56 protein-coding genes (2 of these 56 cut by a window edge) are annotated in these 55,097 nt (G+C 71.7%); 30 read left to right on the top strand and 26 right to left on the bottom strand.

All coding sequences use genetic code 11. The features are described 5' to 3' along the window. Positions 1-2,136, bottom strand: partial view of a heavy metal translocating P-type ATPase gene (locus HS99_RS06010; protein ID WP_030555476.1) — the 5' portion only. Its footprint begins 111 nt before the window's first position; the window shows 2,136 of its 2,247 coding nt (coding positions 1-2,136); it begins with the start codon at positions 2,134-2,136; its stop codon lies beyond the left edge, outside the window. Between the two features lie 287 nt (positions 2,137-2,423). Continuing rightward, complete coding sequence (locus HS99_RS06005) at positions 2,424-3,263, bottom strand: NAD(P)H-binding protein (RefSeq protein WP_030555475.1); 840 nt, start codon at positions 3,261-3,263, stop codon at positions 2,424-2,426. Positions 3,264-3,354: 91 nt separating this feature from the next. Between HS99_RS06005 and HS99_RS06000 the strand changes: the two genes are divergently transcribed. Beyond that, complete coding sequence (locus HS99_RS06000) at positions 3,355-3,735, top strand: winged helix-turn-helix transcriptional regulator (protein WP_030290497.1); 381 nt, start codon at positions 3,355-3,357, stop codon at positions 3,733-3,735. A gap of 9 nt (positions 3,736-3,744) precedes the next feature. Here HS99_RS06000 and HS99_RS05995 read toward each other — a convergent pair whose 3' ends face one another. Continuing rightward, complete coding sequence (locus HS99_RS05995) at positions 3,745-4,551, bottom strand: alpha/beta fold hydrolase (RefSeq protein WP_030555474.1); 807 nt, start codon at positions 4,549-4,551, stop codon at positions 3,745-3,747. A 78-nt stretch (positions 4,552-4,629) separates the two neighbouring features. On the opposite strand from HS99_RS05995, the gene HS99_RS05990 reads away from it, so the two are divergent. From HS99_RS05990 to HS99_RS05980, 3 genes are all read left to right on the top strand, one after another. Next, positions 4,630-4,977 carry a hypothetical protein gene (locus HS99_RS05990; protein ID WP_030555473.1) on the top strand — a complete coding sequence of 116 codons (348 nt, stop codon included), beginning with the start codon at positions 4,630-4,632 and terminating at the stop codon, positions 4,975-4,977. Between the two features lie 32 nt (positions 4,978-5,009). Next, positions 5,010-5,444 (top strand): DUF6924 domain-containing protein, encoded by a 435-nt coding sequence (locus HS99_RS05985; RefSeq protein WP_030290500.1) that lies wholly within the window; start codon positions 5,010-5,012, stop codon positions 5,442-5,444. A gap of 78 nt (positions 5,445-5,522) precedes the next feature. Next, positions 5,523-6,386, top strand: a complete 864-nt coding sequence (locus HS99_RS05980; RefSeq protein WP_030555472.1) for an LLM class flavin-dependent oxidoreductase — start codon at positions 5,523-5,525, stop codon at positions 6,384-6,386. 86 nt (positions 6,387-6,472) lie between these two features. On the opposite strand, the gene HS99_RS05975 is transcribed toward HS99_RS05980, so the two are convergent. The 3 genes from HS99_RS05975 to HS99_RS05965 are packed head-to-tail and all read right to left on the bottom strand — an operon-like array spanning position 6,473 to position 7,379. Beyond that, positions 6,473-6,670: a hypothetical protein gene (locus tag HS99_RS05975; protein WP_030290502.1), complete on the bottom strand. Its 198-nt coding sequence runs from the start codon at positions 6,668-6,670 to the stop codon at positions 6,473-6,475. After that, the gene (locus tag HS99_RS05970; RefSeq protein WP_030290503.1) at positions 6,667-6,948 is read right to left on the bottom strand and encodes a hypothetical protein; all 282 of its coding nucleotides are present in this window, start codon (positions 6,946-6,948) and stop codon (positions 6,667-6,669) included. The genes HS99_RS05975 and HS99_RS05970 overlap by 4 nt, the downstream gene beginning before the upstream one ends. Then, entirely contained in the window at positions 6,945-7,379 is a 435-nt protein-coding gene (locus HS99_RS05965) for an ATP-binding protein (protein WP_078938506.1), read from the bottom strand. Before HS99_RS05965 ends, HS99_RS05970 begins: the two co-directional genes overlap by 4 nt. Before the next feature lie 260 nt (positions 7,380-7,639). Between HS99_RS05965 and HS99_RS05960 the strand changes: the two genes are divergently transcribed. The 4 genes from HS99_RS05960 (at position 7,640) to HS99_RS05945 (ending at position 10,756) form a co-directional block, all read left to right on the top strand. After that, positions 7,640-8,497, top strand: coding sequence for a helix-turn-helix domain-containing protein (locus HS99_RS05960; RefSeq protein ID WP_030555469.1), 858 nt, complete (start codon positions 7,640-7,642; stop codon positions 8,495-8,497). Next, positions 8,494-8,712 carry a DUF397 domain-containing protein gene (locus tag HS99_RS05955; protein ID WP_030555467.1) on the top strand — a complete coding sequence of 73 codons (219 nt, stop codon included), beginning with the start codon at positions 8,494-8,496 and terminating at the stop codon, positions 8,710-8,712. Before HS99_RS05960 ends, HS99_RS05955 begins: the two co-directional genes overlap by 4 nt. 78 nt (positions 8,713-8,790) lie before the next feature. After that, a complete protein-coding gene (locus tag HS99_RS05950; RefSeq protein ID WP_030555466.1) occupies positions 8,791-10,002 on the top strand; it encodes a hypothetical protein in 1,212 nt (403 codons plus the stop codon). Next, positions 9,986-10,756 (top strand): hypothetical protein, encoded by a 771-nt coding sequence (locus tag HS99_RS05945; RefSeq protein WP_030555464.1) that lies wholly within the window; start codon positions 9,986-9,988, stop codon positions 10,754-10,756. The genes HS99_RS05950 and HS99_RS05945 overlap by 17 nt, the downstream gene beginning before the upstream one ends. 92 nt (positions 10,757-10,848) lie before the next feature. Here HS99_RS05945 and HS99_RS47665 read toward each other — a convergent pair whose 3' ends face one another. The 4 genes from HS99_RS47665 to HS99_RS42315 form a co-directional block, all read right to left on the bottom strand. Next, positions 10,849-12,138 carry a transglycosylase family protein gene (locus HS99_RS47665; RefSeq protein ID WP_050366901.1) on the bottom strand — a complete coding sequence of 430 codons (1,290 nt, stop codon included), beginning with the start codon at positions 12,136-12,138 and terminating at the stop codon, positions 10,849-10,851. 116 nt (positions 12,139-12,254) lie between these two features. Beyond that, positions 12,255-13,709, bottom strand: a complete 1,455-nt coding sequence (locus HS99_RS05935) for a PLL family lectin (RefSeq protein ID WP_050366900.1) — start codon at positions 13,707-13,709, stop codon at positions 12,255-12,257. Positions 13,710-13,913: 204 nt separating this feature from the next. Beyond that, on the bottom strand, positions 13,914-14,054 hold the full coding sequence (locus tag HS99_RS44665; protein WP_157846605.1) for a hypothetical protein: 141 nt from the start codon (positions 14,052-14,054) through the stop codon (positions 13,914-13,916). Positions 14,055-14,208: 154 nt separating this feature from the next. Further along, positions 14,209-14,565, bottom strand: coding sequence for a hypothetical protein (locus tag HS99_RS42315; protein ID WP_030598512.1), 357 nt, complete (start codon positions 14,563-14,565; stop codon positions 14,209-14,211). 161 nt (positions 14,566-14,726) lie between these two features. On the opposite strand from HS99_RS42315, the gene HS99_RS05925 reads away from it, so the two are divergent. After that, complete coding sequence (locus HS99_RS05925; RefSeq protein ID WP_030555457.1) at positions 14,727-15,716, top strand: helix-turn-helix transcriptional regulator; 990 nt, start codon at positions 14,727-14,729, stop codon at positions 15,714-15,716. A gap of 111 nt (positions 15,717-15,827) precedes the next feature. Here HS99_RS05925 and HS99_RS05920 read toward each other — a convergent pair whose 3' ends face one another. After that, positions 15,828-17,000, bottom strand: a complete 1,173-nt coding sequence (locus HS99_RS05920) for a permease (protein WP_030555455.1) — start codon at positions 16,998-17,000, stop codon at positions 15,828-15,830. Positions 17,001-17,330: 330 nt separating this feature from the next. Between HS99_RS05920 and HS99_RS44660 the strand changes: the two genes are divergently transcribed. The 6 genes from HS99_RS44660 to HS99_RS05890 all read left to right on the top strand — a co-directional run bounded on the left by HS99_RS44660 (position 17,331) and on the right by HS99_RS05890 (position 21,218). Next, positions 17,331-17,648, top strand: coding sequence for a hypothetical protein (locus tag HS99_RS44660; RefSeq protein WP_030555453.1), 318 nt, complete (start codon positions 17,331-17,333; stop codon positions 17,646-17,648). Beyond that, the gene (locus HS99_RS05910; protein ID WP_030555451.1) at positions 17,645-19,240 is read left to right on the top strand and encodes a hypothetical protein; all 1,596 of its coding nucleotides are present in this window, start codon (positions 17,645-17,647) and stop codon (positions 19,238-19,240) included. Before HS99_RS44660 ends, HS99_RS05910 begins: the two co-directional genes overlap by 4 nt. Further along, the gene (locus tag HS99_RS05905) at positions 19,237-19,626 is read left to right on the top strand and encodes a hypothetical protein (RefSeq protein ID WP_030555449.1); all 390 of its coding nucleotides are present in this window, start codon (positions 19,237-19,239) and stop codon (positions 19,624-19,626) included. Before HS99_RS05910 ends, HS99_RS05905 begins: the two co-directional genes overlap by 4 nt. After that, positions 19,626-20,135 (top strand): hypothetical protein, encoded by a 510-nt coding sequence (locus tag HS99_RS05900; RefSeq protein ID WP_030555447.1) that lies wholly within the window; start codon positions 19,626-19,628, stop codon positions 20,133-20,135. Before HS99_RS05905 ends, HS99_RS05900 begins: the two co-directional genes overlap by 1 nt. Before the next feature lie 376 nt (positions 20,136-20,511). Then, positions 20,512-20,829: a heavy-metal-associated domain-containing protein gene (locus HS99_RS05895; RefSeq protein WP_030290511.1), complete on the top strand. Its 318-nt coding sequence runs from the start codon at positions 20,512-20,514 to the stop codon at positions 20,827-20,829. Positions 20,830-20,897: 68 nt separating this feature from the next. Next, the gene (locus HS99_RS05890) at positions 20,898-21,218 is read left to right on the top strand and encodes a metal-sensitive transcriptional regulator (RefSeq protein WP_425311142.1); all 321 of its coding nucleotides are present in this window, start codon (positions 20,898-20,900) and stop codon (positions 21,216-21,218) included. Positions 21,219-21,309: 91 nt separating this feature from the next. Here HS99_RS05890 and HS99_RS05885 read toward each other — a convergent pair whose 3' ends face one another. Together HS99_RS05885 and HS99_RS05880 are read right to left on the bottom strand one after the other, a co-directional pair. Beyond that, complete coding sequence (locus HS99_RS05885; RefSeq protein WP_030555444.1) at positions 21,310-21,852, bottom strand: MOSC domain-containing protein; 543 nt, start codon at positions 21,850-21,852, stop codon at positions 21,310-21,312. 47 nt (positions 21,853-21,899) lie between these two features. Then, a complete protein-coding gene (locus HS99_RS05880; protein ID WP_030290514.1) occupies positions 21,900-22,502 on the bottom strand; it encodes a TetR/AcrR family transcriptional regulator in 603 nt (200 codons plus the stop codon). Between the two features lie 114 nt (positions 22,503-22,616). Here HS99_RS05880 and HS99_RS05875 point away from each other — a divergent pair, with 114 nt between their 5' ends. Further along, positions 22,617-24,152: an FAD-dependent monooxygenase gene (locus HS99_RS05875; protein WP_030290515.1), complete on the top strand. Its 1,536-nt coding sequence runs from the start codon at positions 22,617-22,619 to the stop codon at positions 24,150-24,152. Between the two features lie 51 nt (positions 24,153-24,203). Here HS99_RS05875 and HS99_RS05870 read toward each other — a convergent pair whose 3' ends face one another. After that, positions 24,204-24,635 carry a DUF4345 domain-containing protein gene (locus HS99_RS05870; RefSeq protein ID WP_030555441.1) on the bottom strand — a complete coding sequence of 144 codons (432 nt, stop codon included), beginning with the start codon at positions 24,633-24,635 and terminating at the stop codon, positions 24,204-24,206. Between the two features lie 137 nt (positions 24,636-24,772). Here HS99_RS05870 and HS99_RS05865 point away from each other — a divergent pair, with 137 nt between their 5' ends. Together HS99_RS05865 and HS99_RS05860 are read left to right on the top strand one after the other, a co-directional pair. Further along, a complete protein-coding gene (locus HS99_RS05865; protein WP_030290517.1) occupies positions 24,773-25,390 on the top strand; it encodes a TetR/AcrR family transcriptional regulator in 618 nt (205 codons plus the stop codon). Between the two features lie 133 nt (positions 25,391-25,523). Next, complete coding sequence (locus HS99_RS05860; RefSeq protein ID WP_030555439.1) at positions 25,524-26,738, top strand: cytochrome P450; 1,215 nt, start codon at positions 25,524-25,526, stop codon at positions 26,736-26,738. A gap of 48 nt (positions 26,739-26,786) precedes the next feature. On the opposite strand, the gene HS99_RS05855 is transcribed toward HS99_RS05860, so the two are convergent. Continuing rightward, positions 26,787-27,935 carry a Dyp-type peroxidase gene (locus HS99_RS05855; protein ID WP_030555437.1) on the bottom strand — a complete coding sequence of 383 codons (1,149 nt, stop codon included), beginning with the start codon at positions 27,933-27,935 and terminating at the stop codon, positions 26,787-26,789. Between the two features lie 85 nt (positions 27,936-28,020). Here HS99_RS05855 and HS99_RS05850 point away from each other — a divergent pair, with 85 nt between their 5' ends. Beyond that, on the top strand, positions 28,021-29,385 hold the full coding sequence (locus tag HS99_RS05850) for a right-handed parallel beta-helix repeat-containing protein (RefSeq protein ID WP_078958699.1): 1,365 nt from the start codon (positions 28,021-28,023) through the stop codon (positions 29,383-29,385). A gap of 130 nt (positions 29,386-29,515) precedes the next feature. Here the strand turns inward: HS99_RS05850 and HS99_RS05845 are convergent, their stop codons facing one another. After that, on the bottom strand, positions 29,516-29,989 hold the full coding sequence (locus HS99_RS05845; protein ID WP_030287236.1) for a MarR family winged helix-turn-helix transcriptional regulator: 474 nt from the start codon (positions 29,987-29,989) through the stop codon (positions 29,516-29,518). Between the two features lie 206 nt (positions 29,990-30,195). On the opposite strand from HS99_RS05845, the gene HS99_RS05840 reads away from it, so the two are divergent. From HS99_RS05840 to HS99_RS05810, 7 genes are all read left to right on the top strand, one after another. Next, positions 30,196-31,392, top strand: coding sequence for an MFS transporter (locus tag HS99_RS05840; RefSeq protein ID WP_030287238.1), 1,197 nt, complete (start codon positions 30,196-30,198; stop codon positions 31,390-31,392). Between the two features lie 51 nt (positions 31,393-31,443). After that, positions 31,444-32,283 carry an aldo/keto reductase gene (locus HS99_RS05835; RefSeq protein ID WP_030555433.1) on the top strand — a complete coding sequence of 280 codons (840 nt, stop codon included), beginning with the start codon at positions 31,444-31,446 and terminating at the stop codon, positions 32,281-32,283. Between the two features lie 262 nt (positions 32,284-32,545). Further along, complete coding sequence (locus HS99_RS05830) at positions 32,546-33,439, top strand: polysaccharide lyase (RefSeq protein WP_198429351.1); 894 nt, start codon at positions 32,546-32,548, stop codon at positions 33,437-33,439. Next, the gene (locus tag HS99_RS05825; protein ID WP_030555431.1) at positions 33,439-34,167 is read left to right on the top strand and encodes a sulfite exporter TauE/SafE family protein; all 729 of its coding nucleotides are present in this window, start codon (positions 33,439-33,441) and stop codon (positions 34,165-34,167) included. The genes HS99_RS05830 and HS99_RS05825 overlap by 1 nt, the downstream gene beginning before the upstream one ends. 67 nt (positions 34,168-34,234) lie before the next feature. Further along, on the top strand, positions 34,235-35,503 hold the full coding sequence (locus HS99_RS05820; RefSeq protein WP_141763674.1) for an MFS transporter: 1,269 nt from the start codon (positions 34,235-34,237) through the stop codon (positions 35,501-35,503). A 26-nt stretch (positions 35,504-35,529) separates the two neighbouring features. Then, positions 35,530-35,919 carry an ArsR/SmtB family transcription factor gene (locus HS99_RS05815; protein WP_033349928.1) on the top strand — a complete coding sequence of 130 codons (390 nt, stop codon included), beginning with the start codon at positions 35,530-35,532 and terminating at the stop codon, positions 35,917-35,919. 112 nt (positions 35,920-36,031) lie between these two features. After that, the gene (locus tag HS99_RS05810) at positions 36,032-37,393 is read left to right on the top strand and encodes an MFS transporter (protein WP_030555428.1); all 1,362 of its coding nucleotides are present in this window, start codon (positions 36,032-36,034) and stop codon (positions 37,391-37,393) included. Positions 37,394-37,432: 39 nt separating this feature from the next. On the opposite strand, the gene HS99_RS05805 is transcribed toward HS99_RS05810, so the two are convergent. The 7 genes from HS99_RS05805 to HS99_RS05775 form a co-directional block, all read right to left on the bottom strand. Continuing rightward, positions 37,433-37,759, bottom strand: a complete 327-nt coding sequence (locus HS99_RS05805) for a hypothetical protein (RefSeq protein ID WP_030287252.1) — start codon at positions 37,757-37,759, stop codon at positions 37,433-37,435. 112 nt (positions 37,760-37,871) lie between these two features. Then, positions 37,872-38,777, bottom strand: a complete 906-nt coding sequence (locus HS99_RS05800) for a DNA-3-methyladenine glycosylase family protein (protein WP_030555425.1) — start codon at positions 38,775-38,777, stop codon at positions 37,872-37,874. Then, a complete protein-coding gene (locus HS99_RS05795; protein WP_232543000.1) occupies positions 38,774-39,196 on the bottom strand; it encodes a MarR family winged helix-turn-helix transcriptional regulator in 423 nt (140 codons plus the stop codon). Before HS99_RS05795 ends, HS99_RS05800 begins: the two co-directional genes overlap by 4 nt. 235 nt (positions 39,197-39,431) lie before the next feature. Then, entirely contained in the window at positions 39,432-40,541 is a 1,110-nt protein-coding gene (menC, locus tag HS99_RS05790) for an o-succinylbenzoate synthase (RefSeq protein WP_030555421.1), read from the bottom strand. Further along, the gene (locus HS99_RS05785; protein WP_197698007.1) at positions 40,538-41,410 is read right to left on the bottom strand and encodes a GNAT family N-acetyltransferase; all 873 of its coding nucleotides are present in this window, start codon (positions 41,408-41,410) and stop codon (positions 40,538-40,540) included. The genes menC and HS99_RS05785 overlap by 4 nt, the downstream gene beginning before the upstream one ends. Continuing rightward, entirely contained in the window at positions 41,407-43,005 is a 1,599-nt protein-coding gene (locus tag HS99_RS05780) for a PucR family transcriptional regulator (RefSeq protein WP_030555417.1), read from the bottom strand. The genes HS99_RS05785 and HS99_RS05780 overlap by 4 nt, the downstream gene beginning before the upstream one ends. A 58-nt stretch (positions 43,006-43,063) precedes the next feature. Continuing rightward, positions 43,064-44,662: a serine hydrolase domain-containing protein gene (locus tag HS99_RS05775; RefSeq protein ID WP_078938962.1), complete on the bottom strand. Its 1,599-nt coding sequence runs from the start codon at positions 44,660-44,662 to the stop codon at positions 43,064-43,066. Between the two features lie 104 nt (positions 44,663-44,766). Between HS99_RS05775 and HS99_RS05770 the strand changes: the two genes are divergently transcribed. Together HS99_RS05770 and HS99_RS05765 are read left to right on the top strand one after the other, a co-directional pair. After that, entirely contained in the window at positions 44,767-45,078 is a 312-nt protein-coding gene (locus HS99_RS05770; RefSeq protein ID WP_030558521.1) for a transposase, read from the top strand. Then, positions 45,009-45,995: an IS3 family transposase gene (locus HS99_RS05765; RefSeq protein WP_197698057.1), complete on the top strand. Its 987-nt coding sequence runs from the start codon at positions 45,009-45,011 to the stop codon at positions 45,993-45,995. The genes HS99_RS05770 and HS99_RS05765 overlap by 70 nt, the downstream gene beginning before the upstream one ends. A 291-nt stretch (positions 45,996-46,286) precedes the next feature. On the opposite strand, the gene HS99_RS05760 is transcribed toward HS99_RS05765, so the two are convergent. The 3 genes from HS99_RS05760 to HS99_RS40735 form a co-directional block, all read right to left on the bottom strand. Continuing rightward, entirely contained in the window at positions 46,287-47,252 is a 966-nt protein-coding gene (locus tag HS99_RS05760) for a Gfo/Idh/MocA family protein (protein WP_030556368.1), read from the bottom strand. A gap of 46 nt (positions 47,253-47,298) precedes the next feature. Continuing rightward, the gene (locus HS99_RS05755; RefSeq protein WP_030556367.1) at positions 47,299-49,935 is read right to left on the bottom strand and encodes a tetratricopeptide repeat protein; all 2,637 of its coding nucleotides are present in this window, start codon (positions 49,933-49,935) and stop codon (positions 47,299-47,301) included. Between the two features lie 138 nt (positions 49,936-50,073). Beyond that, on the bottom strand, positions 50,074-53,157 hold the full coding sequence (locus tag HS99_RS40735; protein WP_078938408.1) for an AAA domain-containing protein: 3,084 nt from the start codon (positions 53,155-53,157) through the stop codon (positions 50,074-50,076). A 225-nt stretch (positions 53,158-53,382) separates the two neighbouring features. Between HS99_RS40735 and HS99_RS05745 the strand changes: the two genes are divergently transcribed. Next, a complete protein-coding gene (locus HS99_RS05745) occupies positions 53,383-54,573 on the top strand; it encodes a serine/threonine-protein kinase (RefSeq protein WP_046385410.1) in 1,191 nt (396 codons plus the stop codon). A gap of 109 nt (positions 54,574-54,682) precedes the next feature. After that, positions 54,683-55,097: the start of a helicase-related protein gene (locus tag HS99_RS05740; protein ID WP_030556364.1), read on the top strand. The gene runs 2,435 nt beyond the window's last position; 415 of the gene's 2,850 nt are visible here — the first part of the coding sequence; it begins with the start codon at positions 54,683-54,685; its stop codon lies off the right edge, out of view.

Genomic DNA, 55,097 nt, shown 5'->3' with positions numbered 1-55,097 from the left:
GGCGGCGACGTTGTAGCCGAACGCCCAGAACAGGTTGCTCTTGATGGTGCCGAGGGTGCGGCGGGAGAGCCGGATGGCGTCCGCCGCGGCCAGCAGGTCGCCGCGGACCAGGGTCAGGTCACCCGCCTCGATCGCGGCGTCGGTGCCGGTGCCCATCGCCAGGCCCAGGTCGGCCTGGGCGAGCGCGGCGGCGTCGTTGACGCCGTCGCCGACCATCGCCACGACCTTGCCCTCGGCCTGCAACCGTTTGACGGTGTCGACCTTGTCCTGCGGCATGACCTCGGCGATCACGTGCTCCGGCTCGATGCCGACCTCGGCCGCGACCGCCTCGGCGACCAGCCTGTTGTCACCGGTGAGCAGCACCGGGGTCAGGCCCAGGGCGCGCAGCGCGGCGATGGCCTCGGCGCTGGTCGGTTTAACCGCGTCGGCGACCTCCAGCACGGCCCGCGCCTCGCCGTCCCAGCCGACCGCGATCGCGGTGCGGCCGGCCGACTCGGCCCTGCGCTTGGCCCCGGCCAGGGACTCCGGCAGGTACTGCGACCACTCGTTGAGCAGCGCCTCCCGCCCGGCCACCACCGCGTGGCCGTCCACCACGCCCTGGACGCCCAGGCCCGGGACGTTCTCGAAGCCCTCGACGGCGGGAAGTTCGCCGGCCTTGGCGGCGGCGGTGGCGATCGCCCGGGCGATCGGGTGCTCGGAGGCGTGCTCCAGGGCGCCGGCGAGCCGGAGCACCTCGGCTTCGGCGACGCCCTCGACGGTGTGCACGCCGAGCAGGGTCATCTGCCCGGTGGTGACGGTGCCGGTCTTGTCCAGGACGATGGTGTCGACCTTGCGGGTGGACTCGAGCACCTCGGGGCCCTTGATCAGCACGCCCAGCTGGGCGCCGCGGCCGGTGCCGACCAGCAGGGCGGTCGGGGTGGCCAGGCCGAGGGCGCACGGGCAGGCGATGATCAGTACGGCGACGGCTGCCGTGAAGGCGGCGGTCCAGCCCTCGCCGGTGCCCAGCCAGTAGCCGAGGGTGGCGACGGCGAGGGTGATGACGATCGGCACGAAGACGGCGGAGATCCGGTCGGCGAGGCGCTGGGCGGCGGCCTTGCCGTTCTGCGCGTCCTCGACCAGCTTGGCCATCCGGGACAGCTGGGTGTCCGCGCCGACCCGGGTCGTCTCGACGACCAGCCGGCCGCCCGCGTTGACGGTGGCGCCGGTGACGCTGTCGCCGACCCCCACCTCGACCGGCACCGACTCGCCGGTCAGCATCGAGGCGTCGACGGCCGAGGCACCCTCGACCACGGTGCCGTCGGTGGCGATCTTCTCGCCCGGCCGCACCACGAAGCGGTCGCCCACGGCGAGTTCGGCGATCGGGATCCGCACCTCGGCTCCGCCGCGCAGCACCGTCACGTCCTTGGCGCCCAGTTCCAGCAGCGCCTTGAGCGCGGCTCCGGCGGTGCGCTTGGAGCGGGCCTCGAAGTAGCGCCCGGCCAGGATGAAGGCGGTGACGCCGGCCGCCGCCTCCAGGTAGATGTTGGAGGCGCCGTCGCTGCGGCCGATGGTGAACTCGAAACCGTGCCGCATGCCGGGCATCCCGGCGTCGCCGAAGAACAGCGCCCACAGGGACCACAGGAACGCGGCGCCCGTACCGAGCGAGACCAGGGTGTCCATCGTCGCGGCGCCGTGCCGGGCGTTGGTGAACGCGGCCCGGTGGAACGGCCAGGCGGCGTAGGTGACGACCGGGGCGGCGAGGGTCAGCGAGAGCCACTGCCAGTTGTCGAACTGCAGGGCCGGCACCATCGCCATCGCGATCACCGGGACGGCCAGGGCCAGCGCGGTGAACAGCCGCTGGCGCAGCGGGGCCAGCTCGTCGGCGGACTCGCCCTGCCCGGCGTCCGGGACGCCGGCGGTGGCCGGGGGCTCGGGCAGGGCGGCGGTGTAACCGGTGGCCTCGACGGTGGCGATCAGGTCGGCGACCTCCACCTCGCCCTCGAAGGTGACCTTCGCCTTCTCGGTGGCGTAGTTGACGCTGGCCGAGACGCCGCCCATCCGGTTGAGCTTCTTCTCGATGCGGGCCGCGCACGAGGCGCACGTCATTCCGCCGATCGAGAGTTCCACCTCCGTGGAGGCGGGTGCCTGCGTGGTCATCGTTGCTCCTCGTGACAGTCGGTACTTCGAGGTCGTGCGAAGGTGCGTCCGCGGCCGGGCCCATCATACCCACTGGGGGTATCGGGCGTCGGATTCCTTTATACCCCCCGGGGGTACTGCCCGCAAGCTCCGCCCGCTACCCCTCCGCCCACACCGCCGCCTTCACCGTCACCGCCGACGGCGCCACTGCTCCAGCGACCGAGGACCAGCACTGATCACGCCCGTACGGAAGGTGCCGGGCGATCCCCAGCGGATCGCCCGGCACCTCGCTGCGCCCACCCGTCCGGTCAGCGGAACGCGGCGACGTTGCGCACGGCCCAGTCGGCGAACGGACGCGGAGCCCGGCCGAGGACCCGCTCGACGTCCGGGCTGACGCGCAGCTCGGCCGGGCTCGGGGAACCGAGGATGTCCAGGGTGTCGTCCGCGAGTTCCGCCGGCATGCTCCGGCTCATGGCGGCCCTGGCCTCGTCGCGGGTGAGCTCGTGGAAGCGCACCGGCGAGCCCAGCGCGGCGGCGAGGGCCTCCGTCTGCTGCCGCGGAGTGACCACCTCCGGCCCGGTCAGCTCGTACTCACCGCCGATGTGTCGGTCGTCCAGCAGAGCGGCCGCCGCGACCTCGGCGATGTCCGCCGGGTCGATGACCGGCACACCGACGTCGCCGAAGGGCGCGGCCACGAGCCGCTGGGCACGGACGGACTCGGCCCACCACAGGGCGTTGGAGGCGAAGCCGCCCGGCCGCAGGATCGCCCACTCCAGGCCGGAGTCCCGCAGCACGTCCTCCAGCCCGCGCATCGCGATCCGCGTCGGGCCGAAGGGCCTGGTCACCACTCCCTGGGTGGAGAGCAGCACCACCCGGCGGACCCCGGCGGCCACGGCTTCGCCGATGAGGTCGGCCGGGCGGGCCGCCTGGGCGTGCAGGTCCCCGGACAGCAGCAGGAACAGCGCCTCCGCGCCGGGCAGGACGGCCGTGAGTTCGCCCGGCCGGGCCAGATCGGCCACCACGTGGCGCACGCCGTCCGGCACCGCCGCCCGGTGCCGCGACACCGCCACCACCTCCCGACCCGCCTCGGCCAGCGCCCGCGTCAACGGCCGGCCGATGTTCCCGGTCGCCCCGGTCACCACGATCATGATCAGCTCCTTGTCGAATGTCGTCCGTGGTCCCGACGCTAGGACTCGGGCTAACTTTTCGTAAGGACATACCTTTAAGTAAGCTCATGGCATGAAGGAAGGCATGCAGCACACGCAGGTCGAGCCGGGGCGCCGGTATGACGTGTTTCACACCGACTGCCCCGCCCGCGACATGGTCGACCACGTGACCAGCAGGTGGGGCATCTGGGTGCTGATCTCCCTACGCGGCGGCGACCTCCGGTTCTACGAACTGCGCGAGAGCATCCAGGGCGTCAGCGAGAAGATGCTCTCCCAGACCCTGCGGACCCTCGTCCGGGACGGCCTGGTCCGGCGCGAGGTCGAGCCGACGACGCCGCCCCAGGTCACCTACGGGCTCACCGAGTTCGGTCGGGACGTCGCCGAACCGCTGACGGACCTGTTCGACCGGATCACCCGGTGGCTCCCGCCACGCACAGCGGCAGCCACCGGGTGAGGCCGACGGTCACGGACGGAGAACCCGCGCCGCCGCGTCCCGGATGCTGTCGGCCAGGGCCCCGGGAGCGGTGATGTGGGCGGCGTGCCCCTGGCCGGCGAGCGTGACGACCCGCGCATCCGGCAGGACCGCCGCCAGGTCGGCCAGGCGTTCGCGCAGATGGGCAGGGCTGAGCTCGCCCTCGATCAGCGTCGTCGGCGTCCCGAGCGTCGCGAAGCGGTCGATCCCGACGCCGAGCGCGTCGATCGCCTCGTCCTCCGCGATCTGCGCCGCCGCGCACGGGGACAGCGCCGCCCGCATCTGCGGGTCGGCGAACATGGCGTCGACCAGGCCCCCGGGCACGCGGACGATGTCCCGCATGTGGATCCGCATCGCCTCCATCGGATCGCCCCCGTCGAGCGCGGCACGGGCCCGGACGCCTGCCGCCCCCGCGATCAACTCCCGGGTGGGCAGCGGAGGTTCGTAGAGCCACAGCCCGGCGAACGCCGACGGGCGCAGCAGGGCGGCCTCCAGCGCGGCGACGGCGCCGGAGGAGTGACCCACAAGCAGCACGGGCGGCTCCAGGAGATCCGCGACGGCGGTGACGTCGGCGGCCTCGGCAGCCATCGAGTGCGACAGGGCGATGCCGGCCGGGGAAGCGTAGATCCGGCGGCGGATCCTGACGACCCGGAAGTCGTCGACGAGGTGGCGGACGACGCCGCCCCAGGTCGTCGCATCGCCACCCCCGGGGTGCACCACCAGCAGGGTCGGTCCGGATCCGTCGACGAACGCGCTGATGGCGTGGCCGCAGTCGGACTGCGCGAGAATCTCGGTCATGCGCACCAGCTTGGCGCCGGCCGCTCACACCGCACCGGCAGACCACTCACACCCCACCGGCAGCCGTAGGCTCCGGGCATGCGCCACACCCTGACCGACCTCGCCCGCTGCCTCTGGGGCGACGAGTACGGACCGACACCCGCGTGCGACGCGCCGTGGCAGCACGAGGAGTCCTACTTCACCGAACTGCTGACCTTCGCCGGCCCGGACGAGATCCTGGCCATGCTACGGACCCTCTGCCCCCACGTGGTCGACGGCTACCTCCCGGTCTGGGTCCGCAACCTCGCCCACCGGCTGCTCCTCCTCCAGTGCCCCGACGACCCGGCCCTGCTGCGCGAGGCCGCGAACAGCCTCTACTCCCACGGCCCCGACTGGGACGACATCGCGGAGGAGCTGACCGGACGCGCCGACGCCCTCGAAGCGTAGGGATGTCGGCGTCGGGTGAGACGATCCCGCCCATGCCCTTGCCCCAGCCTGATGATGATCTGACTTCACTGGTCCTGCGCACCGACTTCGGTGACGACGAAGCCTGGGACGCACTACGCACCGCGCTCGACGCTGCCGACGAGTACACCCATGCCACATATGTCAGCGACCTCCGCTTCGCCGGCGTGAGCGTCCGAACACTCCTCGACGAAGAAGCCGCCGCGGACGAGGACGACCGGGTCATCCACCTGTTCCTGGCGGACCCGACCGCGATGGAGGGCCCCGAGCACCCACTGCTGGCCGTCGACCTCGCGGACGAACCCGGGCGAACGTTCAGGGTCCCGGCGCGGTGGTTTCCGGATGTGTCAGCCAACCTCAGCATCGCCAACATGGACTTCGCGGAGTTCGCCGACGCTGCTGACCGATCGGGCACCTTCCGTGGCTTCGAGGGGACTGACGCCTCCTGAGGAGAGTCCGAGGCCTGCCGGGAGGCCCGGTTTCCGAATCCGGTTGCCGCTCCGCGGCCGGCTGCGCATCCTGCTGGGATGCGCTTCTCCGTCAACATCCCGAACTTCGGTGACTTCGCCGACCCCCGTAACGTCGCGACCGTTGCGGCTGCCGCCGAACAGGCGGGCTGGGACGGGCTCTTCGTCTGGGACCACGTACTGCACCGGCAGCACCAGGGGCGCCCCTTCGGAGACCCTTGGATGCTGCTGACCGCGGCCGCGCTGGCGACCTCCCGGATCCGACTGGGCACACTACTGACGCCGGTCCCCCGCTATCGTCCACAGCAACTGGCCCGCCAGGTGGCCACCCTGGACCACCTCAGCGGCGGCCGGGTGATCTTCGCCGCCGGCCTGGGCGGTCCGGTCGAGGACGAATACCGCAGCTTCGGCGACGCCGCCGAACCACGACTTCTCGCCGAGCGGCTGGACGAGGGACTGGAGCTGTTGCGGCACTTCTGGTCCGGCGAGCCGGTGAACCACCACGGCGGGCACTACGAGGTCCGGGACGTGACGTTGCTGCCCGCCACCGTGCAACGACCCGGTCCGCCGGTGTGGATCGGGGGGTTCTGGCCGCGCCGCGCGCCGATGCGGCGGGCAGCGCGGTGGGACGGCGCGGTGCCGCTCTTCGAGACGGCCCGGCACGGGCACGTGCCGGACGTGGCGGAAGTACGCGAACTGGTCGGCTATGTGCGTAAGCACCGTACGGCCGACGCCGAGCGCCCCTTCGAGTTCGTGCTCGGCGGTGCCACACCTCCGGACGCGGCGAAGGCCAAGGACGTGATCGGTCCCCTGCACGACGCCGGCGCGACCTGGTGGGACGAGCGACAGATCCAGACCGGCCCGGACCTGGACCGTCTCCTCCCGGTACTGCGCCGCATCGAGGCGGGGCCGCCCGTGGTCTGATCGGCCGTTCGAGGTCGTGCCGGGCGTGCACGTCACCCCTTGAGGAGAGGCCGGGCGATCCGCGTCGGATCGCCCGGCGTCTTGGCTCATCCGGACGGGTGGCGGGCGGCTTGCCGGAGCACGGCGCGGAGGAGGGCCTCGGCGTTGCCCGGGGTGGCCGCCCAGAACTGCATCTCGGTGTGGGCGGATCGGCGTCGTGGGCTCAGGGCGCGGACCGGGCGGGAGAACTGGGCGCTGAGGCACCACCACATCTCGATGCGGGCCCAGGTGAGACGCCCGCTCACTCGGGGTCCGTCACGCGCAGGTGGATCGGGTGGGCGGACTCGACGCCGATGTAGGCGATCGCGCGCACCGCACCGAACTCGACCAGCTGGTGGGCGATCCGGCTGGCGGAGGCGTCGCTGAACAGGCCGGCGAGGTAGGCGGCCTGGTCGGCGTCCAGCGGGAGCCGGGCGAGGCTGGTGCGGACGGCGTCGAGGGCGTCGGTGAGCCTGGTGAAGGTGGCGGGTTCGGTGATGCCCTTGATCTCGACCGAGACGGGGAAGGGGAGTTCGGCACTCACTGCGCGTCGCCCCCTTCGAGTAGCGCCCACATCACCTTGCCGATGCCACCGGGACGCGGCCGGCAGCCCCAGCTCGCGGCGAGCTGGGAGACGAGCCAGAGGCCACGGCCCGTCTCGGCCTCCTCGGTGGCGGGGTGCGCTGCGGGCTGGTTGGCGTCGGCGTCGTGCACCTCGATGCGGAGCGAGTCGGGGCACAGCGAGAGGCGGATGAAGACGAGCCGCCCCGGCGGGGTCTTGGCGTGGAGGACGGAGTTGGCGACGAGTTCGCCGAGCACCAACTGGCCGTCGTCCAGGAAGCGTTCGGCGCCCGGCTCTTCGGCGAGGAAGGTGCGGAGCAGCCGCCGGGCGAAGCCGGCGGACTTGTGGTGCCTGGGCAACCACCACGAGAAGTCGAGCGGAGGGGCGGGCGGCTTCTCCAACATTCCGGGCATGGCGGGGCCTCCGGGGGTGCGGTGGGAGAGATCGCGATCCCGAGGGCGGCGAGAGGCATGGGAATGCCCGAGCGAAGATCCGCCAGGATCACGCTGTGTGGCTATATGCAGCACACTCCGTCAGTGTGCCGTCGGCAGATGGCTTTGTGCAACCGAATCCAGCAAAGTGCATATGTTCTTTGGGATCTGATGTGACGAAACCACTTCCGTCACGCCAGACTGGGGACCGACGACACAGCGCAACGAGGGGAGGTCGGAGCGTGGCCGCAACACCGACGGTGCGCCGCCGAATGCTGGGCGCGGAACTTCGGAGGATCAGAGAGGGGCTCAACCTCAGAGTGGATGACGTGGCAGCCCGACTCGGCTGGCACCAGTCCAAGGTCAGCCGACTGGAGAACGGCCGCCACGGCGTGAAGGCGAACGAGGTCGGGATACTGCTCGACGTCTACGAAATCAGCGACCCGGAAACCCGGGAGGCCCTCGCCACGCTGGCACGCGAGGGCAAGCGCAGGGTGTGGTGGCAGCCCTACTCCGACGTGATCTCGCAGCGCTACGCTTCGTTCATCAGCTTCGAGGCGGAGGCTGTGGCGATCCGCAACTTCGAATCGTCCCTGATCCCTGGCCTGCTTCAGACCGCCGACTACGCACGGGCGGTGACGCGGAAACTCCAGCCAGAGGGCACAACCGAGGAGGTCAACGCCCTCGTCGACGTGCGCCTGGCGCGACAGAACGCCGCACTGCGGCGGGAGGAGCCACTCAAGCTCTGGGCGATCGTGGACGAAGCCGCGCTCCGACGGGTCGTCGGCAACAAGGCCATCATGGCGAAGCAGTTGCAACAGCTCATCGCGGCTTCGAGAGAACCGAACGTGACCTTGCAGGTTGTGCCGTTCGATGCTGGCGCGCATCCCGGGGTGCTGGGCTCCTTCGTGATTATGGAGTTCCCCGTTCGGAACGATCTCGATGTGGTGTACACCGAGGCTCTGACGAGTAGCCTCTACCTCGAACGAGATGACGACGTAACAGCCTACGACCAGGCCTTTGACCGGCTTCGGGCAGCAGCCCTCGACGTAGGGCCATCGCGGCGGCTTGTCACGCAGATTGCAAAGGAACTCGAATGATCAACCCTGGTCGGGACAGCCTGAAGCACGCGACTTGGCGCAAGAGCAGGTTCAGCGGCAACCAGGGCAACTGCGTCGAGGTCGCTGACGGCTTCACCGGCATCGTCCCAGTCCGCGACTCCAAGGACCCCAACGGTCCGGCACTCGCCTTTCCCGCCGAGGCATGGACCGCCTTCGTCGCCGCCATCAAGACCGGCGAACTCCCGAACACCTGAACATGCCTGCGCGAGAAGTCGAGCTGGCCGACTTCTCGCGCAACTACTCCCCGGGCAGCGAACGGCAGGTAGCGCTCGATGTACACAACTGATCCCACCGAAGCCCGCATCCACGATGCGAGCAACATCCTGGTGGCGCCTCCGATCCCGCCGCTCAGGGACTTCTTCGGGTCTGTGATCACGCCGGAGGACCTTGCATCCTCCTCGCCCGACCTTGCGCAGAAGACCGTCTACCTGTGCGGCGACATATCCCGGATCAACGCCCGCCAACTACACGCACCCGACCGTGTGTTCGTCATCCGCGATCTGTCCCACAACCACGCCGGCACCCCCTGGCCCCTCGTCGACCTCGGTCAAGTACCCATCCGTGTCCACGGCGCCGGCGTCTACTACCGCCGCTTCTTCGAACGCGACGCCGATCACTTCCACCGGATCCGTGCTGAGCACGCCTTCCAGTCCCTCACCGAGTCCACCAAACCCGGCTCGGCCCATCGCAGCGGCATCTACCTCACCCCCGTCACCCGCACCGGGGACGACGAACTGCACTTCCGCCTGCTCCGCTGCTCCACCAACCTCTCGGGCCCGACCGAGAACTTCGGTCCGACCGACACCGACATCGTCGACGCCCTGAACCGCGAGGCCGCCACCGTCTTCCGGGACCACGCCCCGCTGAACCACGTCCTCGCGCAGACCTACCACAACACCCACGCCACGCCCGAGCGCAAGCAGTCCAAGGCCAAGATCTCCTCCCACGCCGACAAGACCAAGGACATGCCAGCCAACGGCATCATGGCCTTCTGCACCTTCTACGACCGCCTCGACGGCCTCCAGCCTCTGGCCGAAGACCCCTTCGACTACGGCACGAAGAACTCCAGCGCGCTGACCAGGCTCCACTTCCGCCTCAAGGACTCGGCCGCGGAACTCCATGGGGACACGCTCCCCTCCCACTTCTCCCTGACCCTCTATCCCGGGTCCGTGTTCTTCGTGCCGCTGTCCACCAACCGCCTCTACACCCACGAGATCCGGCCCTCGGCCCTGGACGCCGAGCTGCTCCCGACCCGCCTCGGATACGTCGTGCGCTGCTCGAACACGGAAGCCGTCCACAAGGACGGCCGGACGTTCCTCAAATCGGCCGGTGACCTCGTCGAGCTGGAGCCCCCCACTCAGGCCGGCATGGACGCGCTGCGCGGGCTGTACGCCGAGGAGAACCGCAGCTCGTCCTTCGTCGACTACGGCAACCGGTTTCTCTTCAGCATGAACACGGGAGACTACCTTGCCCCCCGCGCCTAGCTTCCCGGCCGAGATCCGCTCCTACACCCTGCCCGCCGAGGAGAACCTCTTCCCGGAGCTGTCCACGTCGGCCCACTTGGAGGACCTGGGAAAGGGCCGCCGAGGCGCCACCCTCACCAGGGTCGACGGGACGGGCGGCGTGCCCCTCGTCCGTACCACCACCCGGTACGCCACCGCGACCCAACGCTTCCGTGCGGTGCACGAACGGCTGGCGGTCCGGATCCAGCAGCACGCGGCGCTGCCCCTGAGCTTCAACAACGCCCTCATCGAGAGCTACACGAACGCCTACGCGACCATGGGCAGCCATTCCGACCAGGCGCTCGATCTGGCCGACGACTCGTTCATCGCCGTCTTCTCCTGCTACCAGCACCCGGAAGCGACCCCGCCCAGGAAGCTGATCGTCGAACCGAAGGAGCCCGGCGGCGAGAAGTTCGAGATTCCCCTCACCCACCACAGCTTCATCGCGTTCTCCGTCGACGCGAACCGGCTGCTCCGCCACAGGATCGTCCTCGACAAGCCCGTCCCGACCACCGACAACACCTGGCTGGGCCTGACCTTCCGCACCTCGAAGACCGTGATCCGCTTCCGCGACGGACACCCGCACCTCCCGCAGGGCAGCCGCCTCACCTCGGCCGACGACGACCAGCGGCGCGAGTTCTACCGACTGCGGCGCCGTGAGAACCAGGAAACGGACTTCAGCTATCCCCCGCTGACGTACACCGTCAGCGAGAGCGATCTGCTGCCGCCCACCTGACCCCACGCAATGAGCACGGCGCGCGAGAAGTCGGCCGAGCCGACTTCTCGCGCACGCCCCGGATTTCTAAGCAAGCCCTTGGCCGCCTCCGCTCAGAGCGTCCCGGTGATGCTGGCGGCGTAGTGGTTGCCGTAGACGCCGGTCAGGTTGACGGCGGTGGCGTTCTGCCAGCTGCCGTCGGTGTGGCGGATCGCGTGCAGGACGCGGTTGTCCGTCGTGACGAAGGTGGCCTGGAGCTCGCCCGCAACCGATGCGACGCTCACCGACGTCGTGGTGAACGAGCCCGCGACCGGCGCCAGGTCGCTCAGCGGCATCCACTGACCGCTGGCGAGGCGGGCACCGTGGTACTGCTTCGCGCCCCCGTTCGACGCGATGACGATCTGCATGTCGGCACCGGTTCCGGCCATGGCGACGTCGGTCGCGGCACCCGCGTCTCCGGCCATCGAGTACACGTCGCCCCAGGCGCTCCAGGTGCCGTCGGCAGCGCGGATCGAGTGGTACACCCGGCCGCCGGCCACGGCCACCACCTGCAGCTGGCCGTTCACAGAAGCCTCGGATGCGCTGGTCACCGCCGCCGGGAGCAGGCCCGCCTGCGACTGGACGTCACCGAATGCCGTCCACGTACCGTCCGCGTGACGCACCGTGTGGAACAGCCGGCCGCTCGCGACCGCCAGCACGTTCAGCTCCGAACCGACCGATACGGCCGACACCTTGGTCACCGAGCTCAGGGACCCGGCCTGCGAGCTGACGTCGCCGAAGGCACCCCACTGGCCGTCGGCGAACCGGACGGCGTGGTAGATGTCGCCGTTGCCGCCGACCGCCACCACGTGCGTGTCGCCGTTGATCCCGGCATCGGCCAGCGAGCCGACGGGGCCGATGTCCCCGGTCTGGGCGGCGACGTTGGCGAAGCCCGACCAGTTGCCGGACGCGTCGCGGATCGCGTGGTAGATCCCGCCGCCACCGTTCACCAGTACCTGCGACTTCCAAGTCGGTGCCGGAGCAGGGGTGGGAGCGGGGTACGGGTCCGTGCGGTCGGTGGCGAGGCCGGTGCCCGGCGCGCACGACCAGGCGCCAGCGCCCTGGTCGGCGAGGAGCTTCTCGGCGATGAGGATCTGCTGCTGCTTGGTGGCCAGGTCCGGACGGGCGGCGTAGTTCAAGCCGCCGTAGTAGCGCCAGTTGTGGAGGTTGATCTGCAGACCGCCGTAGTAGCCGTTCCCGGTGTTGATGCTCCAGTTGCCGGTGCTCTCGCACTGGGCGACCCGGTCCCACGTGGCGACCGAGGCCGCGTGGGCGGAGCCCGCCGCGGCGGTGACGACACCGAGGGCTGCGAGCGAGGCGGTGGCGAGGGCGGTAAGGCGCGAGGTCCGGGCGGGGCGGGGCATCGGGAGTCCCTTTCTGGGGGCGTGGGCGGCAGGGGGTGGGGGCGACGGCTCGTGCGTGTGCCGGGGCCGGCGGGCGTGCGCGTGGTGGCGGCGCCCGCCGTGCCCCTCGTCGCGGTTCAGCCGGCAGTGCCGGTGATCGAGACGGCGTAGTGGTTTCCGCTGACGCCGCTCAGGTTGACCGCGGCCGCCGGGTCCCAGCTGCCGGAACCGTCGCGGATGGTGTGCATGATGCGGTCGTCGTTGGTGATGAACGCGGCCTGGAGCTCGCCGTCCACGGTGGCCACGCTGACCCGGTTGGCCGTGAAGGAGCCGATCACCGGAGCGAGCGCGTTGAACTGCTGCCAGGAGCCGGATGCGTAGCGGGCGGCGTGGTACTGCTGGCCGTTGCCGGTCACCACGATGATCTGCATGTCGCCGCCGGTGCCCGCGATCGCGACGTCCTGGGCACTGCCGATGTCGCCCGCAGCCCCGTACACGTCGCCCCACGCGCTCCAGGCCCCGGACACGTCGCGGATGGTGTGGCTCACGCGGCCCCCGGAGACCGCGACAACCTGCAGCTGGCCGTTGACGTTGGCGGCCGACGCACTGGTGACCGTGCCGATGGCGCCTGCCTGCCCGGAGATGTCGGCGAACCGCATCCAGGTGCCGTTGGCGAGACGGGCGGTGTGGAAGACCTTCCCGTCGGCCACCGCCACGACGTGCAGGTCGCCGCCGATGGAGACAGCGGAGATCTTCGAGATGTTGGTCAGCGTGCCGGCCTCCGAGCCGACGTTCGCGAACCGGTCCCAGCTGCCGTCGGAGTGGCGGACGGCGTGGTAGAGGCCGCCGTCCCCGCCGACCGCCAGCACATGGGTGTTGCCGTCGATGCCGGCGTCGGCGATCGACTGGACACCGCCGATGTCGCCGGCCTGCGACTCGACGTTTCCGAAGGCCGTCCAGTTGCCGTCCGACAGCCGGGTGGTGTGGAACACGTCGCCGCCGCCGTTCACCAGGAGCTGGGCGCGCCAGGGCGCCACCGCGGGCTTGGGCGGCAGCGGGACGCTGTCGATCGTCCGGTCGTAGCGGTAGGGCTTGTAGCCGTTGTTGAGCAGGTAGCTGCGCGAGTAGGTGTTCCGGCGGGCGGTCAGGCCGGGCTTCGGTTCCTCGATGATGTTGGCGGTGGTGTGGCTGCCGTCCGTCCAGCCGGTGAAGAGGACGACGTGAGTCGTGATGTTGTCGATCATGTCGCCGGGGCGCAGGTCGTCCAGGCTGCCGAGCGGGGTCGACACGTCGTCCAGGGTGGAGGTCACACGGCTGCTGCCGAGGTGCCAGGCCATGGAGACCAGCCCCGAGCAGTCCTGGCGGTAGGAACCGTTGCTGTCGGAGTGCCAGGAGGTCTGGCTGTACGGGACGGCCTGGTCGACCCAGTTCTGGGCGCGGGCGATGATCTCGTCGCGGGAGATGTCACCGCCGACCGAGGATGTGCCGACCGCCTGTGCGGTGGTGGTGACCGAGAGGGCTGAGATAGCGGCAGCTGCGGCGAGGGAGGTGGCGACAGCGGTACGAACGATCTTGGACTGGCCGAAAGGCACGAGTGGACTCCGGTTGTGAGTGCAGGAGGCGTCGCGGACACGGCGGATCCGCGCAACAGCAGGACGACGAGAAGCGCCGGGCACGGCGGGCATGGTCCGGCGTGGCGAGACACCGAACGGCAGGCGTGGTGCGGGCGGATGATGGGCGGCTGCCCTGCAGGAGCAGCCGCGTTGGTTCCGCGCCGGACCGGGTGGGGCTGCGGGTCAGCCCCAGATCATGTTGTCGGCCTGGGCGGTGATGACCGGCTGAGCGGGCGCGGCCTGGGCGGCGGCGACGGCGGGAGCCAGGACGGCGAGGGCGAGGGTGGCGACCGCGGTGGCCTTGGCGGTGACGGTGCGGAGCATGACGGTGTCCTCTTCGGGTGCGACGGAGTGGAGCGGGGATCCGGCGTGGGCGTCCCGCGGTGACGCCTCCTCCGGTCCTCCGGTTGTCGTCCGGGCGGTGTCCCCTTCCGACGTCCACTAGCTTCGCCGCTGGTCAGAGTGGGTGGAAGGGTTCTCAGCTGGACGGAAACGTCCCTGGACCGTTCCGGCCAGGACCGGCCGGGGCGGACAGCAGGCGCTCGTAGAACGGCGTGACGAGCGGTGCGGCGACCTTCGTCGCCGTCCACCCCGCGAACTCGGGCACGGTCGCCAGCGCGCGACGGCAGAACCCGGCGGTCCGGCTCTCGGCGGCGGCGAGGGAGTCGGCGAGCAGGTAGACACCGAGCACCGGATCCGGGAAGGCCTCCGGGTGGACGACGACGTGCTCGACCCGGTCCTCCGGGCGCACGGCGGACCGCAGGAGCTCGCGGGCGTCAGCGGGGAGCGGACGCCCGGGCGGGACCGGCTGCAAGGCGGCGTGAACGAGGTACATGGACCGAGCGTGCCGAAGTGGGCAAATGGCGTGAAGAGGATGGCCCGGGACGGTTGGGGCCTTGGCCGGAACCGTCCACCCGGCCCGTGACACAGTGCGCCGCGGATGTGGAATGATCGCGTGCGTTCGAACGCGGGTTCTTCACGGGGGTGGGGCGGGGAATGCTCACGGCACTGGGCCTGGACAAGGTCTCGGAGGCGGTCTACCGGGCGATGCTCGCCCATCCACAGGAGGGCGTCCGCGCTCTCGGCGCACGCCTGTCCCTGCCCGAGCAGCAGATCAGGCAGGCTCTGGACACTCTCAGCGAACTGGCCCTGCTGCGCCCCTCCGCGGACCGCGAGGGTGAACTGCGGGCCGTCTCCCCCGAGATCGGGATGGAGATCCTGATGGCCCGCCAGCAGGCCGAGCTCGCCGCACAGCAGCTGCGGATCGAAGCCTCCCGCGCCGCGGCGGCGCAGCTCATCTCCGAGTACGCCGACCTCCGGCCGGCCGGGAACCACCCCGGCGTCGAGCAGCTCACCGGCCTCGACCAGATCCGCGACCGGCTCACCCTGCTCACCCGGGAGGTGCGCGAGGAAGTCATGACCTTCGCGCCCGACGGCGGACAGAAGCCGGAGAACATCGAGGCCGCCAAGCCCCTGGACCTTGACCTGCTGGGGCGCGGCATCCGGATGCGGACCGTCTACCTGGACAGTGTCCGCAACAGTCCGCACACCGTCGAGTACGTCAACTGGCTCGCCACCCACGGCGGCCAGGTCCGCACCGCGCCCGCGCTCCCGACCCGCATGATCGTGGTCGACCGGACCACCGCCGTCATCCCGGTCCACAGCGACGACACCGCCGCAGGAGCCGTCGTGCTCACCGGCCAGGGGATGCTGACCGCGCTGTGCGCCCTGTTCGAGACCGTTTGGGCGGGCGCCCAGCCGCTCGGCGCCGCCGCCCGGCCCGACGAACACGGCCTCACCGCCCAGGAGCGGACCACGCTGGCCCTGTTGGCCGACGGACACACCGACGACGCCATCGCCAAGCGCCTGAGCGTCTCGCCCCGCACCGCCCGCCGCATCGCCACCGACCTCATGGAGCGCCTCGACGCCCGCAGCCGCTTCCAGGCCGGCGTGCGCGCGGTCCGGGCCGGCTGGCTCGCGCTCTGAACCACGCCCCCATCCGGGCCGGAGGTGTGCGTGCACGGCACGGGGCGCGGGTGCGCGCGAGCCCGGGCGGGACGTCGACCGCCGAGGTCGGCTGCGTGGGCCGGACTCCGCTCAGTGGTCGCCCTGGTGCTCGTGGCCCGCGTGTTCGTCCGCGTCCGGGGCGCCGCCCATCATGCGCAGCATCGCGGCGCCGCCGGTGCGGAAGAAGCGGACGACCAGCCCCAGCGCCAGCAGTAGGAATGCGATGTTGAGCCAGGTGGTGTAGTTCCACTCGACGCCCGCCATCGGGATCTCCGCCTCCCTCTGGTTCGGCACCAGCCCCAGCCCGCCGAAGACGAACTCGACCACGTACCCGGCGGCCACCATCGCCGCGTAGAACGTGCCCAGCAGGAAGAGGGCCATCCGAGTCCCGTAGTACTTCCGGTAGATGTTGAGGATCGGCAGGATCAGCAGGTCCGCGAAGATGAACGCGACCACCCCGCCGAAGCTGATCCCGCCCTTCCACAGCACCACCGCCAGCGGTACGTTGCCGATCGAGCAGACGAACGACGCGATCGCGACCAGCGGCCCGACCAGCGGCCCCCAGAGCTTGGCCGCCAGCGGGTGGTCGACGAAGAAGAACGCCTGCCAGAACGAGTCCGGGACCCACGCCGCGATCGCGCCCGCGATCAGCAGGCCGATCACCAGGTCCTTGAGGATCGCCGCCCACTCCATCACGAACACGTGCGACACCGAGGTGACGCCCTGGCGGGAGAGCAGGCGGCGGGCGAAGGAGCCGGGCCCGGCCACCGACATGTCCATCGCCGCGTGCCCCTCCATCGACCCGGCCCGGCCGAACTCGGCCTGCTCCCGGGCCTCCTGGAGCAGCCGGTCCCGCAGCAGCGACCGGAACAGCAGTGCCAGCAGCAGGATCATCACCGGTCCGCCGACGAACTCGGCCGCCGTGAACTGCCAGCCCAGCAAGAGGGCGAGGATGACGCCGAGTTCGACCACCAGGTTCGTGGAGGCGATCTCGAAGGCCATCGCCGCCGTGAAGTTCGCACCCTTGCGGAACAGCGAGCGGGCCAGCGCGACGGCCGCGTAGGAGCAGGAGGACGAGGCCGCGCCCAGCGCCGAGGCGACGGCCAGGGTGCGCGGCCGGTCGTCGCCGAGCAGCCGCACCACCGTGGACTTGTGGACCACCGCCTGGACGACGGCGGAGAGCAGGAAGCCGAGGATCAGCGCCCAGGTGATCTCCCAGGTCATCGATCCGGCGATGGACAGCGCGTGCAGGATCGCGTGCATGTGGTCGTCCGCCTTCCTCGGGCACCGGCCGGCAACCCGACCATATACCCGTACGGGGTATTCACGAACCGTAACGCGCCGAGCAGGCAGAGCAGGGTCGCGGCCGACACGTTGTGGCGGGCTCCGACCGCGGCCTCAGAACCCTCAGCCGCCTGCTGTCCGGGGTGATGCAGGAACTCGGCGCCTCAGGCCGCTTCGAGGCCGGCGTGCGGGCGGCGAAGCCCGGCCGGCTGGACCGAACCGCAACCGCGGTCCCTCCGGCAGCGTCTATGCTCGTCGATCGCGCTCGCTCGATCACGGCGAGCGAGGGGACTACAGGGGGATCGATCGATGGGGGACAACCCGACCGGGTACACGGTCAAGCCCGACGCACTGGACGGCGTGACGACGGCACTCGGCAACGTCGCGACCGACCTCACGAATGCCAACCAGGCCTACACCGCGCAAAAACCCTCCCAGTCCGCCGACTTCGGCGAGTTCGGGGTGGACCAGGCGTGGTCGGGGTTCGACACCAACTGGGGGCAGGAACTGCACGTCACCCAGCGAGCGGTGGGTGAACTGGTCCAGAAGATGTCGGCCACCAGCGCCAACTACCGCGCCGCGGAGACCAAGGTCACCGCCTCGCTCTCCCCGAAGCAGGCCCGATGAGCAAGGTCGCGGACCTGCAGAAGGCGCAGCAGGCCATCACCCACCCCAGCGTCGGCCCCTTCGTCGGGGTGGAACTGCTCGGCGCCATCGACAAGGCCCTGGCCGTGGCCGGGCCGGCTGGCAACCCCGGCGCGATACGCGAGCGGGCGAAGGCCTACTCGGAAACCGCCAAGGCCTACGCCCAGGCGTCCGCCGATCTCGAATCGGTCGCCACGGCCAAGCTCCCCAACGCCTGGACCGGCTCGGTCGCCGAGAACGCCACCCAGGCCGTCCTGGCGCTGGCCAGCGAACTGACCGTCTCCCGGAAGACCCTGGAGCAGGCCGCTACCCAGCTGAACGCCTGGGCGGACGACCTCGAAGGTGCCCAGAACACCGACGCCCAGGGCATCACCGCCCTGCAGAACGTTCAGAAGACACTCGGCCAGGACGCCTTCGACACCGAGAAGGCCGTCGCCGCCATCGGACCGGCCGACATCGCCGTGGGAACCAGGATCTCGGCCGCCCAGCGGGCGGAGAGCAGCGGCACCCGCACCGCGAGCCTGATCAACCAGCTCGCCGCCAAGGCCCGCACCGAGCGCGCCGGACAAGGGACGATCGATCCGCTCGCGGCCCTGGTCCTGGCGAACGAGAAGGGCCCGGGCGGAGGTGCGGACGGCGACTACATCCTTACGGACAACCAGCTCGACCGTGCCAAGGAGTTCATGTCCGTGATGAACGGCGCCGACCAGGCCGCCTTCCAGAGCCTGCTGTCCGGCGCCAAGTCGCCGGAGGAGGCCGCATACCTCTGGAAGGCGCTGGCCGCGGGCCACTCGGTCGCCGACGTCCAGCAGTTCGCCGCGCTGATCCACCCCCACGGCGACGACCCCGCCTGGCTGTCCCAACACCTGGTCCCGGGCCTCAGTACGGACCCCCTCCAGGAGGAGTCCACCACCCACAAGACCCTGCTCACCTACAAGGGCGCCCAGATCCTCGACGGCTACGACGTCTACAGCCAGCGCAACGTCGGCGACTGCGTCGCGGCCTCCACGGTGGTCGCGAGCCTCAAGCTCGACCCGGTGTCGATGCTCCAGGTCACCACCGGCAACATGCCCGACGTCCCGGGAGCGGACGCGCCGGAGTACTTCAAGCAGCGGCTCCAGCAGCTCTTCATCAATCAGTACCAGCAGGGCCAGCTGGCCAACGGTGACCAGAAGATCTACCCGGAGAACGGCGGCGGGATCGGCCCCAAGGGCAACACCTTCCTCGCCAACCAGAACCTCGGCAAGGCCACCGGCTCGACCTACGAGTACGTCGACCTCAACACCGACGACGACCGGCGCGCGGCCGTCAACCGGATCGAGAAGGCCCTGGACGAGGGCAAACCGGTGCCGTTCTGCGCCTACGACGAGGCCAGCAAGAACGCCGGCAAGGACGGCAGCTACCACCAGATGGTGATCGTGGCCCGTGACGGCGACCGGCTGCAGGTCTACAACCCGTGGGGCCAGTCGGTATGGGTGACCGAGGACCAGTTCATCCACAACCACCTGAACGACGGGGGCCTCACCGACACCGTGAACATCAACCGGCCCTACGGCGTGGAGCTGCCGAAATGACCAACGTCCTCCCGGACGCCGAACTGATGCACGGCTACGACGTGGAGGCCGCCATCACCCGCGGCCTGCTGATCGACGGCGTCACGCGCCAGGTGCTCTTCGGCGAGGCCGCGATCGCCGCCTCCTACCAGGCCGAGGCCCTGCGCATCGGCCCCTATCCGCTGGGCTTCCTCGCCCAGTACGTCCGCACCGGCGGCTTCAGCGCCGCGCTCGACCTGCCCGAGCCGGTCATCGGCCGGGAGGCGGGCGAACTCGTCCGCGGCTGGCTGCGCGCGGCGGCGGGCGCCGGGGCGAACCTCCAGCGCGAAGTCGTCTTCGCACGCTGGCTGGCCGAGGTCGCGCTGCTCATCACCATGCGTCGCGACGTCCGGGGTGAGGGCGAGTGATGCGCCGCATCGTCTCCGGTGCGGTGGTGCTCCTGGCCGCCGCCGTACTGCTCGTCTCCTACCTCAACGGATGGTGGTCCGACCCGACGACCAGCACGACCGCCACCGACTCCCCCGCCCGGCCGCAGACCGAGGTCTCCCTCCCTGCCGAGTCCGAAGCCGGGTACGCCACCTCCGCCTACCCGAACAGCACGGTGGACCTGGCCGTCGGGCAGCAGCTCGGCGTCAGGATGACCGGGGGTGCCCGGCCCAAGAACTGGTACCTCACCTCACCGGCCGACGGCGCCGTGTTGCGGAACGGTCCGGACGTCGTCATCAGCTCCTGCTCGTCGAACCCGCCCGCGCCCGGCTGCGCCTCGGAGTTCGACCGGACGTTCACCGCCCTGGCGCCCGGAACCACCACCCTGACCTGGGCGTTCGGCAACGAGGTCGACTGCGCCCCCGACGCGCCGAACCGTGTGGCGTTGAGGTGCGACGTCACCAAGTCCATCCAGGTCACCGTCCGCTGAGGCCCGGCGCCATCCGCTACCCGGCCGGGGTGCGGTGGACGACGGAGCGTGCGGTCGTCGAACTCCCCTGCCGCCACTGTGGCCACGCGTCCGGCGACCGGCGACCGGCGAGGCAGCTGAGGCGGCGGCTGCTGCGACCGGCTCCCCGGCTGCGGTTCGCGGTGCGGCTGGCCACACCGGCGCTCATCGCGCTGGGGTCGCCGGCGCCGTACCGGCCCCACCTGCGGACCGGCTCCGGACTGAACACCGAAGCGCTGGAGCAGGGTTCGCCGCGACCTTTCCACTTACCCTAGGGGGGTATGGTATGTTCCAAGCGAAGTAGCCGCCCGGGACCACTCCGGAAGGCGCCGCACGCACCGACGACAGGAGCACAACCATGAGCGAGACCACCGTCACCGTCGAGTCGTCCTCCACCGGGGGCTCCTGCTGCGGCTCGTGCGGGACCGGCGCCGGCAAGGCCCCCGCCACCGCCGCCGCCGAGCGCGCCGTCTTCCAGGTGAAGGGCATGACCTGCGGCCACTGCGTCAGCTCGGTGACCGCCGAGCTGGAGAAGGTCGCCGGTGTCACCGAGGTCGCGGTCGACCTCGCCACCGGCCAGGTCACCGTCGACAGCACCGCGCCGCTGGCCGACACCGACGTCGCCGCCGCCATCGACGAGGCCGGCTACGCCCTGATCGGCCGGATCGGCGCCTGACCGCCCGTCGGCCCGGACGGCGCCCCCGGACGTCCGGGCCGGCTCCCCTCCCACCGCGCCCCGGTAGAGTGAGCGAACTCCTCACCGCGCAGGAACCGGAGACGGCCATGGCCAGCTACAGCCCCCACAAGGACGACTTCCTCAAGCGGCTCCGCCGCATCGAGGGCCAGATCCGCGGCCTGCAGCGCATGGTCGAGCAGGACACCTACTGCATCGACGTCCTCACCCAGGTATCGGCCGCCAGCCGCGCCCTCCAGTCCTTCGCCCTGCAACTCCTGGACGAGCACATCGAATGCTGCGTCCGCGACGCCATCGCCGAGGGCGGCCAGGAGGCCAACGCCAAGATCCGGGAGGCCAACCAGGCCATCGCCCGGCTGGTCCGCTCCTGAACCACGGCGGCGGCGCACGCACGAAGAGGCCCTCCGGTCATGGCCGGAGGGCCTCTTCCATGTACGGGGTGGGGGTATCGGCCCACAGGCATCAGACCCGGTCGAGCGCCCGGTGCGGCCCCTCCGGCAGTACCACGGTGATCGCGTCCCCGGGCCGCACCGGCCCGCCCGCGCGCACCACGCCCATGATCCCGGCCCGCCGCACCAGCGTGCCGTCCTCGGCCCGGCCGACGACCTGCTTCAGCAGCCCCGCCCGGTAGTTCTCGATCTGCACGCACGGATTGCGCAGACCGGTGACCTCCACCTCCGCCTCCGGCCCGATCCGCAGCACCGCGCCGACCGGCAGCCCGAGCAGGTCCACGCCCTCGGTGGTGATGTTCTCGCCGAGCGCCCCCGGCGCCACGTCGAAGCCGGACTCGGCGAGCTCGGCGAGCAGTTCGCGGTGGATCAGGTGCACCTGGCGCAGGTTGGGCACGGTCGGGTCCTGGGCGACGCGCGAGCGGTGCCTGACCGTCACCCCGGCGTGCACGTCGCCCTCCACCCCGAGCCCGGCGAGCAGCGTGATGCCTGTCCGGTTCGGCTTGCTGAACGAGTACTCGGCGTTGCTGCTGACTGCCACCACGGTGCCACTCACGCGCTTCGGACCCTTCTCGCGGACGTACGTTCGACCGGTACCGGAGCCTAGCCGTTCGAAGGCGCCCGCAGCAGCGGCAGGACGATCTCGTCCAGCACCTCGGCGATGACCTGGTCCGACGCCACCTCGCCGCCGACCATGAAGGTGTCGCGCAGCAGGTCCAGCGGCAGCGCCACCACCCGCGGAGTGAGCCGCGCCGGGTTGATCTCGCCCCGCTCGGCGGCCCGGTGCATCATCACGGACAGGGTCTCGACCGGCCCCCCGTCGGTGAGCGCGGCGCGGAAGACGCGGCGCAGTTCGGGGTCGCGCATCAGGTCGACCAGGAAGCCGTGGACGGCGTCGACCGGAAGGTCGTCGAAGCGGTGCAGCAGGCCGCGCAGGAAAACCAGCAGGTCGGTGCGCAACTCCCCGGTGTCCGGCGGGTCCTGGTAGTCGGGGGCGTTGCGGCCGAGGGCGGCCATCACGAGTTCCACCCGGTTCGGCCAGCGGCGGTAGAGCACCGGCTTGCTGGTGCGGGCGCGGGCGGCGATGCCGTCCATGGTGAGCCGGCCGTAGCCGTGCTCGACGAGTTCGGCCCAGACGGCGTCGAGGATCGCCGCCTCCAGCTCATCCCCGCGCCGCCGCGGGATGCCCGTTCTTCCGCTCGTCACCGGTTTTCGCACCCGCTTCTCGTAGATACGTTGCGTTTCTTAAAGAGGCCAGCCTACAGTCGAAGCCAGGAAACGTGCCGTATCTTATGGCCGTCCGAGCAGGGGGAGTTCACCATGTCCAACGCACCCGCGACCGACGTCCTGGTGGTCGGAGCCGGCCCGGTGGGCCTCGCGCTCGCCATCGGGCTGGCCCGCGCCGGGGTCGACTGCCGGATCATCGAGCGGGACCCGGAGTTCCGCACCGCAGGCGTCCGCGGCAAGGGCGTCAACCCGCGCACCCTGGAGGTCTTCGACGACCTCGGCGTGGTCGAGCAGATCCTCGACCGCGGGGTGCTCAACCTCAAGGTCCGCGCCTACGAGGGCGATCGGCTGCTCCAGGAGGTCGACCCCGCGGTCGGCAACCCCGCCGCCCCCGACCGCCCGTACGCCGGCATGCTGCTGCTCGCCCAGCACCAGACCGAGGACGTGCTGCGCGGCCAGCTCTCCGAGCACGGCGCCGAGGTCGAGACCGGCACCGAACTGGTCGGCTACACCCAGGACGCGGACGGCGTGCTCGCCACCCTCCGGCAGGAGGGCCGCACCCTCCAGCTGCGCGCCCGCTACCTGGTCGGCTGCGACGGCGGCCGCAGTACCGTCCGCAAGCTGGCCGGCATTCCCTTCCTCGGCGAGACCTGGGAGGAGGAGCGGTTCATCATGGCCTCGATGGACCTGGACGGCCTGTCCCCCGACCACATGCACATCTGGAACCACCCCAGGTTCGGCGCCGGCGCCATGACCATCGTCCCGATGCGCCAGGACGACAAGTGGGCCCTGCACGCCGCGGTCGAGCCGGACGAGCACGGCGAACTGCCCGCGCCCACCCTGGACACCTTCCGCCGGCTCTTCGCCGAACGGGCCGGCCTGCCCGGGGTCCGGCTGCACGAGCCGATCTGGTCCACCGTCTGGCGCCCCACCGTCCGGCTGGTCGAACGCTACCGCGACGGCCGGGTCCTGCTCGCCGGGGACGCCGCGCACTGCCAGTCCGCGGCGGGCGGACAGGGCATGAACACCGGCATCCAGGACGCCCACAACCTCGCCTGGAAGCTGGCCGCCCTGCTGCGCGGCGCGCCCTCCGCACTGCTCGACAGCTACCAGGAGGAGCGGATGCCGATCGCCCGGGCGAGCCTGGCCGCCACCTCCGCCCACCACAAGGCGGCGTTCAGCGGCGGCGGCGACGCCGCCGGCCTGCTCGCCGAGCAGTTCCGCACCATGGCCGTCCAGGGCACCGACCTCACCGGGCTCTCCCTCGGCTACCGCGGCGGGCCGCTCGGCCGCGACCTCGACGGGGCCACCGGCATCCGGGCCGGCGACCGGGCGCCCGACGCACCCTGCACCACCGCGGACGGCACGCCGGTCCGGCTGTTCGACCTGTTCCGCGGCCCGCACTTCACCCTGCTGCTCTTCGGCGACCGCCCGGCCCCCGCCGAGCTCACCGGCCTCCCCGGCATACGGACAGCCGCCGTCCGCGACCCCGACGGCCACGCCGCCCGCGGGTACGGGCTGCGCGGCGACGCCGTGGTGCTGGTCCGGCCGGACGGCTACGTCTCGCTCACCGGGGCCGCCGCCGACCGGGCCGTGATCGCCGAACACCTGCGGGCGTACGGGCTCTGACCGGCGCACCCCACCGGCCAACGCCCGACCGGCGCGGGCGGCCCGGGCCTCTCAGGCCCGGGCCGCCCGCTCGCCCGTCCGCCCCGCCCGCCCAGCTGAACTCCCGTGCGCCCGCTGGTCCGCGGCGGCGAGCCGGAAGTACACCGGCGGCAGCCCGAGTTCGATGCCCATCAGCACCAGCTGGAACCAGTGCGGCCGCCCGCCCACCGCGATCGCCAGCACCCGCCCGAGGCCGCCCAGCAGGAACACCGCCGTCAGCCACCGCACCGCCCACGCGGGCACCGGCCGCTGCCGGACGGCCCAGATCCAGGCCGCGCCGTACCCGGCGAAGATCGCGCCCATGAAGCGGCCGAAGCTGTCGACCGTCGGCCCGGGGTCCGCGGTCCCGGGAAGCGCGGCGTTCCCGCCGAGCAGGTGGAAGAGGCCGATCGCCACGCAGGCGACCCCCATCGTCCACCCGAGTACCCGCAGCGCCTTCGCCATGACCGACCACCCCGCCCGTCGTCCGATTGCCCGTCAGATCCCATCGAGCGCCCCCGCGGCGTGCCGGGCACGCCTAGTTGACACACGTCTACCAAGCTGCCCCCACCGGTAGACACGTGTCAAGTAACCTGACCGGCATGCCAGTCCACGAACGCCGCCGACGCCTCTCCCCCGACGAGCGCCGCGCCCAGCTGCTCGCCGTCGGCGCCAGGGCCTTCGCCGCCCGGCCGTACGAGGAGGTGCTGATGGAGGAGGTCGCCGAGCAGGCCGGGGTCTCCCGCGCCCTGCTCTACCGGCACTTCGCCAGCAAGCACGAGCTGTTCGCGGCGGTCCACCGACAGGCCTCGGACGACCTGTTGGCCAGGACGCGGTTCGACCCGGCGGTCAGCCTGGTCGAGCAGTTGGTCGAGGGCATGGACGCCCACCTCGACTACTTCCTCGCCAACCGGCACACCGTGCTGGCCGCCAACCGCGTCCTCGCCGGGGACCCGGTGATCCAGACCATCATCACCGAGGAACTGGACGCCCTGCGCGGACGGCTGCTCACCGTGCTCCCGCTCTCCGACGAGGGCGCCCGGCTCGCGGTGTCCCAAGTGCTGCGCAGCTGGCTGGTGTTCGTCCGGGTGCTGGTCGTGGACTGGCTGACCGAGCCCAGCTGCACCCGCACCGAGCTGCGCGACGCCTGCATCGGCGCCGTGCTGGGCGCGCTACGGCCGCTGCTGCCGGTCGACCCGGCACCGGAGTGGGGGCGCTGAGAGGCGGCACGAAGCGTTCGGGGGCGTACCATCGGGCCCAAACGGGAAAAGCACCTAAAAGAGTCCAATTCCCTCAGAAAATATGACAGTTGGATGCCCGTGCCCCGCAGAGCCACCGACCCCGAAGGGTTCCATGTCCTCCGCCGCACCCGTCACCGACACCGACACCCCGCCGCCCCCGCTCCCCCCGCTCCACCGGCTCCCCGTCACCCCCGCCCAGCCGCCGCACCCGACCACCCTCCCGGACGGCACCCCGGCCTGGCTCGTCACCCGCTACCACGACGTCCGGCAGGTCCTCGGCGACCCCCGCCTCACCCGGACAGACCTGCACGAAGTCGGCACCGCGGGCAGCACCGCCGACGTCGCCGCCAACCCGGCCTCGCTGTTCAACCAGGACGGCCCCGCCCACCGCCGGCTGCGCGGCACCGTCCAGAAGGCCTTCACCCCACGGGCGATCGCCGGCTGGCAGCCCTGGGTCGCGGCCGCCGTCCAGCAGGCCGTGGACGCGCTGGTCGCCACCGGGCCGCCCGCCGACCTGGTCAGCGCCTTCACCCGCCCGGTGCCCTTCGCCGTCACCACCCGGCTGATGGGGCTCGACGGTGACGGCCCCGACCACCTGGACGAGCGGCGGCTGCGGCGCTGGACCCTCGCCCTGCTCGCCCAGGGCGGCGAACCGGCCGCGGACCACGGCGAGACGCTCGCCGAATTCACCGCGTTCACCGAGGAGTTGATCGAACGCCGGCGCCGCGCGCCCGGCCCGGACCTGGTCAGCCGACTGGTCCGGGCCGCCGACCAGGACGGCGGCATCCCGCCGGACGCGCTCGCCTTCCTCGTCCTCGGGCTCACCGCCAGCGGCAACGAGAGCGTCACCGGCGCCCTCGGCAACGCCCTGGCCTACCTGCTCGGCGAGCGCCCCGAGCACTGGCCCCGCCTCGCCGACCCCGGCGTCACCGAGCACACCGCCGAACGCCTGCTGCACTTCATCCCGCTCGGCGACGACGAGGCCACCGTCCGCCGCGCCGCAGCCGCGGTCGAGCTCGGCGGCGTCACCATCCCGGCCGGCGCCGTCGTCGCCGCGAGCATCGGCAGCGCCAACCGCGACCCCGCCGTCCACCCCGAAGGGCTCGACGCCGACCTCGCCCGCCCGCTCGACGCCCCCACCCTGGCCTTCAGCGCCGGGCCGCACTACTGCATCGGCGCCTGGCGGGTCCGTCTCGAAATGCGCGAAGCGCTCCACCGCCTGGCCACCGCCCTGCCCGGCCTGCGCCTGACCGTCCCGATCGACCGGCTCGACTGGCAGTTGGGCAGCACCACCCGCAGTCCGGCCGCACTACCGGTCAGCTGGTAGCCCCCCGCGCCACGCCCACGGCAGCCGCGTCACGCCCACGGCACCGCGTCACGCCCACAGCCCCTCGCCGAGCACCCCGCCCTCCCGGGCCCCCGGCAGCACGTACGCCACCGCCGAGGCCGTGTGCACCAGGAACGGGTTGAGCGCGTCCTTGGCCGCCAGCCGGTTCTGCACCCGGGTGAACTGTTCCGGGTCCCGGACGAAGGCGCAGAACAGCAGACCCCGGTCGTCGGGGGCGTCGTCGTAGCTGTAGCCCCGCCGCAGCATCCGGGCCCCGGAGTCGAGGCGGGGGCTGGAGAGGCGGACGTGGGCGGTGTTGGGGATGACGTACGAGCCGTCCGGGTTCTTGGCGTAGATGTCCGGGTCGTCGTGCTCGGCCGTGCCGGTCAGCGGGGCGCCGTCGGTCAGCCGGCGACCCATGGCCAGGTCGCGGCGGTCCTCGGGCAGGGCGGCGAAGGCCGCGGTGTCCATCCGGATCCGGCGGTAGACCAGCACGGTGCCGTGCTCGTACGGGCCGGGCGGGCCCCAGACCCACTGCTTCGCCTCGGTGGCGTCCGGGTTGGCGGTGCCGTCCTTGTAGCCGAAGAGGTTGCGCGGGGTGGTGCCCGCCGGGGTGCGCGGCAGGAAGCCGGGCTGGGTCCAGCGCACCGTCCCGCCCGCCGATCGGGCGGCGGCGGCGAGGAGTTCGGCGACCACGGTCAGCGGCCAGCGGTCGGCGGCGCACAGCTGCACCACCAGGTCCCCGCCCCCGCGCGCCGGATCGAGCCGGTCGCCGGGGAAGGCCGGAAGGTCCGCCAGGGCCGGCGGAACGTTCAGCCCCAGCCGGGCCGCGAGGCCCGGCCCGACCCCGACCAGGCTGCTCAACTGCGCCGGCTCCCCGCCCCGGAGGCGCGGATCGGCTGCGGCCCCGCCTGCCGCGTCGGCGAGCACCCGGGTCAACTCCCCCAGCAGGGAACGCAGTGCGGCCCGACCGTCCGAGGTGGCGGCGGGCGCCAGGTCGAGGGCCAGCAGCAGTGTGGCCGGCTGCTGGAGGGCCGTCACCCCGGCCTGCCGCTCGCCGTGGAACGCCACCGCGGGCGCGGACGGAGGCGGCGGTGAGGAGGCCGCGGGCCGGCCGCGCCCCAGCGCCACGACCCCCGCGCCGACCCCGGCGGCCAGCACCGCGCCGCCGCCCGCGATCAGTGCCCTCCGGTCCACACCGCTCCTGACGGCCCCCGGCTGTTCCTGCGCCTTTCCGGTTTCGGCATGCATGACCGACATTGGAGACGATAGAACACCCCGTATGCAACTTTTGACCGTCCGTCAACTCGAACGCGAAGCACCGGCGCGCCGCCGCAGGACCGCGGCCCGCACCCTCCCCGCCCTGCTGACCGCCGCTGCCCTCGCCCTGACCGGCTGTTCCTCCGCCACCGCCCCCTCCTCCGACGCCCACCACCCGGACGGCACGGTCGTCCGCGTCCCGCAGGACTTCCCGTCCGTCCAGAAGGCCGTGGACGTGGCCCGCGAAGGCGACACCGTGCTGGTCTCCCCCGGGACGTACCGGGAGAGCGTGCGGATCACCAAGCCCCGGATCGTGCTGCGCGGCACCGACCGCAACACCGTGGTCCTGGACGGCGGCGTCCGGCTGGTCAACGGCGTCACCGTGACCGGCCCGGGCTCGGTGGTGGAGAACCTCACCGTTCACGGCTACCTCGCCAACGGCGTGCTGTTCACCGGCGTCACCGACGAGAAGCTCCAGCAGCGCGGTGCCGGCGGCTCCGCCTACAACCCGCTCGACACCACCCGCTTCCCCGCCCTCCAGGGCTTCCGGGCGACCAGGGTCACCGCCTACGACAACGGGCTCTACGGCATCTACGCCTTCGACGCCCGGGCCGGGATCGTCGAGGACTCCTACGCCTCCGGCGGCGCCGACTCCGGCATCTACGTCGGCCAGTGCAAGCCCTGCGACACCCTGGTCCGCGGCAACACCGTCGAACGCAACGCGGTCGGCATCGAGATCACCAACGCCTCGGACAACCTGCACTTCCTCGGGAACCGGGTGGTCGGCAACCGGGTCGGCGTCACGGTCAACTCCAACGACCTGGAGGCCCTCGCCCCCCAGCACGGCGCCGTGATCGCCGGGAACAGCGTCACCGACAACAACGCCTCCGACACCCCCGAACAGGCCGACGGCGGCTTCGGCATCGGGATCGGGATCGGCGGCGGCACCGCGAACCGGGTGGAACGCAACCTGGTCAGGGGCAACCGCTCGGCCGGCGTGATCATCACCGACCCGCCCGGCCACCCGGCGGGCGCCAACCGGATCCAGGGCAACCGCACCGAGGGCAACGGCGCCGACCTGGTCCTCGCCTCGGCCGACACCGGCAACTGCTTCAGCGGCAACCAGCCCGCCACCCAGAGCCCCGACGGCCTGGAGTCCCTGGCCGCGTGCGACGCCCAGAGCCGCAGCCCGCTCACCGCGGGCCGTGCGGCCCCGGTCCAGGCCCCGCCCGGGATCCCCTTCAACCAGGTGCAGGCCCCGCCGGCCCAGCCGTCCCTGCCCGACCCCGACGCCCCCGGCCGTCCGGCCACCGACCTGCCCGGCCCGGTCGACCCGGACGCCTACCCGCTCCCCGCGACGGCCGACGCGGTACCCACCGGGCACTGAGCCGCCGGGCACTGAGCCGCCGACGGCCGCGACGCACCCCGGGAACGGGCGGGTCACCGTACGTCGAGCACTGCGGGCCCGCCCGGCTCCCACCGCCTCCCGGCCGGCGCCGCGTCCCGGCGGGCGCCGCTCAGCCGCGCCGGAGCAGTGCGGGCGGGTTGACCGCCTTCACGGCCGTGACCAGCGGGGCCAGCTCGGGGTTGCGGGCGGCCTCGTCGAGGGCCTCGCGCAGAGCGGCGTCGTTGGTCGGCCGGGCCTGCTCCAGGAGCCTCAGGCCGTCCTCGCTGACGTCCGTGTAGATGCCGCGGCGGTCGGTCGGGCAGAGGTAGCGGGAGAGCAGGCCGCGGTCCTCCAGCCGGGAGACCAGCCGGGTGGTGGCGCTCTGGCTGAGCACGACCGCGTCGGCCACCTGCTTCATCTGGAGGTGGCCGCCCTCCCCGTCGTGCTGGCGGCTGAGCACGTCGAGCAGCGAGTACTCGCGCACGCTCAGTTCGTGCTTGGACTGCAGGGCTCGCTCGATGTGCGCCTCGATCCTGCCGTAGAGGACGTAGAGAGCGGCCCATCCGTTGGCGAGGGCGGTCAGCGCGGGATCTGTGGCGGTCATCGGCCCGGGTCTCCTTCCAGGTGCGAGCAGGACTCCAGGATAGGGCTTGCCCTGAAATATTTTCGAGGGCAGATATAACGCGAATGCAAGCACGTTCCCGCGCAGGTCCACCGCGCCAGGCGAATGCCCGCACTTGCGCTTATGGCGCGCTTGCAACTATTGTCGAGGCGCGTAAGGCGCACTAGCAATCGCACGGAGGTCGCGCCATGCCCCTCGCACTTCTCGCCCTGGCCATCGGGGCCTTCGGGATCGGGACCACCGAGTTCGTGATCATGGGCCTGCTGCCCCAGATCGCGGGCGACTACGGCGTGTCCGTCCCCACCGCCGGCCTGCTGGTCACCGGGTACGCGCTCGGCGTGGTGATCGGCGCCCCGCTGATGACCGTTCTGGGCACCCGGATCAGCCGCAAGACCATGCTCATGCTGCTGATGGCCCTCTTCACGGTCGGCAACCTGCTCTCCGCCGTCGCCCCCAGCTTCCCGCTGATGCTCGCCGGGCGGATCGTCACCTCGCTCGCCCACGGCGCGTTCTTCGGCATCGGGTCGGTCGTCGCCGCCGAACTCGTCGCCCCGCAGAAGAAGGCCGGCGCCATCGCCACCATGTTCACCGGACTGACCGTCGCCAACATCGTCGGCGTCCCGCTCGGCACCTTCATCGGCCAGGCCGTCGGCTGGCGCACCACCTTCACCGCCGTCGCCGCGCTCGGGCTGGTCGGCCTGCTCGGCATCGCCAGGCTCGTGCCCGCCGTACCCCGCCCCGAGGGCGCCCACCTGCGCCGCGAGCTGACCGCCTTCCGCAACCCCCAGGTCCTGCTCGCCATGGCGATGACCGTCCTCGGCTTCGGCGGGGTCTTCGCCGCGATCACCTACATCGCCCCGATGATGACCCACGTCACCGGCTACTCCGACGGCGCCGTCACCTGGCTGCTCGTCCTGTTCGGCGTCGGCATGTTCCTCGGCAACCTGCTCGGCGGCAGGTTCGCCGACCGCCACCTGATGCCGATGCTCTACGGCACCCTCGGCGGGCTCGCCCTCGTCCTGGCCCTGTTCACCCTCACCGCCCACAACGAGATCACCGCCGCCGCCACCATCCTGCTCGTCGGCGCCCTCGGCTTCGCCACCGTCCCCCCGCTGCAGAAGCGCGTCCTCGACCAGGCCCACGGCGCCCCCACCCTCGCCTCGGCCGTCAACATCGGCGCCTTCAACCTCGGCAACGCCCTGGCGGCCTGGCTCGGCGGGATCGTCATCAGCGCCGGCCTCGGCTACACCGCCCCCAACTGGGTCGGCGCCCTGCTCGCCGCGGCCGCGCTCGTCCTCGCCCTCTGGTCCGCCGCACTGGAGCGCCGCGAGCGCACCCCCGCCCCGGACCCGGCCGCCGCACCGCGGATCCCCGCCCACCACTGAGCCCGACTCCCCAGCAGAAGCACCGCCATGAGCAGCAAGGAAGCAGACACCATGAGCACCCCCGACGTCCCGACCGTCCCGAGCGTGAAGCTGAACAACGGCGTCGAGATCCCCCAGCTCGGCTTCGGCGTCTTCCAGGTCCCCGACGACGAGACCACCGCCGCGGTCGGCTCCGCCCTCGAGGCCGGCTACCGCAGCATCGACACGGCCGCCGTCTACGGCAACGAGACCGGCGTCGGCCGCGCCCTGGCCGCCTCCGGCCTCGCACGCCAGGACCTGTTCGTCACCACCAAGCTGTGGAACGCCGACCAGGGCTACGACGCCACCCTGCGCGCCTTCGACGCCAGCCTCACCAAGCTCGGCCTCGACCACGTCGACCTCTACCTGATCCACTGGCCCGCCCCGGCCCGCGACCTCTACCTCGACACCTGGCGTGCCCTGGAGCGCCTGGCCGCCGAGGGCCGCATCCGCGCCGCCGGCGTCTCCAACTTCCAGCCCGCCCACCTCCAGCGCCTGCTGGACACCAGCGAACTCGTCCCCGCCGTCAACCAGGTCGAGCTGCACCCCGGCCTCCAGCAGGCCGAGCTGCGCGCCTTCCACGCCCGGCACGGCATCGCCACCGAGGCATGGAGCCCGCTCGCCCAGGGCGCCGTCCTCGACGACCCGGCCGTCACCGCCGTCGCCGGGCGCACCGGCAGGTCCCCGGCCCAGGTCGTCCTGCGCTGGCACCTCCAGCTCGGCAACATCGTGATCCCCAAGTCCGTCACCCCGGCCCGGATCCGCCAGAACCTCGACGTCTTCGACTTCGAACTCACCGAACAGGACATGGCCGCCATCGCCGCCACCGACCGCGGCCTGCGCACCGGCCCGCACCCGGACCAGTTCAACTGATCCACCCCGACGGCCTGCCGACGGCGTCACCAAGGCCCACGCCGACGCCGAGGAGCTCTTCAGGGCCTCCCCGTGACGGCCTCGACACCCCGCACCGGACGCCGACGGCCTGGCAGCCCGTAGAACGGCCGTGGCCGGGTGGGCGGTTCACCCTCCCCGTGAACCGCCCACCTGGCCACAGTCCTTTCCCCTTCCTTTGCCCGACCACAACTCGGCCGTGCGGCATGATCGGTAGGAATCGCCCGCCGACCGAGGAGCCCGGATGAACCGCACCGCGCGCACCGCCGCCCTGGCCGCACTGGCCCTGCTCGCCACCGCCGGCTGCGCGGCCACCCCGGCCCGGGCCACGGACCACCCGACCGCCGGTTCCGCCGCCGCGCCCGTACCGGGCCGAGCGGCGGCCTGGACCGGCGGATTCCGGGACTACGGCACTCCGCAGTGGCGCCGGGCCTGGGGCGTGGCCGACCAGGGCGCCTGGGGCGCGGCCGACTTCGGCGCCGTCGCCAACCCGGCCGCCCCCGGCGGCGGCCCGGTGCTGCGGGTGACGTACGGCGCGGGCTCCTCCGCCAACTCCTGCACGGACTGCCCCAACCCGGGCGGCGGGCAGTTCTACACCGACCTGAACGCCCTCGGCCTGTCCGCGCTCGCCCAGGGCCGAACCCTGGACCTCAAGTACTCCGTCCGGTTCCCCGCCGGCCGCGACTGGGGCAAGGCCGGCAAGCTGCCCGGCCTGTACGGCGGGAAGATCGGCGAGGAGTCCGGCGGCAACCACGGCGCCGGCTGGTCCACCCGCTACATGTGGCGGGCCGCCAAGGGCAGCCCCGACAACGGCGAGGTCTACCTCTACACCCCGAGCAACTCCGGCCCCACCGGCTACGGCGTGGACGAGGGCTTGGGCGACTGGCACTTCCAGGCCGACGACCGCTGGCACACCGTCGAACAGCTGGTGGACCGCGGCACCGGCGACATCACCGTCTGGTACGACGGCCGCCAGGTGCACGCCGCCAAGGGCACCGCCTCCGGCATCGGCTCCATCCCCTTCGGCGGGGTGCTGTTCTCCACCTTCTACGGCGGCCACGACACCAGTTGGGGCCCGGCGAGCACCCAGCAGGCGTACTTCGCCGACTTCTCGCTCTCCGCCGGCGTCCAGCACTGATGAGCGGCTGGAGCGGCCAACTGCTGCTGGGGCTGGTGGTCCTGCTCGGCGCCACCGTCCAGCGGCTGGCCGGGCTCGGCTTCGCCCTGGTCGCGGCGCCCGTCCTGGTGCTGCTGCTCGGTCCGAACAGCGGGGTGACGCTGGCGAACTTCGCCGCGCTGGCGATCAGTGCGGTCGGGCTGGCCGGGAGCTGGCGGCAGGTCCGGCCCGGAGCGATGCTGCCGCTGATGGCCGCGGCCGTCTGCACGGTACCCGCGGGGGCTTGGGTGGCGGCGACGGTGCCCACGCCGGAACTGCTGGTCGGCATCGGCGTGCTGGTCACCGCGGCCGCCCTGCTGGTGATCCGCGGGGTGCGGGCGGCCGCCCTGCGCGGGGTCGGCGGGGCGGTCGTCGCGGGCGCCACCAGCGGGCTGATGAACTCCGCGGCCGGGGTCGGCGGCCCGGCGGTCTCGCTCTACGCGGTGAACTCCGGCTGGACGGCCCGGGAGTTCGTGCCGAACGCCCAGCTGTACGGTGTGGTCGTGAACGCCTTCTCGCTGGCGGTCAAGGGCGTTCCCCAACTGAACCCTCCCGCCTGGGGATTGGTGACCGTGGCGCTGGCCGGCGGGGCGGTGGCCGGCCGGCTGCTGACCACCCGGGTGCCGGAGCCGCGGGCCCGGACGGTGGTGCTGGGGCTGGCCCTCGCGGGCGGAGTGAGCACCCTCGTCAAGGGGGTTTCCGGACTCTGAGACTTCCGGCTGGGGATGCTCTGTGAAGGGGCGGCCAAATCTGTAGCGGCCATGCCATACTGCGTCGGTGACCTCAGCCAGCCTTGCGACACCCCCGCACCGCACCAGGCCCCAACTGGGCCGGAAATTCGCCATGCTGTGGTCGGCCTCGTCGATCTCAGCGGTCGGCGACGGCATGCGGGACTCGTCGCTGCCGCTGCTCGCACTGGCCATTTCGGACTCCCCGTCCTCGGTGTCCGTGGTCGCGGTGGCCGGATCACTGCCCTGGCTGCTGATGGCTCTGTTCGGCGGGGTCATCGCCGACCGCTTCGACCGCCGCCGGCTGATGTGGACCATCGACTTCGGACGTGCCGCCATCGTGCTCGGCTTCGCGGCCTGCGTCTTCTCCGGCACCCCGCCGCTCGCCCTGCTCGCGGCCCTGGCCTTCGTCCTGGGCTGCGGTGAGACGGTGTTCGTCAACGCCGCCACCTCCACCATCCCGGACGTGGTCAGCTCCGACCGGCTGGACGTCGCCAACGGCCGCCTCCAGGGCGGCCTGCTGGTCGGCCGGATGATCGGCCCGATGGTCGGCACCACGCTGTTCGCCGTCGCCGCCGGCTACCCGTTCACCGTGGACGGCGCCTCCTTCGCGGTCGCCGCCCTCCTGGTCGCCGCGACCGGCCGCTCCGGCGCCCCCCGCGCGAAGTCCGACCGCCGGGTGATGGCCGAGGTCCGCGAGGGCGTCCGCTGGCTCTACCGGCACAAGCAACTGCGCCTGGTCGCCTCGCTCTCCGCCCTGGCGGGAGGCGCCTCCGCGCTCGGCATCACCATGATGGCGCTGCTGGTCACCCGCACCCTGGGCGAACCCACCTGGGCGTACGGCGCCGTCCTCGCCACCGGCGTGGCCGGCGGCACCGCGGCCAGCATGCTGGCCGGCCGGATCAGCGAGCGGATGGGCCGCCGGGCCCGCATCGCCCTCTCCTTCGTCCTGATGGGCTCCTCGCTGCTGCTGATGGGCCTGAGCCCCTCGGTGTTCGTGGTGGCGCCGCTGTTCGCCCTCGGCAACTTCGGGGTGGTGACCTGGAACGTCCAGGCGATCTCGCTGCGCCAGCAGACCGTGCCGAAGGAACTGCTCGGCCGGGTCAACAGCTGCTACCTGATGCTGACCCGGATCGGGATGCTGATCGGCGCCGGCCTCAGCGGCTGGATCGGGGCCACCGTCAGCGTCCGCACCCCGATCGTCATCGCCGGAGCCCTGATCCTCGCCGCCCTGATCGTGATCCCGCGGCTGGGCGACCTCGAACCCGCCCCGGCGCCGGCCGCCGAGGAGCTGGCGGTCGAGCCGTCCGCGGGCTGACCGCAGCGCCGGTTCCGTCCGTCGTCATGAGCGCACATGCGCACGGGCCGTACGATGACGCCATGAGTTCCGGCACAGATCCGGCAGATGCACACCGCTCGCAGCAGCGGGCCGAGGCGCGGCTCGACGTGGCCGCGTCCGTGCTCGCCCTGCTGGCCGACCGCACCCGCCTGGCACTGCTGGAGCGGCTCGGCCGGGGCGAGGCGGACGTGACCACGCTGACCGGGGCGACCGGCGCCGCCCGGCCGTCGGTCAGCCAGCACCTGGCCAAGCTGCGCCTCGCCGGGCTGGTCACCACCCGCAAGGACGGGCGACGGGTGGTCTACTCACTGCGCCACGGGCACCTGCGCCGGCTCGTCGACGAGGCACTGAACGTCGCCGACCACCAGATCGCCCACCTGCCGCCGCACGACTGAGCCCGAGTGCCCCTCCCACGGGGGTCGTTCGACCCGGCCGACAGGTGCACAGGTACGCACGCATTAACTATGATGAGCCCGTACCCCTCCGACGCCGCCCCGGGACGGGCCCATGCTGACCGTGCTGCGCAACCGGACCTACCGCCACCTGTTCACCGCCCAGGTCGTGGCCCTCATCGGCACCGGCCTGGCCACCGTGGCGCTCTCGCTGCTGGCCTACTCGATCGCCGGGAACAACGCCTCGGCCGTACTCGGCACCGCCCTGGCCATCAAGATGATCGCGTACGTGACCGTCGCGCCCGTCGCCGGAGTCCTCGCCGGGCGGGTCCCCCCGCGCACCCTGATGGTCGGCATGGACCTCACCCGGGCCGCCGTCGCCCTCGCCCTGCCGTTCGTCGACCAGGTGTGGCAGATCTACGTCCTGATCTTCCTGCTCCAGGCCGCCTCCGCCGCCTTCACCCCGACCTTCCAGGCCACCATCCCGGACGTGCTGCCCGCCGAACGCGACTACACCCAGGCGCTGTCGATGTCCCGGATGGCCTACGACTTCGAGTCGCTGTTCAGCCCGGCGCTCGCCGCACTGCTGCTCTCGGTGGTCTCCTACAACTGGCTGTTCGCCGGGACGACGGCCGGCTTCCTCGCCTCCGCCACCCTGGTCGTCTCCGCCGTCCTCCCCGGTCCGAAACCGGTCGAACGCGGCGGCGGCCTCTACCGCAAGGCCGCCTTCGGCACCCGGCTGTTCCGCGCCACCCCGCGGCTGCGGGCCCTGCTCGCCCTGGACCTCGCCGTCGCGGCCACGGGCGCGATCGTCTTCGTCGACACCGTCAACGTGGTCCGTGACCACTTCCACCGCCCGGCCGGAGCCGTCTCCCTGGCCCTCGGCGCGTACGGCGTCGGCTCGATGCTCGCCGCCGTACTGCTGCCCCGGCTGCTGGCCCGGGTCAGCGACCGGTCCGTGATGCTGCCCGCCGCCTTCGCCCTGCCCTGCGTGCTCGCCGCCGCCGCCGCGATCACCGCCGCCCCGGCCGGCACCGGCACCTGGTTCGCCCTGCTCGCCTCCTGGGCGCTGGTCGGCGCCGCCGGCTCCGCCGTCCTCACGCCCGGCGGCCGGGTCATCCGCCGCTCCGCCGCCGACCCCGACCTGCCCGCCGCCTTCGCCGCCCAGTTCTCGCTGTCCCACGGCTGCTGGCTGCTCACCTACCCGCTGGCCGGCTGGCTCGCCGCCGGCGCCGGCCTCCCGGCCACCGCCGTCGTCCTGGGCGCGCTCGCCCTCGTCGCCGCCGTGACCGCCACCACCCTCTGGCCCGCCCGGGACCCGGACACCCTCAGCCACCTCCACACCGACCTGCCCGTCGGCCACCCCCACCTCGCCGACGCCCACCCGGCCGGCGGCGGCGCCTGGCAGCACGGCCACCACTACGTCATCGACCAGCACCACCCCACCTGGCCCCGCCACCGCCCGGCCCTCGGCTGAGCCCCGCCCGGCCGCCCTGCGCACGACTGGAGGGGGCGGCTACCCCCGGGTCACCTCGATGCGGTGCTCCGCCAGCGCCGCGACCAGCCGGTCCGGCTCGTCAGGGGTGATGACCGGCTTCACCCGCGCCCCGAGGTCGAGGACGAAGGCGACGCTCTTGTCCACCCGCCCCGGGTCGAGGTTGAAGTAGTGGACGAAGTCCCCCGAACCCCAGATCCGCCACCGCCCACCGAGCCGGCTCAGCGGCACCTGCTGCAGGCCGCGGATCCGCTCGTACGGGATCCGCTTGGCGGAGGCCAGCGGGAAGTAGTACCGGCGAATCACGAGCTCGCGCGCGGTGCACGTCACCAGACCGTCGTTGTACATGCGGGCCAGGCTAACCGCGGGCCCTGCGCCGCGCCCGGCCATCGGAGGCCTGTCCGGGCAGGTCCGCCCGTACGCCGCAACGGGACCGCTCCCGCCCCCGTCACGTCCCCGGTCAGCCGCCGGCCCGCAGGTAGTGCCCCCAGTAGCCCTGCCAGGGGCCGTAGTGCTCGGCGAGCCGGCGGAACTCCGCCTCGTCGACCGGCCGCCGGTAGACCCGCTGGAGGGCCCGGCCCATCTCCTTGTCCAGCTCGATCCGCTCCATCCGCCCGAGCCCGCGGATCAGCAGGAAGGAGGCCGACCAGTCGCCGATCCCGGGCAGCGTCAGCAACTGCTCGCGGACCTCCTGGTACGGGCCGGTGCGCAGGAAGTGCTCGTCCAGTCCGGCCCACAGCCGCACCGAGCGGTACAGGTAGCCCGCCTTGCGCGGATTGCCGATCAGGGCGAGCAGCTCGCCCTCGTCGAACCGGGTGAGCTGTTCGACGTCCGGGAACGCCCACAGCCGCTCGGCACCCACGTCGATCCGGTTGCCGACCGCCTCGACCAGCGCCCGCTTCGCCTCCCGGGCCACCGGCATCGGCGTGCGCTGGCACAGGATCGCCCAGCAGAGCAGCTCGAACGGCGACGGGAACTTGACCTGGTGGTAGCCGTGCAGCCGCTCCACCACCCGGGCGAAGGGCTCGTCCTGCCGGGCCAGCCGGTAGAACTCGGTCAGGTCGTCGGACAGGCCCAGGTAGCAGTCGAGCCGCTCGGTGACGGCCCGCAGCACCTCCTCGGTGACCGGCCGCTCCGCGGCGAGCCGCCCGACCAGCCCGGGCGCCCCGGGCGCGGCGGTGAGCCGCACGCCCACGGTCGCCCCGGCCTCCCGGACGGCCAGGGTGAGCGCGGCCTGCCCGGTGCCCTGCTGCCCGGCCATCGCCGGGAAGGAGCCGATGAACCCGAGCGAGGCCCGGAAGTCGAACGGCTCCCGGGCGGGCAGCCGGATGTCGGTCAGGTACAGGCGCGATGCGTCCGTCGTCATGCCCCAGCCCCCCTCCGGGTTGCCCTGGCGGCCACGGGCGCGAGCGACCCGGAGAGCGCGTTCAGCACGGCCAGCGCGTCACCGCGCGGCACGGGCGCGAAGAACCCGGCATCGGCCTCCTCCACCGCGTACATCGCCCGCTCCCGCAGCGCCTCCCCGGCCTCCGTCACCCGCACCCGCTTGGCCCGGCTGTCGGCCGGATCCGGAACCCGCTCCACCAGCCCCTTGCCCTCCAGCGTGCGCAGCACCTGGCTGGTCATCATCGGGTCCGTCCCGGAGTGCTCCGCCAACCGCCGCTGGGTCGGCGCCCCCTCGTCCATCCCGAGCCACCACGCTCCCGCCAACAGCACGAACTGCACGTGCGTCAGGTCGTACGGCCTGAGCGCGGCCGCCAGCGCCCGCTGCCACGCCAAGGTCACGCGCCACAGCAGGAACCCCGGACTCTCCGTCGGCCTCCCCGCCCGCTCGAACCCGCCCTCCGGCACCGCTTCCCCCACGGGGCACCCCCTCGTCCGATTTACTATGCGCATTTACTATATCGCCTCGCCGACGAGCTGCCCCGGCCGTGAGATGTGCCCCCGCGTGAAGGCACGCCCGGTGATCCACGACGGGGTCGGTCCGACACACCGGACGTGGCTCGGGCCCCACGACCGGTCAGAGGGTGAGGAGCTCCGTGGAGGTGGTGGCGGCTTGCAGGGCATCGGGGTCGGGGAGGACGCCGATCCCCGGGCGGGTGGGGACGGTCAGTCGGCCGTCGTGGAGGACGAAGGGGGCGGTGATGTCGCGGGTGTAGTAGCGGGCCGAGGCCGAGATGTCGCCGGGCAGGGTGAAGCCCGGGAGCGCGGCCAGCGCCAGGTTGGCCGCCCGTCCCAGCCCGGTCTCCAGCATGCCGCCGCACCACACCGGTACGCCGTTCGCCAGGCACAGGTCGTGTATCCGGCGGGCTTCCAGATACCCGCCGACCCGGCCGGGCTTGATGTTCACGATCGAGCACGCCTCCTGCCGGATGGCGGTGGCCGCGTCCCGGGCCGAGGTGATCGACTCGTCCAGGCAGATCGGGGTGTCCATGCGAGCCGCCAGCCGGGTGTGAGAGAGCAGGTCGTCCGGGGCGAAAGGCTGCTCGATCAGCGTCAGCCCGTAGGCGTCGAGCCGGCGCAGGTGGGGCTGGTCCGCCGGACCGTAGGCGGTGTTGGCGTCCACCTGCAGGGCGATGTCCGGGCCGAACGTCTCCCGGATCGCTCGCAGCGGCTCGATGTCCCAGCCCGGTTCGATCTTCAGCTTGATCCGGGCGTAGCCCGCGCGGAGATAGCCGTCGACGGCGCTGATCAGCTCATCGACGGTGTCCGTGATGCCGACCGACACGCCGACCGCGAGCTCGGTCCGCGTCGCCCCGAAGTACTGGGCGAGGCTGATGCCCGCGGTGCGCAGTTCGGCGTCCAGTACCGCCATCTCGATGGCCGTCTTGGCCATCGGATTCCCCCTGACCGGCCGGAGCAGCTCGGGCACCAGCGCCGCGGTCAGCTCGGGAGCCCGGGACAACCGGGGCAGCAGGAACTGACGTACCACTTCCCGGGCCCCGGCCAGGTACTCGGCGCTGTACGTCGGATCGTCGTCGGCCACGCACTCGCCCCAGCCGACGGCGCCGTCGGCCGTGGTCACCTTGACCAGCAGCGAGTTCCGGTGTTCCTGGGTTCCCAGCGCGGTCCGGAACGGCGCGACCAGGGGCAGGGCCACCTCACGCAACTCCGCCTGCTGCAGCTTCATTCCGATGCTTCCTTCCGTCGCAGGACGTACCAGCCGGACCGGTCGAACCCGTCGATCCGGTAACCGTTCTCCAGGGCGCCACCGAGCGCCTCGCGCATCGCGGACCGCCAGCGCCGGGCGGCGGCCGGATCCCTTCGCCGCAGGGACTCCGCGTCCACCGGGGTGGCACAACGCAGTACGCCGCCGGTCGCGGCGCGCGGTAGGGGCTCGCCGTTGCCGTCCTCCTCGAGCACGGGTTCCGCCGCGGCCGGGTCCGGCAACGGTGGCGGTGCCGGTGCGTGCGGCGTCGCGTGCACCGGCCACCTGACGAACAGCCGGTCGGAGTCGTCGCCGTCGTTGATGCCGTCGTCCAACGGCCCGTAGAAGTCGGGCAGGTACGCCTCAGCGACCGCCCCGAGCCGGTGCAGGTTGAAGTAGGCGTTGCGGCGGATCAGCGGGTCGTACGTCCACGAGATCGACGACAGGCCCACCTCGGCGGCCCACTCCCGCTGGTGCGACTTCATCGCCGCGCCGATCCCGCGCCCGTGCATTCCCGGCAGCACGCCGGCCACGTGCGAGTGCAGACTGTCCCCGATGGTCCGGAACCCGGCGGTCACGCCGACCATCGCCGTCCCGAGATACGCCGCCGCGACGTAGCCGCCGGTGTGCGCGAGCGCGCACATGACGTCCAGGGCCAAGGGTGGCTCGGCGAGGTCCGGGGTGTTCCACACGGTACGCAACACCGCCTCGGCCTGCTGGAGTTCGGGCACGGTCCGAAGCAACTGAATTCGGACGTCCGCCCGTTCCGCGACAGCGGAAGGGAATTCGACCATGTGACGAGTCTGCTCGGCGGACCGCCGCGGGCCGTTGGCGTCCAGGCCCGAGTTCACCTGGCCTCCTTTGTGCCGATGTCCGGCAGCCGTAGCCGCAGTTGCAGCGCCAGCGCCAACCGCAGGTCCGGATCATCGATGTCGATCAGCTCGGCCAGCCGGCGCAACCGGTGCCGCAACGTGTTGGGGTGCAGCGTCATGGCTTCCGCAGCCCGTGGCACGTCGTAGTGCCCGGCGATCCAGCAGCGCAGCGTCTTCTCGTACTCCGTTCCGTGCCGGGCGTCATGGTCGAGCACCGTCGACAGCGGCTCCGCGTCCAGGGCCGGACGGTACCGGAGCGCCTCGTACACGTCCCGCAGGAACATCGGGGCGGCCAGCTCTTCATGCCGTCCGATCTCCGCCTTGCCGAACGGTCCGCACACCACCTTGAGCGCCTGCCTGGCCTGGCTCAGCCCTGTCGAGATGTCGGCGAGGCCGGGAACGGTGCGACTGATCCCCGCCCGCCAGCCGCTGTCCAGGGTGTCCCTCGCCCGAGCCAGCACCGTCGCGATGATCAGTTGGATCACGGGCGCGTCGGACGCCGTGTCGACCACCGCCACGGCCTGACCGTCCAGCGCTCCCGCGGCGGCTCCCAGCCGGTAGGCGGAGAGCCCCATCCGCAGCAGGTCGCCGACGTACTCGGCGGCGGAATCCGGCGACACGCCTCGCGCGTGACCGGCCGGGTCACCGAAGCGGCCGATCACCAGCACGGTCGCCGGGGCGTCGAAGCGTATCCCGAACGAGTCGGCGAGCTCCCGGGTCACTCCCAGACCGCGGAACAACCAGCCCAGCCGCTCGGCCCGTTGCCGGCGCTCGGCGTCCGCCGCGAGGCTGACCCGGGCAAGGTGGGGCGCGGCCAGCCGCGCGCCCTCGGCGAGGACGTCTGCCGCCTCCTCCGCCAGGGACTCGTCGCCTTGGAGCACCCAGATGGTGCCCAGCGCCTCGCCACCGTCCCGGATGGCGACGGCGAGGCGCGGCCGGTACTCCTTCGGCTCGTAGCTCCACACCGCGGTGTCGGACCGCAGGACAGCGGCGTACTCCTCGGCGTGGGTCGGGTGGTCCGGCACCCGGCGGCCGAGGATCCCGTCCCGACGCGCGTCGTCGACCAGCTGGCCCGGGACCGTGGAGTAGGCCAGCACGCGCATGGACAGATCCTCGATCGCCACCGCGCCGCCGGCGCGCACGGCGATGTCGTTGGCCAGGGCGAACAGGTCGGTGGACCGGTGCCTGTTCGGCTCGAACACCGGGCTCGTGATCGCACGCAGCGCGTCGATCAGGGTGTAGAGCTGCCCCCAGGAGATCTCGGCACTGCGCTCCAGGAGCGCCACGCCGGTCCGTTCGGCCGCCTGTGTCAGCGCTGCCGTGTCCGTGGCTCCGGCTCGCATGACCACCGCCTTGGCGTGGTGTTCGGCAGCCCACTCCAGGACGTCGGCGGTAAGCCGGCCGGGCACCAGGACGATCGCGTCGGTCAGCCCTGCCCCAGCGGCCTCGGTGTCATGGATCGTGGGCGCCCCGACGGCGACCTCCCGGCCCCGTGGCAGCGCGAGCGGCCGTAGGAGATCGGTTCCCAGGCTGTCGAGCACGACCCCGAGGGTGATCCCGGCGGGGGCTGTCACCGCCGCTCCGATCGCAGTATCCGGCCCCGGCGCTCGCCGGTGAACTCACCGTCGGCGATCACTCGCTCACCGGCCAGGTGGTGGCGAGGTTGAGGCCGGGGGGAAGTCCCAGGGGGGCGGCGTCGTCGGGCTGTCTGACGAAGCGCATCCGGTGGACGCCGTGCGTGCTGATCAGGAGGTCGTCGCCGCTGGGGCGCAGGCTGATCAGGCCGCCCGCACGGAACGCGCCGTCCGGTGCCGGTTCGATCGTCCCGACGAACTCCAGGCCGAGTTCGAGCGTGCCGTCCCGGGTGACCGTCGCCAGGATGCCGAGCTCCGGACTGCGGTAGACGGCCGGTGGCAGCGTGGCACCGGCATCCGTGGGGGGACAGCGCCAGTACTCCGCGGCGCGGCCGGGGCGGTACACCGATCCGATCCTGATCGTGCCGGACGACACCCGCAGCCAGGAGCCCGCGCTGTCCTCCAAGCCCTGCCAGCTGCCGTCGACGGCCGGTGCGAACTCGCCGGCGGGCGGCGCGCCGTGGACGCGGATCCGACCGTTGCCCACGGCGTCGATCCGCAGGGTGAGGCCGGATCGCGGATCCAGCCAGTCCCCCGTCAGCCGGGCAGCGGGCTCGGCGGCCACCGGGTCCGCCATCAGCTCGACGGCATCGTCCTCGGGCAGCCCGGCGGCCAGCCGCAGCACCTGGGTGGCCAGCTCCGCGGCGTGGATCGAGGAGTTGTTGCTCAGCAGCGCCACGCCGAGGCCGGCGTCCGGCATGAACAGCAGTTGGGACCGGTACCCGGGGACACCGCCGGCGTGGCCGAACGCCGGGTGGCCCACGATCGTCGTGTGGTAGAGACCCAGCGCGTACGGCTGCTCCTCGCCGTCCCCGGAGTCGACCCGCCGCAACAGCCCGTCGCGGATGTCGGCGCCCAGGACCCGGCCGTCCTGCAGGAACCCGAACCACGGCGCCAGGTCGGCGACGCTGGTGGCCAGGCCGCCGTCGCCGACTGCGGACTCCTCGGTGTCGGCGCGCCGGACGGCACCGCGGGTGACGTCGTACCCGTAGGCGAATCGCGGCAACGGCTCCCGACTGTCCTCGCGGAACACGGTCTCGTTCATGCCCAACGGTGTGAACATGCGCTCCGTGGTGAACTCCCCCAGGGTGCGACCGGTGAGCCGCCGCACCAGCGAGGCGACCAGGACGTACCCCGTGTTGGAGTAGGAGAACGCGGTCCCCGGTTCGAAGTCGACCTCGGTCAGCGCTGCCACGAAGGCCAGCGTCTGATCCTGGGTGATCCTCGTCAGCGGGCGGCCGGCGATCGTCGTCAGGGCCAGCCAGTCCCGCAGACCGCCCGTGTGCCGCAGACATTGACCGACGGTCACCGGCATCGCCAACTTCAGCTCGGGCAGGTGCGTCCGGATGTCGTCGTCCAGCGACAGCAGCCCGTCCCGGCACAGCAGCAACGCCGCCGCGGCGGTGAACTGCTTGCTCATGGAGGCGATGTCGAACCGGGTCCGGGTGTCGACCGGCGCCTCGAACTCCACGCACGCCAGCCCCGCCGATGCCTGGTGGATCAGCTTCCCCTCGGTGTAGATCCCGACGGACAGTCCCGGGTCCCCCGGGCGTACCGCCAAGCCCACGACCTCGGACAGTGTTGTTGAGATGCCCATGCGCCACAGGCTCTCAGCCACGACTGCCCGGAAGGTGAGGTTCCCCCGACGTGCGGAAGGTTGCCGGAGATGGCCTGATTGGCCATGAGAAGGGAGCCTCTGCCATGGCCGCACCGATGAAGTACCCGCCCGAGTTGCGACGGCGTGCGGTGGAGATGTACCGCACCGCCGACCCGAAGCCCGTGATCCGCAAGATGGCCCGCGACCTGGGCGTGCACCACGAAGCGCTGCGCAACTGGATCCGCCAGGACGAGGCGGACCGGGGCGAGCGGGACGACCGGCTGACCACCGCGGAGAAGGAGGAGCTGGCCGCTCTGCGGAAGGAGAACGCCGAGCTCCGCCGGTCCTGCGAGATCCTCAAGGCCGCCTCGGCTTTTTTCGCCCAGGAGCTCGACCCGACCCGGCGACGGTACTGAAGCTCATCGACGAGCACCAGGACCGCTTCGGGGCCGAGCCCGTCCTCCGGGAACTGCACATCCCCGCCTCCACCTACTACCGCTGGCGCCGCGACGTGGCGGAGCCGTGCGAGCGCAAGCGCCACGACGCCGAGCTCACCGAGCACATCCGCCGCATCCACGCCGACTCCGACGAGACGTACGGCTCCCCGCGCGTCCACGCCGTCCTGCGGCGCGAGGGCACCCGGGTCGGCCGAAAGCGGGTCGAACGCCTCATGCGCCAGGCCGGCATCCAGGGCGTCAGCCCGCGCCGGCCCCGCTCCTTCACCCGCCGCGACCCGGCGGCGGATCTCGCCCCGGACCTGGTCCAGCGCGACTTCACCGCCGTCGCGCCGAACCGGCTGTGGGTCGCCGACATCTCGCTGATCCCCACCGGCGAGGGACCGTGGTGGCTGGCCACGATCCGCGACGCCTTCTCCCGCCGGATCGTGGGCTGGCACACCTCCGAGCGGGCGGACGCCGACCTCGTGCTCACCGCGCTGGAGTACGCCCTGCACGGCCGCCCCGTCGAACCCGGCCAACTGGTCCATCACAGCGACCATGGGTGTCAATACACGTCCATCAAGCTCACAACTCGACTGCTGAAGGCGGGAATCGAGCCGAGCATGGGAAGCGTGGGGGACTCGTTCGACAACGCCCTCGCCGAGAACTTCTGGAGCGTGCTGAAGACCGAGTGCGTGCGTCGCACGACCTTCGAGACCCGCACTGACGCCGACCTGGCCCTGTTCGCCTACATCGACGGCTGGTACAACACCCGCCGCATCCAGAAGCGCCTGGGCTGGCTCAGCCCCGACGAGTACGAGGCGAAGTTCTACGCCGACCAGGCGACGGCCGAACCGGTGACCGTCGAACCACCCACACCCGTCCTGACCAGGTAATCAACGCCTCCCGTGCAGCGGGGGAAGCTCAAGGTTTGTCCTGACCGGCAAAGTCCGCTCGCCCAACGTTGGCCGGAAGGACATGCCCTCACGCCTCCTGACGTCAGGAGTTCGGTCAGTACCCATCCAATCCTCGCGGGCCTGTGCCATACCGGCCGTTGAGCGCCCGATGCAGTTCCACCACATGTCACTCGATCCACGGTTCTTCCCAGGCCAGGGGCGCGGTGGGCCATCTGCGGTCAGCAAATCGTCAGCCTCGGACGGGAGGAGACCGACTGCAGCCGACCTCCATCACACTCCCGGCACCGCGCGATGGATTGCGGTGATCGTCGCCGCAGCATCGAAGCCGAGCACCGGGTCCGGTCGACCGGAGAGCAGGCTGGCGTAGAGCGGGCGATAATGGGCGATCTTCCGCGCGGTCCGGCCGTCGTTGCCGAACGAGCCCAGCAACTCCCCCTGCCGTGCCGCGAATCCGGTCATGGCAGTGTGGTCGATCCAGACTTCCACGCCGGAGCGGCCGAACACCAAGCTGCTCTCCTTGCTACTGGAACCGGTCAGCCAGCTACTGCGCAGCCGGGCTGTACCCACCTCGCCATAGGAACGGAAGTCCACGGTGCACCAGGCACTTGCACCGCCGTCCGTCTGCCGGGCGGACGTGATTTCGGTGAGGTCGACGAATCGGGTGAGCATGCTGAGCTGGTTCACCCCTGAATCCGTCCAACTGGAGACGTACGAAGCGAAGGCTTCAGGCCCCCGCAGGACGTAGGGGTCGTAAAAGGCCGAGGTCACGGCTGTGATCGGCCCCCAGCCCGAGTTCACGCCGATCAGCTCCGACGCCCAGTCGACCTCAGGGGAGAAGGCGAAGTGATGGGCAGTGAACACGCGGCCCCGTACATCGACCTTGCCGTCCAGCTCGCACAGTTCCATGAGGGAGGCGAGGTCGTGTACGAGCGGCTTCTCCACGAGCACGCGCGCCGTGGAACGGAGAAGGGCCAGGACCGCCAGCTCGGCGTGGGTCTCCGTCGGGGTGGCGAGGACCACCAGGTCCGGCTGGTGCGCTTCGAGCGCCTGGGCGAGGCTGCTGTAGTGGGGCGGTGTGGCGCCCCGGAACTCCACCGGTTCGACCGGCCGTGAGTCGACCGTGAACTCCATGACGACGTCGTCTCGTTCGGCCAGGACGGCAAGGTGAGTCTCGGCGATGATGCCGACCCCGACCAGGCCGACACGTACCGGATCGACATGTGCAGGACCGGTCATGAGCTCTCTTCCTCCTGTCCGGCCTCGGGCCCAGAGCCTTCGCGTCTCATCGTCGCGTGGCCACCTCCGCCCACCGGCCCAATGACACGGCCGCGCCGTCGATCCATTCGACCCGGGGATCGTGCTCCGTGGCCTGCGGAACGCCCTCGATCCAGCTGGTCACGATCGGAACCCAGTAGGTGTTGCCGCCCGACCTGCGGGTTCGCGCGTCGAGCTCGGCCCGCGTGCTGCGGACGCCGTCGTGGTCGCCACCGAGGACACCGATCAGAATCTGGGCCACATCGGCCAGGTTGTGGCCGCCACGGTAGCCGATGCCGTCCGCCAACCGACGGGTTCCGCCGACCGCCTCCACGGCGGCCCCGGCGTCGCCCGCCACCGCGTACGCGACCGCCTCGGCGGAGCGGATCTTGACCAGCTCCACCGGGTTGGGCACCAGATCGAGCAGGTCCCTCGCACGGGTCGCCGCATCCGCCACCGCATCGACTTCGCCGGACCAACAGGCGGTCTGCGCCAGGTTGGCCAGCGCCTTCGCCTCCGCGGCGGCGAGGCCCTCGTGCCGGGCCAGGTCGATCGCCTCCGCGTACGCGGCCCTCGCCTCGTCGAAACGGGCGTTCACCCGCCAGATGTGCCCGATCAGCCTCAACCGCTCGCCCTCGTCCTCCGGCCCCCGGCTGCGCTGGTCCCGGAGCGAACCCAGCGCCGTGCGGAACCGTCCGTTGAGGTAGTCGTAGTCGCAGAGCCAGTACCTGGCCACCGCGTCGAACTCACCGCCCACCAGTGCCCGGTAGATCTCCGCTGCCTTGGTGTAGTCACCGTGGTTGCGCAGTGCGTGGGCGAGGTGGATCTGCACCAGCTGCGCCGTCGGGCTGCCCTGCGGCAGGCCCTGCCCCACGCCGTCGAGCAGTCCGACCGCCTCGGCGGCGTGTCCAGTGCGACGCAGTCGGACACCTCGTACGGCGGCGAGGACTGCCCGGTACTCCGGCGTCCCCACCCGTTCGGCGGGAAGTCCAGCACCCAACTCGGACCACTGTCCGGCCTCGACGAGGCGCTGCGTGGCCCGGGCCATCCAGTCCGCGAAGACCCCGTGTTCGGCTGAGAGTTTGAGGCCCGACTCCAGGACCTGGGCAGTGGTCACCCGGTCGGCAGACGATCCGAGCCGATCGCCCAACCAGGCGAGCAACCGGACCGCGACCTCGCTGCGGTCGCGGTCGGACCAGCCGTCCGGCAGGCTGCGGTCCGCCTCGCGGATGGCGTGGCGCAGCGCCGCGTGCAGCGCGTACGGCAGGGCATAGGCGTCGTCGTGCGTCAGGAACGGCCGGCGAAGGAATCGGGCCACGCTGCCGTCGGAGACGTTGGGCTGTCCGGCCCGCAGGAGATCAGCACCGACCCGGTCGGTGAGCGCCGCTGTACGGACGAGGTCGCGCTCCTCCCGGGGCAGGTCCCGGATCGACCGGGTGGCCACCGCCGTGAACGTGCCACCGAAGTCGGCCGCCGACGGCTGCCCTCCGCGGGCGAGCAGCGCCACGAAGTGGGACACCGACAGGTCCAGGTACAGCGGCAGGCCCTGGCCGCCCGCGATGATGCGTCGGCGGACTTCGACAGGCATCACGGGCTCACCGTCCCGGGTGAGTGCCTCGCTGAGGTAGCTGTCGGCGTCGGAATCCGAGAGGTAGCCGACGAGGTGCTGGCGGGGTTCGACCGTGTCGTTGCTGAAGTGCAGGTTCGGCCAGCACTCGGGGCCGGTGAAGTCCAGTTCGCCGCCTGCGCCCGAGTCGGCCCAGTCGATCCGGTTGCGGCCGGTGATCACGAACAGCACGTTGGGCATCAGGTAGACGCAACGCTGGACCAGTCGCTCCACCGTGCGGTCGGCGCCCCCGTTGAGCACCTCGAAGGTGTCGAGGAACACGCACACCGTGGGCCGCCGGTCCGACCGGCTCCGGTGGGAAATACGGTCCAGGTCCCAGGCCAACAGGTACGGGAAGTACGACAGCGTCTCGTAGTCGGCGTCGGCCTCGATCAGTTCGGCGAACAGCTCACAGTCCGCCAGCAGCCGTCCTTCGCGCACCCGGTCCCGGACGGCGCGATAGGTGGCCAGGGCTGCACGGTGCGCCAGTCCGGTCAGCCCGCCGAGACCCGCGGGGTCGACCTCCCGCACGGTCTCCGCGATCTGCTCGCCCAGACCGATGCTGCGGGAGGCCCTACGGAGGGCCGGTGAGGCGTCGAGGAAGTCCTGGAGGGCCTCCCCGGGGTGGGCACGGGCCCAGTACGAGGCGAGCGCCAGGTCGAAGGCTGGCCAGCGACTGCCCAACTGCCCCAACCCGGAACGCAGACGCAGCAGCAAGCCCTCCAGGTCCCGGGCGCCGTCCTCGGAGAGGTCCACCCGGACGGTGACGACGTCGTCCCGCCCCTCGGCCGCAGCCCCGGCGAGCAGCTGGCGCTCCAGCTCGTGCGAGAGCGTCGTCTTCCCTATGCCGCCGACCCCGTAGAGCGTCAGGACGTTGCGGCGCCCCTGCGCCCGGTCCACGACCGGCGAGACATCGGCCCCGTCCAGGGTTCGGCTCAACCCCTCGACCGACCGGTTGAAGGCAGCCACCTCGTTGACCCGGTCGGTGAAGACCTGTTGTGCCGTGACAGTGGACGACAGCCCGCTCATGAACGCGGCCCGCAGGTTCACCCGTGCCATCCCGTCCCCTCTCCGCGCCTCCCCGACGACGTCCTGTCCGCGATGCGGGGATGCATATCTGAGATCGTGTCAGCTCTCAATAACGCGCCACAAGTCGCCCCGGCAGGACAGGAACGCCCAGTTGCGCATGCCTTGTCCTCACGGCAGCCAGCGGGCTGCCTGCTCCCGGGTGACCCGCGCGGCGTCGACGTGCCAGAGCTTGTTCGGCCCGTCCCACTGGGCCTTGAGGAGCGACTTGGCCTCGTCCTTCTCCCCGAAAGGGACCATGAGGTAGAGCCGTCCGTTGACGGTGTCACCGGGCCTGATGCCCGCCGCACCGGTCGCGCCGGGCGGAGTGGGCGCGGACGAAGCCGGTCCCGCGCTGTTGGTGCTTCCCCCGGCAGCCCTCGGGTTCCACGCAGCCCGCTCCTTGCGAGCCCGGTCCATCACCCAGCTGACGCGTTCGCAGGACGCCGGGTCGGTGAAGCGCATCATCAGATCGGTCGGCCCGCTGCCCGCGAGCAGGTTGAGCGAGCCGTGCCAGAGCACGGTGCTGTCGAGAATGAGGACCTTCTCGTGCATCCGCTCACGGAAGTCCACCTGACACCCGGCCTCCTCGAGGACGTCGATCTGCTTCTGATGTCGGGCTGCTCCGGCCGCTTCCCGCTGTTCCTCGGGTGATCGAGTGTGGACGACGACCCGCACGCCCTCAGCCGCTCGGGCACCGAGCAGAGCCGACCAACGGCGCACCGGCTGCGGGTCGAGGAAGGCGCAGTAGACCTCGATGCTGGTCCGGGCCCGGGCGATGTCCCACTCCACGGCCTTCTGCACCTCGTCTGCGGGGAAGAAGGCGGGCCGTGCCAGTTCCTCCTCGGACAGGACCGAGAGCTGCGCCGCGTCACGCGTCGGGATCAGCTGGTCGGCCGAGATCACCTGGGCATGGCTCTCCAGGTGATCGAGCATGACCCGGGCTTCGCTGTGGACACTGAGGTGCTTCCGCAGATGCTCGACGTCAGCGACGACGACGAGGTGGTCCTGGGCCCGGCTGAGCGCGACGTTCAGCAGGCGGCAGGTCTGGGAGGAGAGGCCGGTCCCGGCGTAGAAGATGCCCGGGTCCTTTCCGGCGCCCACGGCGGTGTCGAAGACGACGATCGGGCGCTGGCTGCCCTGGAACCGGTGGATGGTGTCGACCAGGCCCTCGTAATCCTCGCCGAAGCGGTACTTCAGGCTTCCCTTCAGTGCTTTGACCTGCGCCTTGTACGGTGCGATCACGGCCAGCCGATCGGTTGCCCGCGACCCCGGTCCGACCTCGGCGCTCCCCCACTTCCGGCCGGGGAGCACCCCTTCGTATTGGAGGCCGCGGATCAGCTCGTGGACGACGGCCTCGTTCACGGTGTTGGCCCGGTGGTCCGGCCCCGGGATGCGCTGCCTGGAGGTGTCGATGAGGATCACGGGGACATCGACCAGCGGGTTGGACGGGATCCGGCTGCTGTCGGCGCGACCGGTGGCGAGCGGCGCGTCGGGGTAGGCGACCGCGTTGACGAGACGACAGATCGGCTCGCGCATCCGGTACTGGGTGTCCAGCGCCACCAGGCGCGGGTCCTGGCGAACGGAGCCGTGCTCGCTCACCAGACCGGCCGCATGGAAGGCGTCGCGGGCAGCCCAGTACCGCGCATGCGCGCGCTCGTCCTCCGTGGCCTTCCGGTCGCTGTCCCCCTTGGTAACGGCGGGCAGCTGCCTGAAGTCGCCTGCCACGACGATCCGCTTGCCTGCCAGGCCCGCCGCCAGCCATGCCGAGGGCAGGTTCACCATGCCCGCCTCGTCCACCACCACGACGTCCACCCGGTCGAGCAGCTTGCGCGACTGGACCGCCTTGGCCACCGTCGCCCCCATGACGCGGCACCGGGACCGTACGGTCTGCTGGATCCGAGCGAGCTGCCGCTCGAACTCCTGGATGCGCTCCTGCAAGGCGCCGACTTCGTGGACGAGTGCCGTGTACGCCGCAAGACCGACGAGCCGGGGCCGCAGGGTCTCAAGGCTTCCGCTGGTCGCACTGATCCGGGCAGTCAGTTCCTCCGCCTGCTTCCGGGCGGCCGCTCCGACGTACTGAGCAGTGAAGGAGGACTCGGTGGCCCGGGCGAGTTCCTCCCGCAGCGTCGTGAGCTGCTTCTCCTTCCGCCCGCCGAAGAGGCCCTTCGGTTCTCCCACCTCATTGATGGCCAGCCGCAGCCGGGCCACCTCGGCCTCTGCTCGCAGAGCGTCCCGTTCCGCGCCCCCAGCCGATTCGAGTACGCTCCGGTGGGCCTTGCGGTCCTCGGCGAGGCGCTGCTCCAGCTCCCGGACTTCGTCGTACAGGGCGACCCCGACCCGGGCCCTCTGCAGAGCCTCCCTCGCCGCCCGTACCGCCTCGTCCAACTGCGCCGAGACCCGACCCGCGATCCGGGCCGGATCGACGAAGTCTCCGTACCGCTCGCGCAACGACGGCAGTTCGATCTCCCCGGCCCGCTGGACGAGGCCCTCGGCGAAGCCCGGCTCGGCCTTCAAGAGGTCACAGATCCGCTCCAGGGCCTGGTCGACGGCGACCTTGGTCGGTGCCAGGAACAGGACGTTGTGCCCCTGACGGACGTTGCCCTCCACGATGTGGCCGACGACGTCGGTCTTCCCTGTTCCCGGTGGCCCCCAGAGGAACAGCACCTCACTCGCCAGGGCCTGGGCGACGGCGGTCCGCTGACGCGGGTTGAGCTTCAGCCCGTGCCAGTCGGCCACCCACCGCCCGGGGTCCGACACCCGGCCCACCGCCGGTGCCCCCTGTCCGACGATCCACCCGGCGCTTTCGACCCGGATGCCGCCGTCGTCCGAGCCCACCGCCTCCAGGCGTTCCGCGAGCACCACCAGGCCCGCCGAATCGTCCTTCCGCACCTGCACGTTGCGTGCCCCCGTCGGCAGGCCCTCGGCCAGCACGAGCCTGACCTTTCCGTCCGGCATCGGGGACGCCTCACCGGGGATCCAGGCACCGCGAGCCTGGGAGGGGCGCACCAGGACGGGGCTGCCGTCGAACGACGCCGGCCACCGGCGGCAGCCGAAGAGGTACTCGTACCGCCCCTCCGCCGCGGAGACCTGCTGCCCACCGGACAGCGCCGCCTTCTCCGCTTCTTTGGCCTCGTCGCGACGTTCCGCCCTGATCTCCGCCTGCACGGCGGCCAGGAGTTCGGTGACCGGGTAGGGCTGCTCGGCCTGTGTCATAGGTGTGCGTTCCCCCGTTGCGCGTGCACAGTGTTCCGACCACTGTACGGAGTGCGACCGACACCAGGGGCGGATTCCGTCAACCGCCGAGCCCGGCGGACTCACCGCGAGAACAGACCCGCGCGGGCCGGGTGGCCACGTCTCCCGATCCACCCGCTCGATCGAGCAGGGTCCACTACGGTGGCCGTAGTCAGGACTCCGATCACCACCACGACGAGGACGGGCGTGCAAACGACAACTCCCCTGAGCCCCGAGGACCCGCCCGAGATCGGTGGTTTCGAACTCCTCGCCCGGATCGGTCAGGGGGGCATGGGTCAGGTGTACCTCGGCGAATCCCCGGGCGGGGAACAGGCCGCGGTCAAGGTGATCAAGCCCTCCCTGGTCGACTCGGAGACCCGGCTGCGCTTCGCCCAGGAGATCGAAATCCTCAAGACCGTTTGGGGAAACCGGGTCGCGGCCTTCCTGGACGCGGATCCCGAGGCGGAGCCACCGTGGCTGGCCACGGAGTACGTCGAGGGTGCCGATCTCCGCAGGCATGTGGACGCGTACGGCCCGCTCCCGGCCGTCCTGGTGGCCTCGCTCGGCGCGACCCTCGCCGAGGCCCTCGCCCTGGTGCACAAGCAAGGACTGCTGCACCGGGACCTCAAGCCGGCGAACGTCCTGCTGGGACCCACCGGTCCCAAGATCATCGACTTCGGCCTCGCGGTGTTCGCCGAGTCGGGTTCCTCCCTCACCGCCCCGAACACGGTCGTCGGCACACCCATGTGCATGGCGCCGGAACAGGCCAACGGCGTGAAGCCGCTCACGGAGGCGGTCGACGCGTACGCACTGGGAGCGGTCCTCCTCTTCGCACTGACCGGCCGGTACCCCTACCAGGCCGCCAACATCAATGTGCTCTTCCACATGGTCACCGATCGGGACACGCCGCCGGACCTGGCTGGTGTCCCGGCCGAGCTGTCACCGATTCTGGCCTCGATGCTGGCCCACGAGGCCAGGGACCGACCGTCCCTTCCCTCCGTCGTCCAGGAGTTTCGCGCCGTCATCGAGACCCAGGGCCTCAAGGTCGCCCAGGCCCGCCGGCGCCTGACAGCTCTGACCGCAGCGCGTCCGGCTCCCGGGCCCGGCTCGACCACCCAAACCGTGCAACTCCTCCAACCTGCCCCGGCCGACGCAACCACGGTTCCTGCCCCAGCGCCGACCGTCGCCCCGCCGCCCGGTCCCGCACCGGACGAAAACCCCGGCTACACACCGACACTCAGGGACGTCCCCGCGGTGACAACCTCGCCCACCGACGCGCCCGGGCCGACGCCTGCCCCGCCCTCGGCATCGGCGCCCCGTACGCCCCGACGATCCCTGCAGGCCCGTCGCACAGCTCAACAGCTGCGCGAGGTCTACGCCGCCAAGGCCCCGTTCTGACCGAGGCCCGGTCCTCTCCTCGCACTCGCCGTAAGCTCTTCACCTGGTGCGCTGTCCCTGGAGGACGGCCGCCCCCACCGCACAGCACGATGAACACAGGAGGCAGCGGGTGACCCCCGAGCTGAGCAGCGCCGAACCGACCGGGGCCGTGGAGGACCCGTATCCGGCGGGCGCGCAGGTCTTCGTTCGGGACGAAGTGTGGCTCGTACGGAACAGCTCGCTCACCGAACACGACGGCGCCCGGGTCGAAGTGGTCGGCGTCTCGGACTTCGTCCGTGACCAGGAGGCGGTCTTCTTCACCGCCCTCGACCGGATCGAGCTGGTCGACCCCCGGAAGACGAAGCTCGTCGCCGACGACTCGCCGAACTTCCGCCGCTCCCGCCTCTTCCTGGAGGCCGTGCTGCGACGGACCGCCCTGCCCCAGTCGGAACGCGGCCTCGCCCTGGCCGACTCCTTCCTCCTGGATTCCCTCCCCTACCAGCAGCGTCCGGCCCAGCTCGCGCTCTCCGGCCGCAACCTGCGGC

It is taken from the genome of Kitasatospora aureofaciens, assembly GCF_001188955.3.
GTDB lineage: Bacteria > Actinomycetota > Actinomycetes > Streptomycetales > Streptomycetaceae > Kitasatospora > Kitasatospora aureofaciens.
Note: the sequence above shows the minus strand (reverse complement) of the source record. Positions and strands in the feature narration are given on the sequence as shown.

What these genes read in the sequence shown, in the direction of transcription:
- HS99_RS06005 (WP_030555475.1), bottom strand. Translation starts at nt 3,263, where the DNA reads ATGATCGTGGTGACCGGGGCGACCGGGAACATCGGCCGGCCGTTGACG.
- HS99_RS06000 (WP_030290497.1), top strand. Translation starts at nt 3,355, where the DNA reads ATGAAGGAAGGCATGCAGCACACGCAGGTCGAGCCGGGGCGCCGGTAT.
- HS99_RS05995 (WP_030555474.1), bottom strand. Translation starts at nt 4,551, where the DNA reads ATGACCGAGATTCTCGCGCAGTCCGACTGCGGCCACGCCATCAGCGCG.
- HS99_RS05990 (WP_030555473.1), top strand. Translation starts at nt 4,630, where the DNA reads ATGCGCCACACCCTGACCGACCTCGCCCGCTGCCTCTGGGGCGACGAG.
- HS99_RS05985 (WP_030290500.1), top strand. Translation starts at nt 5,010, where the DNA reads ATGCCCTTGCCCCAGCCTGATGATGATCTGACTTCACTGGTCCTGCGC.
- HS99_RS05980 (WP_030555472.1), top strand. Translation starts at nt 5,523, where the DNA reads ATGCGCTTCTCCGTCAACATCCCGAACTTCGGTGACTTCGCCGACCCC.
- HS99_RS05965 (WP_078938506.1), bottom strand. Translation starts at nt 7,379, where the DNA reads ATGCCCGGAATGTTGGAGAAGCCGCCCGCCCCTCCGCTCGACTTCTCG.
- HS99_RS05955 (WP_030555467.1), top strand. Translation starts at nt 8,494, where the DNA reads ATGATCAACCCTGGTCGGGACAGCCTGAAGCACGCGACTTGGCGCAAG.
- HS99_RS05950 (WP_030555466.1), top strand. Translation starts at nt 8,791, where the DNA reads ATGTACACAACTGATCCCACCGAAGCCCGCATCCACGATGCGAGCAAC.
- HS99_RS47665 (WP_050366901.1), bottom strand. Translation starts at nt 12,138, where the DNA reads ATGCCCCGCCCCGCCCGGACCTCGCGCCTTACCGCCCTCGCCACCGCC.
- HS99_RS44665 (WP_157846605.1), bottom strand. Translation starts at nt 14,054, where the DNA reads ATGCTCCGCACCGTCACCGCCAAGGCCACCGCGGTCGCCACCCTCGCC.
- HS99_RS42315 (WP_030598512.1), bottom strand. Translation starts at nt 14,565, where the DNA reads ATGTACCTCGTTCACGCCGCCTTGCAGCCGGTCCCGCCCGGGCGTCCG.
- HS99_RS05925 (WP_030555457.1), top strand. Translation starts at nt 14,727, where the DNA reads ATGCTCACGGCACTGGGCCTGGACAAGGTCTCGGAGGCGGTCTACCGG.
- HS99_RS05920 (WP_030555455.1), bottom strand. Translation starts at nt 17,000, where the DNA reads ATGCACGCGATCCTGCACGCGCTGTCCATCGCCGGATCGATGACCTGG.
- HS99_RS44660 (WP_030555453.1), top strand. Translation starts at nt 17,331, where the DNA reads ATGGGGGACAACCCGACCGGGTACACGGTCAAGCCCGACGCACTGGAC.
- HS99_RS05910 (WP_030555451.1), top strand. Translation starts at nt 17,645, where the DNA reads ATGAGCAAGGTCGCGGACCTGCAGAAGGCGCAGCAGGCCATCACCCAC.
- HS99_RS05905 (WP_030555449.1), top strand. Translation starts at nt 19,237, where the DNA reads ATGACCAACGTCCTCCCGGACGCCGAACTGATGCACGGCTACGACGTG.
- HS99_RS05900 (WP_030555447.1), top strand. Translation starts at nt 19,626, where the DNA reads ATGCGCCGCATCGTCTCCGGTGCGGTGGTGCTCCTGGCCGCCGCCGTA.
- HS99_RS05895 (WP_030290511.1), top strand. Translation starts at nt 20,512, where the DNA reads ATGAGCGAGACCACCGTCACCGTCGAGTCGTCCTCCACCGGGGGCTCC.
- HS99_RS05875 (WP_030290515.1), top strand. Translation starts at nt 22,617, where the DNA reads ATGTCCAACGCACCCGCGACCGACGTCCTGGTGGTCGGAGCCGGCCCG.
- HS99_RS05870 (WP_030555441.1), bottom strand. Translation starts at nt 24,635, where the DNA reads ATGGCGAAGGCGCTGCGGGTACTCGGGTGGACGATGGGGGTCGCCTGC.
- HS99_RS05865 (WP_030290517.1), top strand. Translation starts at nt 24,773, where the DNA reads ATGCCAGTCCACGAACGCCGCCGACGCCTCTCCCCCGACGAGCGCCGC.
- HS99_RS05860 (WP_030555439.1), top strand. Translation starts at nt 25,524, where the DNA reads ATGTCCTCCGCCGCACCCGTCACCGACACCGACACCCCGCCGCCCCCG.
- HS99_RS05850 (WP_078958699.1), top strand. Translation starts at nt 28,021, where the DNA reads ATGCAACTTTTGACCGTCCGTCAACTCGAACGCGAAGCACCGGCGCGC.
- HS99_RS05845 (WP_030287236.1), bottom strand. Translation starts at nt 29,989, where the DNA reads ATGACCGCCACAGATCCCGCGCTGACCGCCCTCGCCAACGGATGGGCC.
- HS99_RS05840 (WP_030287238.1), top strand. Translation starts at nt 30,196, where the DNA reads ATGCCCCTCGCACTTCTCGCCCTGGCCATCGGGGCCTTCGGGATCGGG.
- HS99_RS05835 (WP_030555433.1), top strand. Translation starts at nt 31,444, where the DNA reads ATGAGCACCCCCGACGTCCCGACCGTCCCGAGCGTGAAGCTGAACAAC.
- HS99_RS05830 (WP_198429351.1), top strand. Translation starts at nt 32,546, where the DNA reads ATGAACCGCACCGCGCGCACCGCCGCCCTGGCCGCACTGGCCCTGCTC.
- HS99_RS05825 (WP_030555431.1), top strand. Translation starts at nt 33,439, where the DNA reads ATGAGCGGCTGGAGCGGCCAACTGCTGCTGGGGCTGGTGGTCCTGCTC.
- HS99_RS05815 (WP_033349928.1), top strand. Translation starts at nt 35,530, where the DNA reads ATGAGCGCACATGCGCACGGGCCGTACGATGACGCCATGAGTTCCGGC.
- HS99_RS05810 (WP_030555428.1), top strand. Translation starts at nt 36,032, where the DNA reads ATGCTGACCGTGCTGCGCAACCGGACCTACCGCCACCTGTTCACCGCC.
- HS99_RS05805 (WP_030287252.1), bottom strand. Translation starts at nt 37,759, where the DNA reads ATGTACAACGACGGTCTGGTGACGTGCACCGCGCGCGAGCTCGTGATT.
- HS99_RS05800 (WP_030555425.1), bottom strand. Translation starts at nt 38,777, where the DNA reads ATGACGACGGACGCATCGCGCCTGTACCTGACCGACATCCGGCTGCCC.
- menC (WP_030555421.1), bottom strand. Translation starts at nt 40,541, where the DNA reads ATGAAGCTGCAGCAGGCGGAGTTGCGTGAGGTGGCCCTGCCCCTGGTC.
- HS99_RS05775 (WP_078938962.1), bottom strand. Translation starts at nt 44,662, where the DNA reads ATGGGCATCTCAACAACACTGTCCGAGGTCGTGGGCTTGGCGGTACGC.
- HS99_RS05770 (WP_030558521.1), top strand. Translation starts at nt 44,767, where the DNA reads ATGGCCGCACCGATGAAGTACCCGCCCGAGTTGCGACGGCGTGCGGTG.
- HS99_RS05760 (WP_030556368.1), bottom strand. Translation starts at nt 47,252, where the DNA reads ATGACCGGTCCTGCACATGTCGATCCGGTACGTGTCGGCCTGGTCGGG.
- HS99_RS05755 (WP_030556367.1), bottom strand. Translation starts at nt 49,935, where the DNA reads ATGGCACGGGTGAACCTGCGGGCCGCGTTCATGAGCGGGCTGTCGTCC.
- HS99_RS40735 (WP_078938408.1), bottom strand. Translation starts at nt 53,157, where the DNA reads ATGACACAGGCCGAGCAGCCCTACCCGGTCACCGAACTCCTGGCCGCC.